Below are 57,671 nucleotides of genomic sequence, written 5' to 3'. Positions count from 1 at the left end.
TGCTGATTCGATGAAACAGGAATAAGACTTCAATTTTTTAAATCAGTGTACGGAAAAAAGCAATCTAATAACTAGATTGCTTTTTGATTTAGAGCACCATTTATAAAAGATAGTTCATTCACTAGTCCAGATTTTTATAAAAGTTAAGCAAATACTCACGAAACGTATGAGCCGCTTTGGATAAATAGTGGTTCTTTTTCCAAGCCAATTGAAAGGTACGCCTACAGATAGGTTCTTTAATAGAGATGAGAGTCAGTGATGGATCTCGTTTCTTGGCGTTATCGGAAACAAAAGCAATACCCATGCCCATTTTCACAAAGTCGCTCACAACAGGTAGTGTGTCTACTTCACAACCGATCTTTGGTTCAAATCCGGCAGCTATACAAAATTGCGTTGTCAACTCCCGAAGACTACTATTCTTTGGCAAACTAATAAACGTTTCATCCGCGACTTCGGTAAGATGAATACTTTGTTTAGCAGTCAGGTGATGGGTAGAAGGTACAGCAAGAAAAATTTCTTCTGTAAGAAAATCGATGTATTCTATTTCTGTTTCTGTTGCTTCTATTGGAAGGGAAGTAATACAAAAATCTAGTTCTCCTTCATGAAGGAGCTTCATCTTCTCGTCCTGTGAAGTAGCATGTGTCAGACGGAGATTGACCTCAGGATGAGCAGATAAAAACGATCCAATCAATTGAGCATCACATCTGTGATTGGTAGTTGCGAGAAAGACTCGCCCGTGTTCCAGACCTGCTTGATCAACAACTTGTCTCTTTCCTTCTTCTAGTAGTTCTAGAGCGGCATCGACTTGTTTTAGAAAAAGTTGTCCATAAGGATTGAGTCGGATTTTTTGTTTATGTCGATCAAATAAAGGGACTCCGATATCTTGTTCCAACCGAGCAATCGTTTTACTAAGAGAAGGCTGTGCAACATGCAACTCCTCCGCTGCTTTCGTCATATGTTCCAGTCGAGCTACGGTTTGAAAATATTTTAGTTGCAATAATTCCATTTGTTTTCCCTCTATTCGGTGGTGTCAAGTTTATAGACTTAAAGCTATCAACCTATGATAATTATATATTTTTCACTTTCTAATATCCAATCTACAATAGAGACAGATCACGGATGAAACTGAAATTTACGAAGGGCATAGGAAGAGGGCTTTTGAAGATGGAGCAGCAAAATAAAACAGCAGAAAAATTACTCCAAATCATGTTTTTTACACTTGTTATATCTGTCATGAATGCAACGATTTTTAATGTGGTTCTGTCATCGATAAGCAAAGAGTTTTCGCTTACAGCTTCACAAGTAAGTTGGATTACAACCGGTTATGGCATCATGTATGCGTTTGGATCAGTCACATATGGAAAATTGGCTGATCGATATCGATTGAAAGACTTACTAACTTTTGGATTGATATTTATGGTGCTAGGTTCCCTTATCGGATTAGCAGCACAACAATATTGGCTGATCGTGATGGGGAGAATGCTGCAAGCAGCTGGTGCTGCTGTGATTCCTGCGGTATCAATGATTATTCCAGTAAATTATTTTACCTCTGAAAATCGGGGGCGAGCGATTGGGACGATGGTAAGCGCGTTAGCTTTGGGAACTGCTTAACTTATTCACGTAAAAAAGGAGATGTTTGCAAGATGACAACAAAAATGATGCAAACAGTGCGTGTTCATCAATATGGAGGATTAGAAGAACTGCAACTGGAACAGATCGCGATACCACAACCAGCAGATAATGAAATACTAATACGCGTTCACTCTGTGGGGGTCTTGCCGGTAGATTGGGCCTATCGAGAAGGTTTGATGAAAGATATTTATCCAATGCAGTTTCCCTTTATTTCTGGATCAGCCTTATCTGGAGTGGTCGAAGAAGTTGGGAAGGGTGTATTCGGCTTTCACCAAGGACAAGCTGTCTTTGGAAGAGCAGATAGAGGAGCATGTGCAGAATATATTACAACGAAGGTAGATAAAATTTACAAAAAACCAGATGGTCTGTCTTTCGAAGAAGCTGCGACCATTTCAGGTGGAGCTAGTACAGCCTGGGTTGCATTATTCGAAAATGGAAAATTGCTTTCAGGTCAACGTGTTCTCATTCATGCAGCTGCGGGAGGGGTAGGATCTGCTGCAGTTCAATTAGCGAAGTGGAAAGGAGCTGAAGTCATTGGAACTTGCTCCGCAGCAAATGTAGAATATGCGCAATCATTAGGAGCTGATACCGTTATTGATTACAAAACAATGGCATTTGAAAAAGAAGTTCAAGAAGTAGATTTGGTGCTCGATGCTGTTGGTGGAAATACATTAGAACGTTCATTCTCTGTTGTGAAAAGAGGGGGAAAACTGCTATCTATTGCAGAAGTCCCATCATTAAAGAAAGCGGAACAACTCGGTATACATGCACAATTTAGTGGAGGATTTGCTCCTGACAAGGCGTTTGAAACAATTGCACAATTAATAACAGAAGGAAAGATGAAGTCCACGATTGCCAAGGAATTCCCTCTTCATGAGATCCGAGCAGCTCATGAGTTATGTCAAACTGGGCATGGAAGAGGAAGGATCATACTTCGAGTTGGAAATTAAAGTTTGAGAGGTTTTAAACTTGTAGGATATATAGTTGCTTAGAAACTCAGTACGGCATACAGCATTTCTCATCACGGGTGTTTAAAAACAATTTGAAAATGGAGAGCATTTACATTTATTTGGTTTTATTCATATAATAAAGAACAAGTATCCCTACCCTCACAATGGGAGTAAGGAGAAGTACCGTGTCGGACAACAAGAAGACCCAGTACGATCTAAACCGCGACCTGCTCTCCCGTCGTGATGTCACCGTGAGCATGGTCATGCGGTGTTCAGAAGGCGGCAAGTGCAGGAGGTTTTTGAAGCTCTGTTGAGGCTCGAGACCGACGCAGACGAGGACTCAAGTCCACGTCGATTTCCAAGCAGATGAGGCGTGTCATGGAGGACTACCGCCGAGGACTGACTGTTCTGCGGAAAGAGGTCGATGGGACTCCGTATTTCTCTGAGAAGTCGAACTGGGTGGCTCTACAAGGATGAGATCCGCTACTGAATTCCTTCAGTGGGGAGGGCGGTGCTGTTGGATGGATCAAATTGATCTCCATCAGCACCGCCCGCCGCATATAACATATTGATATAGATAAAATAGCTCATTGCTCTTTTTGTCATGAGCTATTTTTATGTTCACTTTGTTAGTAGAAAGATGTTTAGCACATGTAGAGAACACATGTAAATACGAAACGATAAACAAAATAGTTTACTTAAAAGGGGAAATATGCAATATATGAATCTAGACAAATACCATGATGACACTGTTCAAAAGCTGCGTAAAGCAGGTTGTGTTTTTGCTGAAGATGAAGCCAGTTTGCTTATCTCAGCAGCACTTTCCTATTCAGAACTTACTGTAATGGTAGAGAAAAGAGTTGCTGGACTGCCGATGGAATATGTGTTGGGTTGGGCAAAATTTTGTGGGTTAAAAATAAAAGTAGATAGGGGGGTTTTTGTACCACGACGCCGTACAGAGTTTCTCGTTCAACAAGCTAAGAAACGAGCAAAGTCAGGACCGATCGTAGTAGATTTATGTTGTGGAACAGGGGCACTTGGGGTGGCTTTGGTCTCGGCTTTGGATCATTATGAATTACATGCTGCTGATATAGACCCGCTTGCCGTAAACTGTGCACATTACAATGTAACTGCTGTAGGAGGAAATGTATACGAAGGTGATCTATTTGACCCACTCCCGAAAAGATTGAGAAATCATGTGGATATCCTGATGGTTAATGCACCATATGTGCCTACGGATGAGATTGAATTTTTACCTGCGGAAGCCCGCGAATATGAGGCAACAGTGTCACTTGATGGTGGATCTGATGGACTCGATATTCATAGGCGTGTGGCTGCTTTTACTCCACTTTGGCTTGCTCCAGGTGGTCATTTGTTTGTGGAAACGAGTGAACGACAAGCATCACAAACCATAGAAATTTTTAGTCGCAATGGTTTGAATGCACGATTGGTAAGGTGCGAAGAGATGGACGCAACGGTAGTTATAGGAACCAAGTCAGCATAAAGCAGATTTTTTATCGCATAAGAAAGATTTCCTTTCCATGATTGTACCCACAGAAAGAAATCAAACTTCTGCATCATTGGTCATTTTTTTCTGCGGAAAGTCCATTTGAAAAACAGAATGAAAATTGCAATCACTAAAATTATCAGCAAGATCCAGCTAATTGTTAATGTCCAAAAATGAGGTACGTATTTGGTTAGATTACTGGCTGCCGCTAGTACCAGAACAATAGGTGTGGGGATGTCCTTACCTAATAAAATCGGATTTTTTTGCCCAAGTTTCAGGTTCCAAGTCAATGTCTTGCCATCTTTGCTCACTGCACTAGCATTATTTTTTGTTGGAGCAATTGGCAGAGTGAGCAGAAACCTCATTTTCAGTTGATCCAATATACTATTTACATACGATGAGTAAGGGCCTGCTAAGTGATCAACCGTTTTTTTCATGTTCACTTCTGTTTGGTAAAGGAAGGATGTTTGCAGGAAACCACTATTGATGGTTAACTCTTTGATGGGATTGTTTGATGTTGAGTTTGTTGAAGTGATGACAGGTTGTGTTGGCGAAGAGAACCATGTTGATGGAATAGCAGCGCTTAGTTCTTTGTTTAATGGTTCTTTGGCTATGTTTTTCACAGGCTTGGTTGCAATGAATCCAGCTTTACCTTTTTCTCGAATCAGCTTTGCTTCGTATCCTTTTGTAGAATAAATCGTAACTATATTTTGCAAGTATCTTTGTGCATAGGCATTGGTTAAAATTTTCCATTGATAGATCCCAGAGCCATCTTTGTTGATGGTAACATGTAAATCACCCTGTACACACCCAGCGAGCAAGAGGGAGTACATGGCTAGAAGCAAAAACCATTTCCACATAGCGGTGTTTCCTCTCAAATGTTATATATTTAGTATAGGAAGATACTCAGAATTTAGACATCCGTTATTTCTGTTCATATCCTATTTCGATAGAAAGTAGTAAGTGGAACTTATTTTAATGATCAATTTTTCACTTTAAAGACAGAGTTTTTTGTATACTCTTTTTGAGATTGAACGATGGATGGCCGATTGGGTTTACATAAAATAAACGCAATCGGCCATCACTACTCTGTAGATCAAGCACAGTTTCCTTGGCAACACAAGGGCATGCATTGACCACAGTTTCCACAGTATCGACGAGATTGGTGAGAGCATGCCATACGTCGGTAGACTTGGATAATAACAGCTATTAACATATGTTCTCCATTTGAGAGATGTATCTGTTTTCTGTTTACCATTTTTATTATAGCGAAATGTGAAATCTAGATATTCAAATGGAATATATATATAGGAAAAATATTATTCTTATTATTTGCAATTATGTTAATGAATAATAAAATTAATACGTGAGGATAACTTTTTCAGGAGGGGTATAGTGGGATTTTTAGAGCTTTCGCCTGACTTGTATGAAAAATTCATTGTCAAACTGAATGTAAATCGAGCATTGGATAAGAGCAGTTCACGAGATGACAATTTTGTTTTTGTGTTTAGTCGGTGTATTGACGATAGCTCCACATACGGGAAAGTTCAAATGGAATTAGTTCCAGAGAGGGAAGTCCCTATATTCCACGATAATTTGAAAAATGTACAGACAATGGAAATCAAAGGTCACCATTTTGATGAAAATGAATTAGATGGTAAGAAATCAGTTCTGATCGGAGACTCGATCAAAATAATCAAAAACAAGAGTGATTTTGACACGAAGTATATCGCTGTTGTATCAGGTGAGCGAGTGGAATACCATTTGTTATTGACTAAAAATCGTGGCAATGTAGGAAAATTAGAAAGTATGCCTTATACCTCATTTTCACCTAAATTTGATAAAGATGTGATTAAATATAAAACCAAATGGAAGATAGATGAAATAGAAAATAGTGAGAGGAATATTAAGGAGTTGGAAGGGTTAGAAAATGTGGAAGAGATCGTAGGAAAATTAGAACAGAGAAAGCTGGAAGTAGAAAATCGAGCAGCGAGTGAGTATCTTAGATTATTCAGCGAAATCAATGACAGTTAGTGAAAAGATAAGTCACTTATGGACAAGTTTTTTGCTACGATTAAAAAGAATAAAATAGAAATAGAAAATCCCCTTTCCTTCAAGAGGGGATTTTTTTGATGTGAAAAGGGTTTCATACTCCGCTCCGAAATTACAATGCCCAAGAAAACGGGGAAGTATGATAATAGTTTTTGTGAAAAGCAGTTGATAAAATTAAAGAACTATTGTCGGAAGAAGTAATGTCCTTCTGCCTTAAAAAAGCATAGAGACAGTTCTCATTCATAAGTTCGAAAGCGAACGAAGTTTCAAGTCCAAGTAGAGTTCTACCGAACGAAACTTGCTCAAAGCTGATACTTGAATAATACCATCTTCCTCAGGGGATGATTGAAAAGAAAGCTTCTGGGAAATTCTCTTCTAGCAATCGTTATAATCCCTCCCAAAAAATGTTCTCCTCGCATTTCTATCCATTTTTTATTTAAAGAGAGACGCACCCCCTTTCATCTCCACATCGAAGATATCAATTAATGGGTAACGTTTTTTCTTTTGTTATCAGACTATGCTCATGAAACTAGAATGTCATCATGTTTTTCTAGATAAAAAAACTAAGATGAATCAATATTTTCTATGCTTTATTCGATTTGACGACTATTTGCTTAATGAATTCAAAAGGTTGTTTTTAGTTAGATATCAGGTAACTAGCAAAAGGAGAGAGTTTATAGCAGTTTATATACTTCATCATAAAATAGGTTCATGAAAAGAAAAAGGAGGTTGGCAGAAGTTAATGGAACGCCTATCAACCTTTAAAGGGACTCTATATCGACTTCTCGAACTCGTTTTCGTTCTCGGCAAAGTTCCACATGTTCACGTACAACGTCCATAACTCCGTCAGCATTAGAAATAGCCTCTAAACTAAAGTTTTGAAGAGTGTGATCTGATGTGTAGAAGAGAATATTTCCTTTGGAAAAAATCCGATAGATAAACGGATATTCTAAGGTTAAATCTTTCACTCTATATAATTCGATTTGCTCAGTTCGTTTGGAAAAAATTCCTGCTGTAATCTGAAGTCGTTCAGTTGTTAACTGATACCGAATTGATCTCAGCTCGAAGGCTGTCCAGATAGCAATAAAGATAGGCACAATTAACCAGCAAAACAACAAACATAGCAGATATGTTCCTAGCTTAGATACATGAGAACTGGTTCCTACCCATAATGTTTCTTCTTGCATAAGACCAAGTCTCCTCTCTAAGTTTTTTCTTAATTATTTAACTATATCAAGGTCAATTGAAAATTTCAAATGTTTGCTAATAATATTGGCATTGGGGAGTGTCTAATCAGTTCTCCATTAGAAGGATGAAGTGGAGTATTTGCTATAAACGTTTATCAATCTCTCCGAAAGAGTACTCTCACTTCAAGCATGAGCTAAGTGGGTGGTGAATTTCGGTTCGGCATTAGCCAGAAGGAATTTGTTTGCGATATTTCCTTTTTTTGTTTCCGTGTGTATAATCAGCCTTAAAAAAGGAAGGAGAACGAAACAAATGTATCACGCATTCTATTTTTGTTTGTAACCAACCAAAAGCAAGCCATGTCCACCCATAAGTCCATTGGATCTAAACGCTTTGTTTTCCATCACTTCTTAGCAAAAAGAAGTATAACAGCATTTTTATAAGAAAACTAAGAAAATCAAAAGTAAAACACCTATTATAAGCATAGTAACAAACAAATAGATAAAAGCACCTCTTGGAGCCAAAAATGTCTGAGTATTAATCCCTTTACGTTTTTTCCAATAACTTGCTGTAGCATAAACGATACAAAACATTCCTATAACCACAGATAGAATTCCAATCCATTTCGAGATGGTTTCTCCTAAAAAGCTTGTTTTGGATTCAGGAGTAAATAAGTGTAGCCTAGCTGAGAGAAAACCAATACCCATAATGGTAATTGCTGTACGAATCCATGCGAGAAATGTACGCTCATTAGATAAATGTTGTTCTACATATTTTGAATCATCTGTGACCTTCTTGTTTCTTTTTGTCATCCTATCTCCTTCTCGTGATGAAAATAATTAGCTGTTCCATGAATGGATAATTATGAAGTATCTCCGAAAATAGAACATTTCTTTCGTATTAGAGTTGTATCCATATAATATAAAATTATTTCTACTATTCCTAGTACAAAACCTACATCGGTAATTGATCAGTAAAATCGGTAGAAGAAAGGTCTCTTGATGAGAGAGGAAGCGATTGCGAGCTAAAAGGGATAATATAATAAGTTGTATAATATGAAAAGGAAAAATTTATGAGTTCAGCCAAATAGTGAAAAAGAAGATCAGGAAAAACATTTTGGATTCTTCTTGTAGATGTGGTGCAATATTAGGAACATGGAAGAAAGAGATAATTTCTTATTATAGCTTTGATAACCATTTAAGAAATCATCAACAATCTTATCTGTATTTGATCTAGAATCTTTTCATCATATGTACTGATATCTGTCTAATGAGCTTGAAACCAACCTGTTCCATTCTTATCTGTTTTGGAAGATTGATGAGTAAAACAACTAATGATTTCAATAGTTACCCATTTGTTGTGAGGTGTTTCTAGTGATTTAGCATCTACACCAGCAGTTTGATGGGTTATTGAAGACAGGGATTTGGCTAGCAATTGTTTTGCATATTTTAGTTGTAGAGTGGTTTGTCCTTGCTAACAAATAAAGAAAACAGCAAGTCAACGGTATGTAAAGCTTTTTCAAAATAGATAAGAGAGGAACTCATGTAAAAAGCTCCGCTCCTATTTTTTAAAGTTTCGCAATAATCTTGGTAAATTCTATCATCTTACCATCTGTATCTGGTTTGTTTTTTCCTACTGCTTCCATATAAATTTTTACTTTTGGTTCCGTTCCTGAAGGTCGTATCGCAACCCAACTGCCATCATGCAATAAAACTTTCCCCACTTCGGCTTTCGGCAGGTCATCTATCCCGATTCGATAATCCAATTTTTGTTTGACTTTATCGTCCCATAGTGTAAAAAAATCGTCGATTACATTTTTGGCTGTATCCATCGATAAAGAGATAATCTTTGTTTGGTGGTAACCAAAATGGTTATAGATATTTTGAAGTATTTGCAGTATGTTTTTTTTCTGTTTTTTGTAGTGAGCTGCAAGATGACAGAGTAACAGGCTTGTTTGAACACCGTCTTTGTCTCGGACAAAATCTCCAACCAAATAACCATGGCTCTCTTCAAATCCAAGTAACAAATCTTGATTTTTTTCGATAAGCTCAGCGATGTATTTGAATCCGGTAAGTGTTTCGATTGTTCTTATTCCATGATGAGCAGCTATTTTCCGAGTTAAACTAGTACTTACGATGGTGGAGTAGACTGTTCCCGTTTTTTTCTGTTCCGTAAGCAAATAGTGTAGCAGAAGAACTCCTATTTGGTTTCCGGTAAGATGTATGTAATCATTTTTGTATGGTATCATGATGCCTACTCTGTCTGCATCAGGATCTGTTGCTATGATCATGTCTGCTTGCACTTTATACGCCAAGTTTTTGGCTAAGGTAAAAGCCTGTTTGTCTTCTGGATTAGGAGATGCCACAGTGGGGAAGTCAGGATGGGCTTGACATTGTTCTGGGACTAAATGTACTTGGATGAATTTCTCTTTTTGAAATAAACTCGGTAATGCGACTTGTCCTGTGCCATGTAAAGCAGTATAAACTACTGTTAGGGCAGGATGTGTATTGGTACATGGCATAAGAGACTGGACATGGGCATAGTATTCGGCATCGATCTCATCTGAAATCTCCATTATTTTTCCAGTATGTTTTGCATGTACATAGGAGAGTGTGGGTATGGTAAGGACATCATCAATTTTTTTCATTTGTTGTTCGATATATTTTGCGTCCAAGGGTAATAGTTGTGAACCGTCAGGACCATATACTTTAAATCCGTTATCCGATGGGGGATTGTGACTTGCTGTTATCATGATGCCTCCAGATGCATGTAGTTTTCTGATTGCAAAGGATAACATAGGAGTAGGTCGAATATCCCTATAGAGGTGAACTGGGATGCGATGGTAAGCAAATAAAGATGCTGCTTCTTCTGCAAATGATCTGGAGCAATGACGATTGTCATAAGCGATAACTAAACCTTGTTTGTTAAGCCTCGGGTGTTTTTGGGATAGAAAGCGATAATATGCTTTTGTCACTTGTCGGATAGTAAAACGGTTTAAACGATGTGGTCCTAATCCAATCGGACCTCTTATCCCAGCAGTTCCAAAGCTGAGTGTTATTTCGAATTTTTTTTGCTCGTCAGTAGAATAATTTTTCAACTCTGCTTTTTCTTCATCTTGAAGTGCTGATGAGTGAAGCCATTTTTCATAGCAACTCATGACTATTCCCCCTGAAAAAGTGTTTAAAAGTAGGTGAGATTTTTGTTACATGAACGTTTCTTACAGCAAGCAATCCAACTGGCAGTCGAAAATGTAAAATCAAACAATGGTGGACCGTTTGGAGCTATCGTGGTAAAAGATGGGCAAGTTATTGGAAAAGGTGTAAATACAGTAACGACTGATCACGATCCGACAGCTCATGCAGAAATACAGGCTATTCGTGATGCTTGTAAACATCTCAACCATTTTCAGTTGGATGATTGTATTATTTATACGAGTTGTGAACCATGTCCCATGTGCTTTGGAGCAATTTACTGGGCTAGACCAAAGAAAGTTTATTTTGCTTGCACCAAACAGGAAGCTGCAAATGCAGGATTTGATGATCAATTTATTTATGATGAGCTAGCCTTATCCCATGGAAATAGGCAGATTCAGATGGAGAAATTACACTCGCAAGCAAAACTATCTCCTTTTGAGGCGTGGATTCGTTCAGGAGAACGCGTAGAATATTGATGGTGAACAATTAAATATATAAGAATAGGGTGTTACACATGACAACTTCCACACAATATGATGTTTTTAAAGAAGTTATGTTAAGTCGTGCAAGTGTGAAACGATATGATCCAAATCATGTTATGCCAGAAGCAGAAATAGACGAACTTCTCACCTTAGCTTCTTCAGCTCCGTCCTCTTGGAATTTGCAGCATTGGCGTTACCTCGTTATTTCCAAAGAAGAGCAAAAACAAAAACTAATGCCGATTGCATTTGGACAAAAACAAATAGAAGAGGCATCCATTGTAGTTGTAATCCTTGGTGATTTGGAATCTTACCGTACTGCACATCAAATATATGGAGATGCTGTCGACCAAGGTCAGATAACTCGCGAATTACGAGATAAACTCGTATCTCAGATCGAAGGGGCATATGCAGATAAGTCGAGATCTCAGATGGATGCAACCTTAAATTGTGGCCTGACTGCTATGCAATTAATGTTAGCTGCAAAAGCAATGGGTTATGATTCCTGTCCAATGGGTGGTTTTGACCCATCAAAATTAGTAAGAGAGTTTCATGTACCTGATAGGTATTTCCCTGTTGTACTTGTTTCAATTGGAAAAGCTGCACAACCAGCTAGACCAACTCCACGCTTATCGTTAAATGAGTTAGTAATTAAAGAAAGTTTTTGAGAAATACTTAAAACCACCTTTTTGATTCATATCAAAAGGTGGTTTTTTGTCTGTTTTTTATAGTGGACTTCTGCTGGGAATCAATAGGTGAACAATTTGCAAAGTAAATGCAAAATGGAAATATATTTAAATTAAAAAATATCAGTAGAATTATTTTATGTTTTGTTGGTATTATAAAGAAAAATAGTCCTGTTGGCATTATGTACGAGGCACTAAGGATAGCAGGAGTGATTATCGTTATGCAAGCATCTTTTCGCCAATGGTCTTTGTCTCAATTTCGTTTACTCATCGTACTTATGATTATCGTTGGTGCTACGCAAGGATTAGTTTCTCCGCTGATCTCCACTATGTTAGAGCAGCAAAAAGTTTCTCCAAGTGTAAATGGTATAAGTGCATCCATGTTATATGTGGGGATGTTTGTATCGATGTTCCTTTGTTCTAAATTGTTAAAATATATTGGATATCGAAAAACAATATTAACTGGTATTGTCGTCATGTTTACCGTAATCTTGATATTTCCATTTACATATGGGATTTGGAGCTGGTCTTTACTCCGATTTTTGTTGGGAGTAGGAGATAACATCACAACATTTGCCGTACAGCTTTGGATTGCACTAAATGTAGCCAGTATAGAAAAAGGAAAACGATTTTCTCAATTTGGTTTAGCTTATGGAGTTGGACTGGGATTGGGCCCATTAGGGGTAAATTTAGAACCATTTGGTTTTTATGTTCCATTTCTCGTTCTGGGTATTTTTTTAATTATTGTCTTTTTCGTTTGTTTAGCTGATTTACAGAAAGATATTCCACTTTTGCCAGCAAAAGAAGAGAAACAATGGGTATACGCACAACGTAGTTATAAATCTATCTATGTAATGGGATTTCTTCCGATGTGGTCAGCTCTTATATACGGATTTATTGAAGTTGCTATCGCTGGTAACTTTCCAGTTTACGGAATGAAAATTGGTCTATCTAAAATAGAAATATCTTTATTAATTACAGCTTTTATTTGGGGAAGTTTATTGTTCCAATTGCCATTGGGGGTTTTAGGCGATAAAATAGGAAGGCATAAATTGCTCCTCCTTGTGTGTTCTATCGGTGGTATTGGAATGCTTCTAGTTCCCCTATTTGGAAATAATGTGATTGGATTGTTGATTTTATTGGGATGCATGGGTGGTTTGATTGGTTCGATGTTGTCCATCAGTTTGGCATTTTTAAGTGATTTGGTTCCTTCTTCAATGGTAACGAGAGGGAATCTCTTGACGACTTCCCATTTTACGATCGGAAGTATGCTAGGCCCTTATTTCGGTGGGATGCTTATGCAACACACATTGATACAATCACTCTTCTATTTCTTAGCTTTTTCTTTGTTTAGTTTTGTAATTTTAAGTGTGATAATCCGATTATCAAAAAAGGAAAAAGTAGCTATACATGACATAAAAATGTAGTAGCTTCTTATATAGATTCACTGATAAGATATATAAAGCAATGATAAGTCCCCATCCATTTCCGGGTGGGGCAGTTTGTGTGCAGAAGGTTAGAGGTGAAAGAATGATGCATACTCCTGTTAACAAATGGTCTATGACCCGGTTTTACACTTTTTTATTTTTGGTAATTATTTTTGGAATTACACAAGGATTTCTTATCCCTGTCATTTCTACCATGTTGGAACAGAGTCATCTATCTCCAAGTATGAATGGTTTGAGTGCAGCGATGCTCTATCTTGGGATGTTATTCTCGATGTTGTTTTATTCCAGATTGATAACACGTTGGGGTTATCGCAATACCATCCTTGCGGGCGTTTTTATTTTATTGCTCACAATTGTTTTATTTCCATTAACAAAAGGAGTATGGTGGTGGTCAATTCTCCGTTTTTTTGTAGGGATTGGAAATAATATCGCACTGTTATCTTGTCAAGTCTGGCTTATTGCAACCGTTGATCCGTCTCAAAAAGGAAAGCGTCTTGCCCAATTTGGTATGATGTACGGCCTTGGTTTTGGCTTAGGTCCCTTAGGTTTAAATGCATTGTCTTTTGGTTTTCACGTTCCATTTGTGATGATAACCGTATTGTTAGTTATTTCCCTTATTCTAGCGCTGCGTCTTACAAAAGGGCATGCTGATTTTTCCGATACAAAAGAGAAATCATCACAAACTCCGGCGTCTTATAAAACTGCTTATAAATTAGGTTTTCTCTCTATGATTCCAATGTTGTTGTATGGATTTTTGGAAGTTGCATTATCTGGTAATTTTCCTGTATATGGTTTGAAAATGGGTTTATCAAACGCTGAGATCTCGTTTTTAATCACGACATTTATTTGGGGGAGTTTAGTTTTCCAGATGCCTTTAGGCATGCTAGGAGACAAAATAGGCAGAAAAAACTTATTGCGGATTTTATGTTCAACAGGTGGAGTAGGAATGATTCTAGTGCCATTTGTAGGGGATAATCTAATCAGTTTGTTTATTATCCTAGGTATAACGGGGGGGTTGGTCGGTTCCTTATTTTCACTCGGTCTCGCATACATGGATGATATCTTACCTTCACACTTACTGCCAAAAGGAAGTGCGCTTTGTTCGATGCACTATAGTATTGGCAGTATTATTGGACCGTATATTGGTGGAACATTGATGCAATATATGGGGATTTTCTCTCTTTTTTATTTTCTTGGATTTGCCTTGATTTTGTTTGTTACTCTGACCTTTGTATTTCGAATTCATGGAGTTAGTACCAAACAAGAAAATATCATAGAAACACAATTTCATTAAAATTTATTTTGCCTCCTTTGGTTATCATAGGGAGGTTTTTTCGTTTTTTCTATTACATAACTGCGTCTTTTTTTCTGTTATTGACATAAAATGTTACAACTAATTGCTTATAGGAGGGGATATGTTGAAGGAAAAACATAATCCTTTTAAAGATCAATATCGTGTATGGTATCCCTATCATAGCCCTGATGACCCATGTCCACCGATTGTGAGGCAATATGTCGTTCCTCCCAATCAGTATCTTGGGTTTCAACCTCCAAATTTACCGCAATACTCCAAACAAGAGGCATTGATGAAAGGAACGCTCTGGCCTATTTTTTTTAGTCCATATCCTCCAAAGAAACGGGGGAAGAAACATGAGTCATGAAAAACAAAAAGCACTTCTTAGAAATCTGCAGGAAGTTGATTTTGTGCTGGTGGAGTTAACACTCTATTTAGATACTCATCCCGATGATCACGAAGCAATCAATCAATATAATCAATGTTCATTGGAGAGAGAAGGGATTCTATCTGAATATGAGGAGAAATATGGTCCATTAATGCATTTTGGACACTCCTTTAATCGCTACCCCTGTGGTTGGAGCGAAGGTCCTTGGCCGTGGGAGATATGAGATAACAAAAGAACAACTCTTCCTTAAAAGGTTGTCCTCTTGTTATCAAGTATATTTTTTATTTCATTCAATCGTTATTTGTGTTAGGCACCCGACATGGTGTTGTTTCATCCATGTCGGGTTAGTGGATCATTCGTGGTAAATATAGATCTTTTCTTCACCAGCGAAGATCGTTGCTATACGGTTCTTGTTCCGATAAAGATCAAGGATAGATCCTTCGCTAGGGACTTGTGCAGAATTTCCATAATCCACGACATTTGCCAATGACCCTTCGTATTCAATTGTGTCGATGTCGAGATAGTTCTTTCCGGTATTCATGTCTACAATGGAGAACTTTCCAGTTATGGAATTCATATGAGCTCTTTCTGTGAGTAGAAATATACATTTTTACGATATCACATCACTTATTGTTTTAAAAAGATTTGGGGACGATTGAATATAGCAGATGTATTCATTTAGAGAGGAAAATACATTCCGATCAATTGGTTTTATCTATGTAATCGTCTATATTAATGTAAGCTCAAAAAGTGTCGCGTTTATCGAGGAGCAGTCATGAGTGAGCTCAAAAGGAACCCTTTTCTCTCGATCAGCACGAAGGAAGTCAAAGGAAGTGGAGAGACCAAGGTTCAACTTGAGCAGGCTCCTTCCTCCATGCTCGAGAAGGTCATCGAGATCCTTTTTTCAGAGGATCTTCCTTCCACGGTTGCCTTGGAAGCGTATCGAGACGGAATGAAGCGTCTGATGTCTGCTATCGATATTCGTAAGTTGGTGCTGGATGCTTCTAAGATCAGTGTGGTTCAGGATCTTCTCAATATCATGGAGTCCATCTGGCTTAAGCAGCGCATGATGGATCTTAATGATGAAGATTCGGTGTACTTCAAAAAGCTGGTAGCATTCTTTGATGAGGAAGCTTACGAAGTACACAGGTTTCTGCACAGCTTTTTCGAGAGCGAGCTGAGTCAGAACATCAAGAGACTGTGTTTAGACTTGATGTATTGTGTTTTGAAGGGCACGATACAAGACCCTGAAAAGAAGTTGATGCCAGCCCTCGAGCAGTTACTTCCTGGACAGGAATGGGAGTGGAGAATGGCGTGACGCATTCCCATGTGGTGAATGGATATCAATCGATACACTACATGGGGCGTGAATATGATCTGTTTTTGTTAGCATAAATGAAAAGTATGGTTAAACAAATACCTCCTACACAGGAGGTATTTGTTTGTTTAAATCTTTTGGATGATGGAAATTGAAAATTTATCATTTTTTGATGTTTTTCTTTGGTGTAATACAATGATCAAAAATGGTTTGAAAAAGAAAGTTTTTTCTTTAGCATGTTTCAAAGATGTGGGGATAAATCTTCAAAGATCTTTTCGAGCTTAGGCGCACTCTGTCTCATTCTCAAGTCTAAATCAATTTTAGAATTTATTCAGAGCATGTTGTGCAACAAGGAGATGATTTTCTTGTCGCAATAATTCAAAATAGGTTGTTTCCTTTTCTTACGGATAGATTATCTCATAAAATGTATTTTTATTGCATACATTTCTGTAAGGATTAGTGAGAAGGTGGGATTAAATTTGTGGATCTATGAGAAAAAGCTACAATATCCAGTAAAAGTAAGTCAATGCAATCCACATTTAGCAAAACTATTGATTGAACAGTATGGTGGAGCGGACGGAGAATTAGCGGCGGCTCTTCGCTATTTAAATCAACGTTATACCATACCAGATAAAGTAAAGGGTTTGCTCACCGACATTGGTACAGAAGAATTAGCTCATTTGGAAATGATCGCGACGATGGTATATAAACTTATGAAAGACGCTACACCAGAAATGATCAAAGCAGCGGGATTAGAGGATCATTATGTGGATCACGATTTATCTTTGTTTTACCATAATGCAGCAGGTAATCCATTTACAGCGACATACATACAATCCAAAGGCGATCCTATAGCAGATTTATATGAAGACATCGCAGCAGAAGAAAAGGCGAGGGCTACCTACCAGTGGATTATTGATCTATCTGATGATCCAGATATCAATGATTCACTCAAGTTTTTACGGGAGAGAGAAATTGTGCATGCCCAGCGTTTTCGTGAGGCAGTGGAGTTGGTGAAGGAGTATCAGGGACAGAAGAAGTTTTTTTAGATAAATAAATCACCTTAATGTGGGTGTTTTAAAGGTTCGTTAACGAAAATGATAACCTTTTTAGTTTGCAAAGTGATATTCTTGGACGATAATGCCCTACTCTAGTATATAAAAGTGGAGAGAAATCTCATAGCACATCAAATTGATAACATAACCAAAATGTGAAAAAACACTGCCTTTCTTTAGGAACGAAAAAAAGGATGAGTGTGTTTTCTGTGAATATATCCGCCAAAGAAAAACTTCATTTGTTTCCTAGATGCTGCAAAATATCTTTCCCCTACAGAATTTCGAACAGTAGGAAAGAGCTATCGAATTTATAAAACGAAGAAGCGGGCAAAATTCGGTCCTTATGTGTTTGATTGAATCGCAACCTAGCGAGTACTTTTCTGACTTTAGTTATGCAGTGCTTTGGAAGCTGCGACAGTAATTAGCATAGGTGCAAAAAAGATTTTGAATCAGCGTGTGAACAAGCAGACAGTATCTTTTCTTCAACAACTATTTGCACAATTACTGAAAGTGGAACGAAGTTTGTCTAACTTCCTCCCAAGCAAATAACAAGGTGTTCACCCAGATTCGTATCTCAATTCAACCACCTTTTCGATACCAGATTCCTTGCCCGAGTATTAACAGGTTCAGGAAGAAGTAGTCATATGTATGAGGAAGAAATCTAATTGGAATATGATTTAACTAGTGGATAATAAAAGGTAGCTTACTCCAAGTCAACCAAAAAAGACAGCAGATGAAAGCGCTGTCTTTTTTGGTTGATAATTTTATCAATCCCAGATTTTCCCACCAGCTAGACTGTAAGATCCTACTGAAAAATATATCTCTGGTGCATTATTGGAACCATCTCTAAAGCCTTCTACATAAAAGTCGTGACATTGACCATTTGACAATGTGTATGAGCCTACATAGTCATCTGCATTGTCTGGATCATACTCATATACTTTGTAAGAAATCGTTTTATACGTAGATGCGCAAATCCTAATCTCGCCACCATCAGATGTATATACATCTGAAACATAGTTACCTGCTGAATTTTTATGAAAAGTATCAAGACCATAATATTGCCATCCAGCTTCAGCAAATGCTGATGATAATGGAATTAGCAGTGTAACAGCCGATAAAAGTAGAGAAGCACCAAGTTTTTTAACCCTCATACCATTCATTCCTCCACTTATTTTAATAGCATTACTTATCGGAATTTCTTCCATTCATTATAGTTCCGATTGAGCTTATTGTATATTTAAATTAATAAAAAAAACAAGAAAATTTTATTTGTGATTATTTACATTTGTATAAAAAATACAATTATTTAGTGTTTTTATTTTAAAAAACCTAACTTATTGTCTTCATGATATAAATGGATACTTGAAAATTTAAATATTTTAACAATGGCGATATAATAGTTTCTCCCATTCCAAATAACGAGGCTCATTAATACGACTTCGCAGTGAGGGAAAATGAAGAGCTGGATTCTTTTTTCTGATTTTGTTGGGTTCATCAACCTAATCATTCGGCTTGTGAAGGTCGATTTTTACTAAAAAATTTTTTCTTCATGAATGCCACTCCTAGCAGTATTAGGGGAAGCACAAGTCCAAATGTTAAGGCATACAACGGCCAAACGGTGGTATCAAAAGATATAAGGTAACTTATATTTGGTGATATAATAATGGATAAAGGTAACAGGAGCATCGCCATTGGTAGCGTAAGTGGTCGATAATCGGAAAGATTTAACGTCTGTGAAAGACAAAACACAGTGATGTAAAAACAGATGATTAGCTTAAAAAAGATGGTTATAAACCAAATTAATGCGATAATGACTTCAACTCTCTGAATAAACTCACCTATCTCAATTTTCTTAGCTAATTCAAAACTAGCATATATATTACTTGCAGTACTTTCCGCACCTAAAACGAATATACTGATCAATGTAATGGTGAATAAAACAAATGCACCAATCAGCGTTCCGGTAAAAAATGCTTTTCCTGCTTTTTTAGGATTCTCCACACATGGAAAAATCATCAATAATAAAACTAGTTCCAGAAAAGGAAATCCAATATAAGGAATGGAGGAATGTAAGACAGGGGTTACTCCTTTTGCTAGTATTGGTTGAATGTGTTTCCATTCAAATTTTGGGATTAACAATAAGACGAATATGAAAAATAGCGAAAAAATCCATGGAGAAAAGAGGTCGGAGGTTCGGGCTATGTTGGAAATTCCATAGCGAGCTCCAATTGCCACTATACATAGATATACAATATGAATTGCTGAAATTGGCGTTTCCGGAAACATGGATGAGGTAAGAAAATCACCAAGATTTCGCAAGACTAAGGTAGTCAGTATGAGGGAAAACATAAACATTAAAAAAGATAGTAATGTACCTAGCCACTTTCCAAAGATTTCTTTGTTACATTCCACCAATGTTTTGCCAGGGAAAAAACTACCTAATGTATGATAGAGCCATACTAACAAAAGTCCTGCACTCATTCCAATGATAGCGGAGAACCATGCATCTTGTTTGGCTTCTGAAGCAAGAATAGATGGAATTAAAAGGATAGAGGTACCAATGATGTAAAGGGATATCAGTTTTCTAAATTGAGTTGATTCGATTTTCTCCTTTTTCGCCATCAAAGTTACTTCCCTCCTTTTCTTATCTCATCCCTCATCCTATAATCCATAAATCATCCTAATCCACTCCAGTGGGGTTGGGACTTCGATTCCAATGCTTACGACTATGTTTAGTATACATCCAGCCAGAAGCAAAACGGAAAAAGTACATAGTTCTTTCCATTTTTTCTCTTTTAGAAGAGTCCGACCTTCGAAAACTGTTATCAAAATACTAATTACTAAAATTATGATGACTGACCACATTCTACTCCTCCATTCTTTCTAAGAAAGATTTTGAGGTTTTATACATTTGTCGAACTTTTGATTTTACTTGTACATGTACCGGAATGCCTGAAAAAACTTCATTCCAGTTATTTTTTACATGTTCCCAGTACTCAGGGGACTTGCGTTCGACCTCTTCTCCAAAGCCAAATATATCCGATTTATATTTGTGCTGTAAGGTATTAACCGACAGTAAGATAGATTTTTGAATCTTGTTGTTGGTTAATTGTTCGACTTGTGAAATAGAGAATGGTTTCGTAAAGTCCATGCTACATTGTGCATCACTGATGACACCTTCTGTTTTTATGTTGAGATGGATTACAGGCTTCCCGTTTTTCATGACCACTTTTGTCTCATTTTTAAGATTGAGAAGCTCAACCGTTATTTTTTTGTTATTATCTTTGGGACAAGATAGCAGGACAGAAGTGCTCTTGATATTTTTTTGGATATAATTGTACCCAATACTTTCCTGCTCGTTTAACCAACCCACAAGTTTATCTTTTTTAAAAACAGCTAGATTTGAGTATATTTGTTTCACAGGAGCGGATATTTTTTCAGCATTTTGTTTCTTATTAATGAACTTACGATCTCCTTCGAGCGTAATTCCTGTTACTACTGCTTCCTTTCCTTTACTGATGATAGCAGATACTAAATCATCAATTTTAATCGCCGAGGTTTCTCCCCATACTTTTGATGAAACATCAAGAGCAGATTTTAGTTTTGTAGCTGGTGTTTTTTCCAGAGCAGTGAATACTTTCAGAATATCTTGTGCTTTAGATCCACGAGCAACAGCGACATAAAAATCTCTTCGGTATTCATGATCTCTGGTGATGTGATCTAACACTTTAGCCAAACCCTCTTTGGCGAATTCTTCTCCGAAAATCAGTATTTGCAGTTGTCCAACGTATATCTTTCTTGTGCTCCGTTTCGTCATTTTTCTTGCGGTCTCTTGTATCCCGTATCCACTCGTTTGAAATAAAACGACAGGAGCAATAGTAGAAGTACCACCCTCTTTTCCAGAAATCGCTTCTGGGATAAGAACTTGGTCTGATAGCAAGATTTGTTTTTCACCTTGTTTATCTATTCCCATGGCAACGGAAACAGCTAAATCGTTTAATTCGCGACGATTCCAGCACCCGACTATAATGATCGTACAAAGGATAAACATAAGTATTTTGATTAATCTCTTCGTATCAACCACTTCCTTCAGGCTCTGGTTTCGAGACAGATGTACCATTTTCTCGAATTACATTTTTTTCACTCGCTGTTTTAGGACGTTTTGTCATCTTCCACCAAGGAACACGCAGATACAATGTATCTTTTTTATCTTCTGTATTGTTGGGACCAAATGGATACATGTAGGGAACTCCAAAAGAGTGTAAATGACATACATTTTGAATATGTAAAATGAAACCGGCTACAATGCCAAACAAACCGAAAGAAGCTGCTAGAGTCATCATCGCAAAACGTAAAATTCTAAAGGCAATCGCCATGTTATAAGAAGGAATGGTGAAACTAGCTATCGCCGTGATGGAAACGACGATAACCATCGCTGGTGATACAATGCCTGCTTGAATTGCAGCTTGACCAATAACTAACGCTCCGACGATAGAAATAGTTTGTCCTACCGCTCTTGGCAAACGGGTTCCTGCCTCACGTAAAAGTTCAAAAGTTAATTCCATCAAAAATGCTTCAACGAAAGCGGGAAAAGGTATTCCTTCTCGTTGTGCGGATAAGCTGATCAAAAGTTGAGGAGGCAGCATATCTTGATGAAAGGTTGTAATCGCGATATAAAAAGCTGGGCCTAGCATGGATATAATCAAAGAAAAATAACGAAGCACACGTAGGAGGGTTGAAATATCAGAACGTTGATAGTAATCCTCTGCTGATTGGAAAAACTGGGTAAAAATAGCTGGAACCAAAAGAACAAATGGTGTTCCATCGACTAAAATAGCGACTCGCCCTTCTAAAAGCCCTCCTGCAATTACATCTGGCCTTTCGGTATTATAAATCGTAGGGAAAAGTGTAAACGTTTTGTCCTGTATCAACTCTTCGATATATCCGCTTTCTAATATCCCATCTATGTCAATACGCTTGATTCGATCACGAACTTCATTCACTACTTTTTCCTTTGCGATACCATTTACATACATGATAGAGACACTGGTTTTTGTTACACGTCCAACTTGGAAACTTTCGAGCCAAAGGTTAGAATCTTTAATTTTTCGCCGTATCATGGCGATATTAGTTGCAATATTTTCGGTGAATCCTTCTTTAGGACCTCGTATTACAGTTTGAGAAGTAGGTTCTTCAATTCCACGTTGCTTCCAACCTTTTGAAGCTATCAATAGACAACGATCATAACCTTGACATAAAAGAACGGTATCCCCAGATAAGATTTTGGTCAAGACCGTATCAAAGTTCATTGTTTCCTGTATTCCACCAACAGGGAGCAATAATTGCTTGATGACATGTAACGAATCTTCGTGCTTCGATTGTATTTCAAAAAAATCGTTTTGATGATTGGTCAGTAAAGGTTCTATAATAAATTTATTGACTAATTTGGTATCGGCTAGACCAGTAGTATAGATGATTGCAGCTTGGATTTGGTTTTGTCTACCTAAACGGCATTCTCTTACGATAATATCTGGGCTTTGACCAAGAGATTTAGTGATGTTCTGAATATTTTCTTGAAGTTTTGTACTGATATAAAGTGCCTGATGATTAACATCCTTATGAGTCGTGGATATTTGAGTACGTTTTGTTTTTCTAAGTGATTTGGTTTTCATGTAAGTAACACACCCCACGACATGTTTAATATTTAGTTTCCCTTGTAAGTAATTATTTCATACACATTGGCAGATGAAACTGTTCTGGATTTTTTTGTTGAAAATGTTAAGCGATTTATCAGTTGAACGTGTCTTACTTTTTGAGGTAAGTATCATTTTACGCACCCCCACTAACTTTGGTAGAGGCAGTCGAACTAGCATTTTCAACAAATATGTAACACGGTGAATTTTGTATTATAAAAGCCTATCCATGAAAAGCTCAGAGATGATCTTAACATGACTCAATATTATACAGCTATTGCCATATCATCATATAAACAACCAAATTTGTTGGTACATAGATGTTTGTAAAGTATATCTATAATGTAATGGTCTATAAACTCCTGAAAGATACTACACCCGAACAGATCAAAGCAGCAGGCAATCCATTTACAGCAATATACATACAATCCAAAGGCGATCCGATTGCGGATCTGTATGAAGATATCGCCGTAGAAGAGAAAGCCAGATCGACATATCAGTGAATTATCGATCTGTCCGATGATCCGGATATCAATGATTCTCTGAAGTTTTTGAGGGAACGGAAGATTAACATGCCCAACGTTTCCGTGAGGCAGTGGAGTTGGTGAAGGAGTATCAGGGGCAAAAGAAGCTTTTTAGACGAACATATTTTGATTCCTTTAAAAGTCAATAGAGAAGAGAAGAACAACTGATATGGGAAACTGAACTTACACCAAATAACAGTTGTTTTTTCGCATGCAGATTACCCCATGACTCTCTAATAAGAAAGGGTCAAAAAAACATCTGATTAATAATCAAGGATTGACGACATTTTAGTTTACTGCTTTTTGGTAGTTTTTTCTGGGATAAATAAGAAGGCAAAAAGTATACCAATTATCTGTGCAATAGTCATGATTTAAAGTTTCATTCAGAAACACTATGGTTACGAGAATGGAAAAAAAAGAGAGTCCAATAGCCCTGTATTATGTTCACGTAAATGCATTTATGTCTCTAATAAAATGGATTAAAAGGAATAAGAGGTGAAATCATTGGAACTTCTTCAGCTCGAGTACTTCCGTACTCTAGCTCGATTGGAACACATGACAGAAGCTGCAGCGGTATTACATGTTATTCAGTCATCGTTAAGTAATACGATTCAACGTTTGGAAGAAGACTTGGGAGCTTCCTTATTTGATAGAAGTGGGCGCAAGCTCAGATTGAATGAGTTTGGTCGTTCATTTCTTCGACGTGTATAGAGAGCTTTGTTTGAATTGGAGGAAGGGAAACGTGAAATCGTTGATTTGACAAAGAGCGATTATGGTACATTGGCACTGGCTGTTAACACTGCCTACATGTTGCCAAACATCCTTCTTCGATTTCGGGAAATTTGACCACAAGTCCAGTTTCATGTACAACAACTGAGAACTCATGAAATGGTAATGCTAGTTAAGAAGGGTGAGATAGATTTTTTTCCGCCGATATAAGGAAGTGAACTAGTTTGTGATATCGTTTTCCAAGAGCAGATTTATGTGTCTGTCCCAACCACTCATCGCTTAGCGAACAGAGAGCGAATTCGTTTATCTAAACTTAAGGAAGAGAAGTTTGTGAATTTAAAAAAGGGTTATGGAATTCGTGATTTGATGGATTTTTATTGTGAGAAGGCTGGATTTGTACCTGAAAACGCGTATGAAGGAGATGAACCAGCTACATTAGGTGCTAGGGAACGGGAAATAATCCATGCACAGCGTTTTCGTGAGGCAGTTGAGCTAGTGAAGAAATACGAAGAAATTTTAAGACAGATTGTCAAGCGTAGGTGTTCAAGTAAGAGGGAAGAAAAACACTATTAATTTTTCGAATATCTAAATCTTTTGGGATTTTTTACTTGTAGCTTTTTATTATTTAGTAAATATATAATTATCTTAATCAAAATCAATAACTAAATAGTATGAAGTTTATTAATCCTTATTTTCATATTGGAGGGGTTTGGATGAAGGTAAAAAAAGTTGGTGTTTCGCTTTTGGCTTCAGCTTTTGTTCTTGCAACACCCTTTACAGCATTTGCTGCATTGACCTATAAGGGCAACTATAGTTTTAACTATAATTCCAATCGAACAGCGTATGTTACAAAGGTTATAAGTACTGATGGTGGAGATTTTAAAATTTGTCCTAGTACTCTTGTAACTAAATCGTATGATTTGTACGAGTATGATCCAGATAATGCAGATGATTATATCGGTTCTGCATGGTTATCTACAGGAGATTGTTATACTTTCAAAAATCTTGGCAACTATGAACCTGGCAGTAATCCACCTGAAGTTTATGTAAAGACATCAACTTATCAAGCATATGGTTCTTCTGTTAAGGTCTATGATTAATTATAGGAGCGTCTAGTATATTAAAAATGATAGCGCTATCATTTTTAATATACATTATTCACACATTATTTAAACTTAATACCGTTTTGGTTGTTATCGTATTTGCAGTTATTGGATTATATCGGTGACTAGGGCTTTAATTATAATCCGAGTTTTGGATGATTATTTATTGTATGTATTTTCTTATTATTACTTGTTTTTTCTATCTAATAAAATATATAATTATTTCAATAGGAAATAGTTTTAAATATTCCGACAAGTAGGAGTGGGGAAATGAACAGCATGAGGGTCAAAAAACTTGGGGTTTTTTTATTTTTATCAGCTGTTGCGAGTGACACCTTTTTCGGCAGCATTTGCTGAAGCTGGTTAGCAGAAATTCATTGGATTGCGGACGGTTTAACATGGAATTCATCTTCTGGTTTGTTACTGATACCATTACTTCATATGGCAGGGGTTTTAAAATTTGTGTTGCAGTAGCTTCTGGTAGTACGAAAATCTTCAAAGCATATGAATATGATCCAGATAATGAAGACGATTCAATAGGTTCTTTGTCTTTGAGTAATGGTCAATGTGTAACTTTCAATGTGGACAGATTTTCGAGATGGATCAAATAACAGACCAGAGATATATGATGGCACTTTCATATGCTGTCTTTTTAGATTTTTAGATTAGAAACAAACGGGCTTATTTTTAGGGGAATATAAGTATAAAACGAAATACAAAAAATTCTAGAAGTTTTTTTATAAGGAGATGCAACGGCTGCCAACCAAATAGAAGGTAATTTTGAGGAAGGCAAAAGAGTTTAAATACTGTATTTCATAGTGAGAGATCGTTACCAACGGCTCTGTCCTATACTTGTGAAGGCTCATCTAGCACACGATCATAGTTAGCCAAGACTCCTTCATTTGCTTCTAGTTCATCTTCATTTCAAAAAACTCTTGTCCAAGCAATCGACATACGAAACGCTTTGAAACCTATTTCTGCAAACAATGCAATATCTTCTTTGTAACAATGATAGAAATCAATTGCTTCGTGGTTTGGATAGTTATATCAATCTCGATAAATTTTAAAATCAATACCGGATGTCCGCTCTAATACTTCAAGCCTTTTTTCACCTCTTAGAGGAACATATGCACTGATGGTAGTAGTATGTCTACTGCGAATTTTCTAAACGCTATGGTTTTATTTATGTAGATAAAGAGGATGATGGCAGTGATTCAATAAAACGTATGAAGAAATAATTTTTTTTGGTATAAAGATGCAATTGCCACAAATGGAAAAAGCTCGATTAGTAACGAAACCACTACTGGCTTTGGTAATGGTTTCGTTGTGTAAGCAGCAATGATATATCAAGAATTTGGGTTTGTTTATAAGTATTCAGTCTATTTTAAAGAGGATACTAGAAAGAATTCAATAAGAATAAATAAAATGAGTTAAATTTTTCTTTGACAAAAGTATCAGATCGGATGAAGGAAATTTTAAAATCTGCCCAAATACGCTTCTAACAAAAACTTTTTCGTTTGTACAAATATGATCCTTCTATTTTATCAAGGACATGTGACTTCTGTTAAGATTTATGATTGATTATAAATTTATCCATGTTATTCATCAAAGACAGTACTCTCATGAGCCTGTCTTTTTCATTTAAAATCTCACTTCAAAAGGAATTGGATGGAGAAATACTATGAAAAAAAGGAAGATAATAGAAAATCACATCATGAATGGATATCAATTAATTCTCTAAATTAGGGTAATATGCTAATATGTTTCATTATTCATTGGTTTAATTTGATAAACTAGTTTTGCTGGCGAAAATAACAAACGAATTATATATAGCATTATTTTAATAAGTAAAAAAAGGATTCCCATAATAGTTGGTTTTTTTGTATTCTAAATAAGAAAGGATAATAGAGCAGTTAGCTCAATGTAAAGGATACATAAGTTTTTCGAAAAGAAAATGGTCATATTAATGAAGAGGAGTGATGTATGTGGATATTTTATCAGCAGAATATTTATCGGCTTTGTTATCCATCATTGTTATTGATTTAGTTTTAGCAGGGGATAACGCAATTGTAATTGGCTTGGCGGCAAGAAATTTAGCAAAAGATCAGCAAAAGAAAGTGATTCTTTGGGGTACAGTAGGAGCAATTGGGATCAGAGCGATCGCAACATTAGCTGTTGTTTGGTTACTGAAAATCCCTGGTTTGTTGTTGATCGGTGGAATTTTACTAGTTTGGATAGCGTATAAACTCCTCGCTGAAGAAAAAGGGCATGACGTAAAGGCTGGAGAGAGTATGTGGGCAGCTATTCGTACCATTATCATTGCAGATGCTTTAATGGGATTGGATAATGTCCTAGCTGTTGCAGGCGCAGCGCATGGAGATTTTTCCTTAGTAATCATTGGTTTATTGGTTTCTGTTCCTATTGTTGTATGGGGAAGTACGCTGATTTTAAAATGGGTTGAGCGATTCCCTATTATTATCACCATTGGGGCAGCAGTTTTAGCTTATACTGCTTCCAAAATGATCGTAGATGAGAAATTTTTAAAAGGCTTTTTCGATGATAATCCCATTATAAAATGGGGACTAACGCTTTTAATTATAGTAGGAGTAGTATTTTTTGGAAAAAGAAAACAGAACAAAAGTGTCAGTTTGGAGCAAAAGTAAAAAAGGTCTTGGTTTATACCAAGACCTTTTTTACATACTTTCAACTTGTTTAAGCAATTTTATTTTTTGAAAAAACCGAACTAATTTGTTCCCCATAGGTAGCATTCGTAGCTCATTGTGAGTAACCGTTTTGGTGAGAATGAGAACAAGGAAGTAGATAACCATTGCAATGACGATATAGATGAAGCTTATGCCCATATAACCCCAGCGACTAAAATGTTCTGCTGCAAACCAGCCTCTCATTGGATGGTAAGAGACATATAAAATTCCAGCCATAATCAAAGATGAAAATAGTGGTTTGACAAATACATTTTTGATGGATACTGTTACGTTTGTTTTACGGAAAACCATCCAAAGGTTTAGCATACAAACTACGATATAAGCAATTACCATCGCAATGGCAGAACCTGCAATGCCATAGAGTGGTACAAAGATAAAGTTTGAAATAAATTTCACACCAGCACCGATCAATAAGTGACGAACGGGCAGTTTGTTATAACCCAATCCTTGCAATATACCAGAGCTAGTAACAGCTAATGTACTAAATATAGCAGAAAATGCTAGTATGGCTAATGTTGTTGTTCCTTTTTCGTCCATATACATCGCAATATTAAATGGTTCTGCCAATATACTGAGGCCAAGACTTGCTGGGAGACTGATAATAAGTGTCATCATCCATGCTTGAGATATTTTATTATTGACAGCTTCCATATTGTTCTTTGCTACATATGCACCGATCGCAGGTATCAATGCAAGGGTGAGAGAAGATGAGAAGGTAGAAATAATATTTACAAAGGGTTCCCCACGTGCATAGATTCCATAGAGTGTACCTGTCATGGCATCGGTATTACCCATGCTTACTAATATTCTTGGAATCGTAAGCGAATCAACTAACCCAATCAAAGGGAGTACAAGCGAAGCGAGTGAGATGGGGATCGCATAAGCAATAATTTTTTTGGATAAACCCCATAACGACTCTGGTCTCCTTCTGGGTGAACTTTCTTCTATTTTTGGTGTTTTGTCTCTGGAGTTGTACCAGAGAACAACCAACAATCCTGCAATTGCACCGAGTACAGCTCCTGCTGTAGCACCAGCAGCTAAAATCTCTGCTCCAAAACCAGAAGCTTTCAACCAATAAACTAACGCAATAACAGTAACTACGCGAATCACTTGCTCGATCACTTGAGATATTCCCGTCGGCATCATTTGTTGATGACCTTGGAAGTATCCTCGATATGCGCCCATCACAGGTACAAAGAGTATTGCAACAGCAAGTACTTGAATGGGCAATGTATTTTGTGGACTATGTAACATGACATTTGCGACAAAACTTGCTCCAAAAAATAGAATGAGTCCAAAGAAAACTCCTGTTAGTGAGAGGATGATAGCAGCAGCTTTCTTTACTCTTTGAGCCCCTGCATAATCATCATGCGCGAGCCGCTCTGCTACAAATTTGGAAACGGTGATCGGAATCCCAGCAGATGCGATCATAAGGAGGATGGAGTAGAACGGAAACGAGATCCGATACAATCCTACGACGTGATCGCCTGCAATGTTTTGTAAGGGAGCCCAGAAAAGACTACCCAGTATTTTTGTGAGTAGTGTTGCAATACTGAGAATAAGGGTTCCCTTGATGATTTTGTTTGACATAAATCAAGCTTCCTTTAACCCATTTTTTACAATATCCCTTCCATTTTAACAGCTTATTGGATAAAAAACGATTAAAAATGGATGACAAATCAATTCAGATAAGTAATATTAGTGAAACTTTAAAATTGAATTCCGTATTTAGTTTTGAAAATTATTTTGCTATAGTATAAATGAAGACATACTTTACAGGGTGTGTCTCTATTTCCAAGGAGTTCATCATGGCAAAGAGGTCGAAGAAGCCTGTCAAGCCGGAAAAGAATATCGCCTTCAAAGGTACTCGTCTTGGTAAGCTCAATCCTGTGCAGCCACGATATGTTTCATGTCATGCATGTATTAGAGCAGGAAAGAAGTGTACTTGTAGCACTGGATGAGTCCTTGGGAGAGGGGCCGCAGGTGAAGTGCCTGCGGTCCCGCCTGATTTTATTGATAAAATTACTCTTGAAATTTCCTAGGTGTCTATTTGTTGCGTCTTTGTACAAAACCAACTACAATAGCATAGAGAGATTTATCAGAGCAATTCCCAGCATGGGTGAGGAGGCGCAACATTTTGGGCATTAAATTAATTAATATAGGTTTTGGAAACATCGTATCTGCAAATCGAATCGTGTCGATTGTGAGCCCGGATTCAGCTCCAATCAAAAGAATTATTCAAGAGGCACGGGACCGAGGAGTACTGATCGATGCTACATATGGAAGACGAACCCGTGCGGTTATCATAACAGATAGCGATCATGTGATTCTATCAGCAGTACAACCAGAAACAGTCGCACAACGGCTTGCAAATGTAACAAGAGAGCAGTCAGAAGAATTAGTAGATTAAATGTTCACGAATTGGTAATAACTACTAAAAGATGTTACGGTAGAAAGGTATACGATAATCCATGACAAATCCCAGTTATCAAGACCGCGGTCTTCTTATTGTAGTATCGGGTCCGTCTGGTGTGGGAAAAGGAACTGTATGTGGGATGTTACGGAAACGAAATCCCAATTTGATCTACTCTGTTTCTGCGACAACAAGGTCTCCAAGACAAGGAGAGCAGCATGGAGTCAACTATTTCTTCCATACAAAGGATGAATTTTTCTCCATGATGGAGCAGGGTGAACTGATTGAGTGGGCAGAGTATGTGGGTAATTATTATGGAACTCCCCGCCAGTTTGTAGAAGATAAATTAAATGCAGGTGAAGATGTCATCTTGGAGATCGAAGTCCAAGGTGCGAAGCAGGTTAAAGAATTATTCCCTGAAGGGATTTTTATTTTTCTACTACCACCATCAATGGATGAATTAAAACGTAGAATCATGGGACGTGGCACAGAAACAGTTTCTGCGATTCAACGGCGTCTTCATGTGGCTTCAAGTGAATGCAAAGAATTGTCTATGTATGATTATGCTGTGATCAACGATCGATTGGAACATGCTTGTGAAAAGATAGAATCAATTCTGGTGGCTGAGCATTGTCATACTTCTCGAGTTATTATCGAAGATTAAAAGTAAGATATAGGAGGAATGGATTTTGTTATATCCATCCATTGATAAACTAATGGCGAAAGTCGACAGCAAATATTCTTTGGTAGTACTTGCTGCAAAGCGTGCACGTGGGTTATTAGAAGGTCAAAACGCACATATTAAAGCTCGCTCGAATAAGTTTGTTGGGGTTGCTTTAGAAGAAATTTCTTCTAATATTGTTGTGACACCTGTTCGTGCAAGAAGACAAGTGGAAGGAAAGTAAACATACCATACTTTCGATGAAAAAATAAACAACCTGATATTAGGTTGTTATTTTTTTACTAGATGAGAAAAGTTTTTATGGTATTAAAATATACAGCAAAACACATGAAAGTCTTCTTTAGTGAGGGATAGAGATGGAGAAAAAACGGATCTTACTGGGTATCACTGGAGGGATCGCAGCATACAAATCAGCTACGATTGCAAGCAAACTAACTCAGCTTGGGATGGATGTACGTACCATCATGACGAAAGCAGCTACAGAGTTCATCACCCCACTCACTCTACAGACCCTTACTCGTAACCCTGTAGCGATTGACACCTTTGATGAACGTGATCCATCTCGTGTAATGCATATTGATTTGGCTGATCACGCTGACTTGGTTTTGGTTGCTCCAGCAACTGCTAATATAATCGGAAAAATGGCAAATGGTTTAGCTGATGATATGCTGTCTACCGCTATTTTGGCAACAGAAGCCCCGATTGTTCTTGCTCCTGCGATGAATGTGCATATGTATCAAAATGCAATAGTACAAGAAAATATGAAGAAATTAGCATCGCAGGGTGTTCAATATATCGAACCAGGGGAAGGGCAACTGGCCTGTGGATATGTTGGCAAAGGTCGATTGGCAGAACCAGAAGATATTGTTACATGGGTACAATCTTTTTTTGCGCATAAACACCTCTTGTCAGGAAAAACAGTTTTAATCACAGCAGGACCGACCATAGAAGCGATTGATCCAGTTCGCTATTTGTCTAATCATTCTTCAGGAAAAATGGGGTATGCACTTGCATCTGCTGCTCTGTCAGCAGGGGCAAAGGTCATATTGGTAAGCGGTCCTGTTTCGTTAACTCCCCCAAATGGAGCAGAAATAATCCAGGTCAAAAGTGCACAAGAAATGTATGATGCAGTACTTTCTCATATCGATAATGTAGATATTGTAATGAAAGCAGCAGCTGTATCTGATTACAGACCAAAAGAAGTATTATCACAAAAACGCAAAAAACATTCCGACAACTGGGAGATAGAACTGATAAAAAATCCCGATATAGCATATGAAGTAGGCAAACGAAAACGAGCCGGTCAACTATTGATTGGGTTTGCTGCTGAAACAGAAAATATAGAACGATATGCAAGGGAGAAGTTGGAGAAGAAAAATATGGATTTTATTGTTGCTAACAATGTACTCCAAGAAGGTGCGGGATTTTCCATTGATACAAATGCAGTGAGTGTATATGGAAAAGATGGATTGATTTCAGCCTATCCCGTCATGCCAAAGCGGACCTTAGCTGAGAAACTGATCAAATGGGTTGGAGAACAGCTATGATTCAAGTAGCAAAAGTAGTGGTAGATGTTCCAAGTAAAGGGACAGATCGACCATTCGATTATCTTGTCCCAGAAGAACTGATTGGGGAGGTGCAGTTAGGCAGCCGTGTAGAAGTACCTTTTGGACCTAGGAAAATTCTTGGCTATGTCGTTGGCATAAGCCTATCCTCCTCTGCTCAAAAACTCAAAAACATACTCGATGTGAAAGACATCCTGCCACCATTGACACAAGAACTACTTCAACTCGGCCAAGCGATGGCAGAAGAATATTTTTGTCATACCATAACTGCATTCCAATCGATGATCCCGGCTGTTTTAAAAGGGAAATATCAAAAGAAGATTCACTTAGGATCAAAAGCTATTCCTTTTGATGGAGCAGCAGAAGGGTTGCAGCAGCTGCTGGAAAAGAAGTCATCTTGTAGTTATGAAGAAGCAGAGCAGCTAGTTGGAAGAGCTGTTTTGCGGAAATTAATTCAAAATCAATCTGTGTTGGTGGAGGAACATGTAGGGGATCGAGTAACCAAAGAACGAATTTCTTGGGTTCGGTTGATCGATCAAGTAGACATACGTATGATCCCTGCGCGAGCAAAAAAACAACACGAAGTGATGCAGTATCTTCTTAACGATTTAAAAGAGATCCCATTGCCAACGCTATTAGCTGCTACAGGGGCAAATAGACAAACAGTAAAGGCATTGGAAGAGCGAGGAATGGTACGGATCGAAGAAAGGGAGCAATACCGAGATCCCTATCGAAATGCATCTTTTGTGCCTTCTGTTCCCTTGGCATTGACGGAGGAACAACAAAAAGCATATGAAACCATCACAAAACCGATAAAAGAAGAACATTATGAAACCATTTTGTTGCATGGTGTGACAGGTAGTGGGAAGACAGAAATTTATCTTCAATCCATCGAAGAAGTTTTAAATAAAGAGAAAGAAGCGATTGTATTAGTGCCAGAAATCTCGCTCACTCCACAAATGGTTGATCGGTTTAAAGGGAGATTTGGAGACAAAGTAGCTGTACTTCACAGCAGATTGTCTGCTGGAGAAAGGTATGATGAGTGGCGAAAGATTCGTCGAGGAGAAGTACAAGTAGCCATTGGGGCTAGATCAGCTATTTTTGCCCCCTTTACGAATCTCGGATTAATTATCATTGATGAAGAGCATGAATCTTCTTATAAACAAGAAGAGAGCCCTCGGTATCACGCCAGAGAAATTGCTAGATGGAGAGCTCAATTTCATCAAGCAGCTGTCGTTTTGGGTTCAGCAACTCCTTCATTAGAAAGTTACTTTCATGCACGGACAAATGTATACTCTTGGGTTACCTTGCAAGAACGTGTCCAAGGCAGACCTTTTCCTACCATAAAAACGGTAGACATGCGTGAAGAACTCAAATCAGGCAATCGGACGATGTTTAGTAAAGACTTAACGACATCCATCCAAGAAACGATTTCACGTGGAGAACAAGTAGTATTGTTTTTAAATCGCAGGGGTTATGCTACTTTTGTTCTCTGTCGATCTTGTGGAGAGGTTGCTAACTGTGAACACTGTGATATTGCCTTAACTTATCATCATACAAATCGAACGGTTCGTTGTCATTATTGTGGATATACCGAAAACGTGCCAACTAGCTGTCCGAATTGCCAAAGTGAACATATACGGCATTTTGGTACAGGAACACAAAAAGTGGAAGAAGAGTTAGGGAAGCACTTTCCGGGAATTCGAGTGATTCGGATGGATATGGATACGACGAGTAAGAAAGGCTCCCATGAACGTCTATTGCGTTCGTTTGGTGAAGGAGAAGCAGATATTTTACTTGGGACACAAATGATCGCCAAAGGCCTTGATTTCCCCAAGGTTACTTTAGTTGGCGTTATTGCAGCAGATAGCATGCTTCATCTTCCGGACTTTCGTTCGGTTGAGCGAACATATCAGTTGTTGACCCAAGTGAGCGGGCGTGCAGGCAGGCATGAGCAGCCAGGGAAAGTTATCATCCAGACATACCAAGAAGATCACTACAGTATTCAAATGGTAGCAAACCACGAATCGGAAACTTTTTATCGCAAGGAACTATTATTGCGAAAACAACATCATTACCCTCCGTTTTGCGGGTTATTTACGATTACGATCAGTCATACCGATCGAGTACTTGCAATGAAACGGGCCGTAGAAATTGCAAATCTGCTGAAAGGGAATAATGGATACGAAGTATTAGGACCAGTAGCCCCTTCTGTATCCAAAATCAAAGATCGCTATCGAATTCAAGTAATGGTGAAATATACACATGATTTTGAGGTCATTCGTGAGATACAATCCAAATGGAGAACCATTGAAGAGTGGCCCAAAGACAAAGAGTTACGCATACAAATAGATCGTGATGGTGAGATAGGAGTGAGCGCAAATGTCCATACGCAACATCGTGAAATATCCCGATCCCATTCTTAGGGAGAGAGCCAGAGAAGTAACGAAGTTCAATGACAGACTTGGGAAATTGCTTGATGATATGGCAGAAACGATGTACGATGCCCACGGCGTTGGTTTAGCTGCACCGCAGGTAGGGATTGGGAAACGAGTCTTAGTTGTAGATGTGGGAGACCAACTGATCGAGATGGTAAACCCAGAAATTATTGAGAAATCAGGAGAACAAACAGAGCCGCCAGAAGGCTGCCTCAGTATCCCTGGTGTGTTGGGATATGTAAAACGGGCAAATTTCATCCGGGTAAAGGGACAGGATCGGGATGGTAATCCAATCGAAATAGAAGCAGAAGAATTTTTAGCTCGCGCATTCCAGCATGAAATCGACCACTTAAATGGTGTGCTTTTTATCGATATTGCAGAGAACGTGTTTCGACCAGAGGAGGAAGCAGATCAATGAAAGTAATTTTTATGGGCACCCCAACTTTTGCGGTGCCTTCTTTGTTAACTCTAATCGAAGAAGGTTATGAGATCGTCTCTGTTATTACACAGCCGGATCGACCTGTAGGGAGAAAGAGAATCCTTACGCCTCCACCAGTGAAAGAAGTTGCAATGGAATATGAGTTGCCTGTATATCAGCCTGAAAAGATAAGACTAGCGGAAGGGATTGATTATGTAAAATCTTTGCAGCCAGATCTGATTGTGACCGCTGCCTTTGGACAAATTTTACCAAAAGAAATCTTAGACATCCCAAAGTTTGGTTGTATTAATGTACATGCTTCTCTCCTGCCAAAATATCGAGGAGGTGCACCAATTCATCAAGCTCTCATCGATGGTGAAAAAGAGACTGGGGTTACCATTATGTACATGGTGGAAGCGCTAGATGCAGGAGATATGATCAATAGCCGCAGTATTCCTATTACAGATGACGACCATGTTGGGAGCTTATTTGAAAAATTATCCCATGTAGGAGCAGATTTAGTGAAAGAGACATTGCCTGCCCTCCTGCAAGGAAAAATAACCCCTGTACCACAAGATGAAACGCAAGCAACTTATGCACCTAATATCAAAAGAGAGCAAGAGGAGATAGATTGGAGCAGATCAGCAGAAGAAATACGCAACCAAATTCGAGGCATGCATCCATGGCCAGTAGCATTTACCTATTGGAATGGACAACCTTTTAAAATATGGTGGGCAGAATTAACAGAAGATGGACCTGAAGCAAAAAAACCTGGTGAAGTTTGGGAGATGACACCAGAAGGTATAGTAGTTGCTACAGGTTCGGGCTCGCTTCGGTTGACAGATGTTCAACCAGCAGGGAAAAAGCGTTTGGAAGCAAGTGATTTTATTCGAGGTCGTCAAATGATTATTGGGGAAGTCTTTGGGATCAATAAAGAGGAAGTATGAGTACATACTCCTCCAAACGGCTACTAATTATACAAGTAGTCACTTTTAAGCATTATGATATGAGATCCTAGAACCAGCAACTGAACGACGAACCCTAATGGACCAACAAATGGAGAACAGACCGATATTTATTTCAAATCGGTCTGTTTTTTATACAGGTAGGAAGAAATTACACAACGATTATATTCCTCGTGAGCAAAACCTAGGCTATTAGGCTAGGTTTTAATTTACTCAATGATTCAGTTTATGCTGGATTTATTCTTTATAGGTTTTCTTGACCAATCCCCACGCATGAATGCAGGGGATTCTTGGGACGGTAGTCTCATGACCACTTCATTACCAAGCTAACCCCGTGAGCCCACGGTTTAAATGTTCCATGAATCATTTAAGCAGCTTGGTTATCGCCTGCGCACGGTATGCGGATGGATGTTTGCAAAGATCTTTTTCCAAAAAATGTCATGCTTATGAGAGGGGTAAAAACACCTCTCCCTTGCCCAACGTTCGCTTTCATCCCCACCGCTGAAGCTTGGGGTTTTCCCGCTCACAAAGATATAAGAAAACCTAAGTCATCCGTAAAAAAAGACAAATATTACGCAGACTACAATAAAACACCTAACTAAAAAATAACGAATGCTACTAGCTTCTAAAGAAGAAGAAATAACTTTATCAGGGTTTTCCAGATGATAATAAACTACAACTTTTTCTCCAGTAACATAGTTGAGAAGATTCTTATTTGCCTGTATTTTGAAATGCTGTATTCAAAAATAGGATAAGACATTCTTTACTCATTTGGCTATCTACAATTGGCTTCGGCTTTTGATGCTTTTCTTCGAACGAATAAGTTCTTTATCATAGAGTGCAGTAAATGGCAGATAGCTGTTCTTCTTTTGGATCAACAAACATCGGTGGAGTTTTCGACGAAGATTAAAAAAGGCGGTGTTGTTGCCATCAAATAAAAAACCAGTTAACACTGGGAATAATCGAGTTAGCTGGTTTTGCTAGCATGACAAAATAAATGCACATGTTCTAAAAATACATGAACATAGGATTGTGAGAGCCGTCGTTTGGTGGCTCTTTTGCGTTGTTCTCAAATCTATACTTTTTTTGTATAATCAACTCGGTAATATTCGTTTATTCTTAGAGGAGAAGAGATGCCCAGAGTTCCTCGTACAGAGTCTGATACGAAAGTTTCTCGGTTGTTTGGTAGAAACCTTCTTCCACTCAGGTTGCACAGAAAGATGACTCAAGTAAATTTGGAAGAGTCACTTAGGAAATTGGGTCTTACAACTACTCATACTACTCTTTCCTATCTGGAACGGGGTAAACCCGTCACGACAAAGGGTAATGTTTTATCTTTTTTGAGTGTAAATATAGACCTACTTGTGGGATGTTCCCATGTTCTTCAAGTATATCCTGAGTGGTTTCTCACAGAACATAAGAACATCACAGCTGTTCTTCCAAAGGGCTCTGGAATAACCGATATAGATTTTCCTAAACCAAATGACATTAACACTTACTTTGGTCCCAATCTTCGTCAACGCCGATTGGAGCGAGGTTGGACACAAGGTCAATTGGCAGAAGCGGTTCGAAAGAGAGGATTGCCAATGGTAACTTCGCGTATCTCCATGATCGAGTCTAAAAAAGACATAAGTGTGACTGTAGATCAGTTTATGGCACTCGTAGATGCCCTAGATACCACTGTCAATAGGCTTCTCTGTAAATCTTAAGTGTCTTCCTAAGAATAAGCGTCCCACTATCATAAATTCAAATTTTATGATAGTGGGACTAATTTTTCTTTTATACCTATTTCATCTTGTCCAGCAATTTTATGTATTTCTGCAATCTACTTTTCAAGAATAGCACTTACTCCAACTGGTTTTTACTCTCAAACAGCTTCGTTTTTTCTTATAGGTGCATTTGTATTTTAAAGTGAAGAAGTGTATTTGGGGCAAACAAACTAGAGAAAAGCTTGTTTGCCGTCCAACCATTACGAAAGGAAAGGAATCTCTACTTTTTTGTTGTTGACAAGTACCTCCATCGGATTGCGATTGCCATTCTTTTTGAGGGAAACAACTACGGTTCCAGTATAAGGCCTAAGTGGCCAATAGCTACTGGATGCTTGTACTCTGATAAAACAAGCATCGTTAATTATGACATGAGCCCCTTTATTTTGTATGGGGTTTCTTCCTTTCACTGTGATGGATACTTTACCGAAGCTTTTTGTATTTATTTCCGCTTCCACTCGGTGGGTTCCGATCATGGTAAAGCTCAATCCTTGAGACAAGACAGACACCTTTCTCTTTTGAAATGGTAGTGGATTTATAAAAATAGTAGCATATTTTCTTCGTAAAAGGTGTACAATCTCTTTTATGTTTAGAAAAGGGACAATCCTAAGCCAAGGATTTTTTGACTTATAGTGATGCTATAATCATAATAGAATGCAAATATATGTTTGGTATGGGGGTCAACCGCAGTGAGGAAGATATTACATATGGATTTGGATGCATTTTTTGCGAGTGTAGAACAATTAGACAATCCAGAACTGCGGGGAAAACCAGTGATTGTTGGTGGCAGAGAAAATAGAGGAGTTGTTTCTACCTGTAGTTATGAAGCTAGGGCATTCGGCATTCACTCTGCAATGCCGGGGGCAGTGGCGAGAAGAAAATGCCCTCATGGGATATTTGTTCCTGTTCGGTATGAACGTTACAAGGAGAAGTCAGCAGAGGTAAGAGAAATATATACCAATTATAGCGATCAATATGAAACACTTGGATTAGATGAGGCATATTTAGATGTCTCCCATTTTGCAGATGCTGTTCCGATTGCCAAAGAGTTAAAACAGCGGGTCAAGCAAGAGACTGGACTTACTTGCAGTATTGGTCTTTCGTATAATAAATCATTAGCGAAAATAGCTAGTGATCTTAGAAAACCAGATGCATTGGTTATTATTCGTCCTGAGGAAGCACTGTCGATATTAGAAAACTTACCTATTGGAGCTCTTCATGGAATAGGGAAGAAATCAAAAGAGAAATTGGCGCAAAAAGAGATTTATACGGTGAAAGATTTTTGGAATTTATCGCGAGATGAAGTGATCCAGATGTTTGGCAAATTTGGGTACGATCTTTATGATCGAGCGAGGGGAGAAGACAAGCGGGAAATTGTTATGGATCGAACTGTCCGTTCCATAAGTAGAGAAACTACTTTTCCAATAGATATTTACGATCGAAATGATGTTGCTTCTCTTGCAAAAGAATTATTGGAAGAAGGTATACAGGCAGTAGAAAAGAAGAATTTAAAACCCCGGACGTTGTCTCTGAAAATCCGGTATACGGATTTTACAACCCATTCCAAGCAACGAACTGCTTATGATGAAGTCGATTGGTTTGTGCTATTAGATGACTTGATTGATTCATTTGACTATACGAGTGGTATACGTTTGATATCTGTTCGCTTTTCTAACTTCATGGAGGAAACAGATGGGTCTCATTACCAACAATTGTCCTTGAGTTGGGAGGATGAAAACAGATAAAGTGGTGCTCCCCTTGGAAAATATTTCCCAAGGGGAGTATGTCCATTTTACAGCTTGATGGAGATGGACTGCTTTGGTGTAAGGATCAGCTCACTTACACTACCAATCTTTTCTCCGCGGCAGCTGCCCTTTTCGATATCATCACGAGAAGCAAAGATGACGTGGGGATTTGGTCCCTTGCTTGCTGCTACTAGCTTATTCATCACGAGCTTAGGAGGATGAACATCATAGATGTCTGCGAGACGAATCTTATTCTTCTTGTGCTGGTATCCAGATCCAAATCCAAGGAATCTAATATGTTCTTTCTCCTTGAGCGCATTCATTTCCATCTGAGTAAGAATGTCCATCTCCTGTGTGAGTTCCTCGCTCATTTCTCGTATCATGGAGATTTCGCGCATGGTTCGCTCACGCTTGATAAACCAAGTAATCATTTCGTCAACTCGGTTTTTGGGAAGCATGAGCCGGATATCAGGCTCGCTTTCGAAATCTGTAGCACCAAGCCTTCGAAGGAAAGCCATTCCCTTTGATGTAGCTTGAAGACCTCCTCCGATCGGGGTGAAAACTCGTTCCTGATCTCGCTCCAGCCTTCTTATCGGGAGCTATGGATCGATTAGCCTCCTTCACCCCCATTAAAAGTAAAGGATAAACATGGACACGTATTGTACCTCGGCAGTTTATCCAAAACATTAAGCCCAGGTTTAAGGGTCGGTTGGGTTATCGGACCGGAACCTGTAATTGAACGATTATCCGATATTAAAATGCAAACCGACTATGGTTCTAGTTCTTTATCTCAAAAAGTTGCTGTTAACTAGTGGGTTATATGAACAACATCTCAAATCTGTAAGAGAACAACTTAAAATACGGAGAAAGGTGGTTTTGGAAGCTTTATATATTCATTTAAAGGATATAGCGGCATGAGATGTACCAAAAGGGGGGGGGGATTTTATTTGGTTGAAAATACTACCAAAATTATCAATGGGGGAATTATATACGAAGGCATTATCCGAAGGCATACTTGTTAACCGAGGTAATATTTATGGTCAAGAATCGAACCGTTATCTTCGTCTTTCCGGTGGGTATGCTCCGTTAAAGGATTTGAAAAAAGGTATTTACCAACTTAGTTGTATCATTCAAGGAATAGCAAAACGTTAATAAAAATACTTCTAGCCTAGCATCTATCAGGAAAAAGCTATGTAGAACAAGTTGATGGGCTTAGATTGTTTTTTGTTGCTTATAGCATTTTCTGGAATGATTCAATATTTGGCCAAATTGCACTTCGTCGTTCAGTTGCTGGTTTAACCTTTTTAAGCCTCATCAGCTCCCATTTATATTTCTAATTTGGATACTATGAAAAACCATTTTAGATTTAGAAGTATCTGTCGCATCGACTATAAATAGAATTCCAATTTGCTAAAGGATATTTCGGATTATATATTATAAAGATAATACATACTTAAAAGTAGAAACTGGGAGTGGAAAATTATGCATTCACTAGCTCACTTTTATCGATTCGGCAAAATGCGGGAAAAAGGCAGTAATACCTCCATAAGGAATGGTTAAAAAAAAGACTGCTAGATCAATAGGAAACATAGTGCTATCGAAAGTTCTATTTTCCGAGCTTTGTTTTGCAATGGAACTGGTAGTTTTACAATGGAACCTAGTTACAAAGCAATGATTGAGAAAAAGATTGCAATGAAAATTAAACCATGAAAAGAGTATATGTGTAATAGCCATATTCCCAGTATGGGTCCTACCGCCATCGATATTGTCATCGCTAATCCATACAACCCCATCTCCTCTCCTCTACGAGTTTCCAAGATAATATCTGCTACTGCTGTTCCGATGGAGATAGTAGATACAGCCGGACCTATTCCATGCAGCAAACGTAATAAGATAAGTATTAACACTCCATTAACCCAATTGTTAAAGCACATAAACAAATTTATCATCCTTCCTCGGATCGAAGAAAGTTGGACAAGTTATATTGCAAATTCCTAATAATCCCTATTTTGACAGATGTTCCCTTGATCGATATGTAGAATGCCTTTTTTCATTTAACAAACACAAATTTGTAATCAGGGAATGAATCAATTTACATGTTATATCAAAAATAAAAGAAATTTCTCTCTGGAAAATTAGTAAATATCTCAAGAGAGAAGTTTCTTTTTTATTTCACCCTTTTAAAAATGTGTAGTAGAACAGTGATCAAAAATCATGTTCAGATCAATATTTCCTTTGTCGTTAATAGTTCAATTCAATAGAATCCTATTTTTTCTATTTATGAGAATTTTATTTTTTTATGAGATATATAATAATATTATTTACAAACAAAATATTAAACGTTTATGCTAAAGGATATAAAGTTTTAAACTGTACAATATCTCAGAAAGTGTGTGTGATGAAAGAAAAAGTAGAATTTCATTTTCTTTTTATCTCAATACAAAAGGAGTAAAAATATGAAAAAGATTCTTTCTATTGTGATAGCGCTATCATTAATTTTGACTCTTACCGCTTGTGGATCGAAAAAAGATACAAAAAAAATTGCAATCCTCACTCCTTATCTGTCATCTGTAACAACCAATCAAATGGTAGAGCTGTTAAAGAAGGAATCCAAAACCAAAGGTTGGGAAGCAAATGTAGTAGATACCAAAGGTGATGTAGGACAGTTAGTTAGTAGAATGGAAGATGTGATAGCTACTAATGTGGATGCGATTGTTTTGGTAAGTACAGATCCAAACCAAGTAAAAGCACAAATCCAAGCCGCAAAAGAAAAGAATATCCCTGTCTTTGGATGTGATTCTGGTTATATTGAAGGTATGGCAATGAATGCCACAAGTGATAACAAAGCGATGTCCAAGATGATCACTGAACATCTTTTCAAACAATTGGGTAATAAACCAATCAATCTTGTTGTACTTACACATAGACCTCACCCTGGTGTACTAAAAAGAACGTTGGAGTTTGATGAATTACGGAAAAAAAATCCAAATGTGAAAAAAGTGATTGAACAACAAGTAAATGTACCTGGACCGATTGAAAACTCTCGAAAGCAAATGGAAAATTTATTGCTCGCAAATAAAGCAGAAGGCTCCATTACAGCGGTATGGGCTGGATGGGATGAGCCTGCTATTGGGGCAACGCAAGCAATTCAAGCAGCTGGTCGAAAAGATATTATCGTAACGGGGATCGATGGCAATAGCCAAGCGGTAAACTTAATTAAACAAGGTTCACCACTTGTAGCGACAGTGAAACAAAACTTCTCTGGCATGGCTGAAATTGTAACGAAACAAATCGAACTTGTTTTCCAAGGCGAACAAATAACCGAAAAAGAACAATATGCACCAGCATCACTCATCACCAAAGAAAATGCTGGAAAATAAGTGGATGCGGCTTATACCTGCATCCTCCTTCACATCTACTGGAGAGGGGGATCACGTCTTTGTTACAAGTAAGAGATTTAGATAAACGATTTGGTCTGCATTATGCTTTGTCCAAGATATCCTTAGATATACATTCTGGAGAAATACATGCGCTCGTCGGGGAAAATGGTGCAGGTAAATCGACATTAATTAAAATTCTCACAGGTATTTATCAACCAAATGGTGGAAAAGTTTTTTGGAATAACCAAGAGACAGTTATCCGCGAACCAAAGACAGCGAGAAAGATTGGTATACAGGTGGTTCACCAAGATCGTCAATTAATTGCTAGTTTCTCTGGTTATGAAAATTTATTTTTAGGCATTTCTTATCCGAAACAAAAATTAGGTTTAGGTATTCGGTGGGGAGCAATGAAAAAAGAAGCGGATCAGCTAAAGAGCAAGCTGGGCATCCAGTTAGATTTGAGAAAATTAGCAGAGCACATGTCTCCATCTGAGAAAACGATGTTAGAAATCATGCGTGCTGCTATGTTAGATTGTCAACTGCTTATCTTGGACGAGCCAACAGCTGCCCTTAGTGATGAAGAATCAGAATTGCTTTTTGAGCTGATTAACAAGCTTGTAGCAAAAGGGACTGCTATTTTGTATGTTTCTCATCGCATGAATGAGATTTTGAGATTATCCGATCGAGTTACCGTAATGCGTAATGGAAAAATAGCAGGAACGTTTTCAACAAAAGAGATGAGTAAAGATACTTTGGTTCAACTGATGACCAACCAAACTAGCTCCATAAAAAAACAGATGCAAAAGACATCTTTCTCCAATAAAGAGAATGTCCTTCAATTGAAACAAGTTACCTCGAAGGATCAAAAAGTAAAAAATGTAAGCTTGGATGTGAAACAAGGAGAGATAGTAGGAATATTTGGATTAGCTGGTTCAGGTCGTACAGAATTGTTAGAAACCATATATGGAACAAGACATCTGAAGACAGGACAGATGGAGATACAAGGAAAAATCGTATCTTCTTTTTCCCCAAAACATTCGCTTGCACGTGGGGTAATCCTCATTCCAGAAGATAGGAGAGGAGACGGATTAATTGTAGATATGTCCATTCGTGAGAATATGACGCTGTCTACTCTTTCTGAGTTTTCTTCCATCTATAACATAAAAAATCAAAAAGAGAAGACAGCCGTTCGGACATGGATGGAAAGGCTACAAGTGAAAGCAACAAGTTCGGAACAACCCATAAAAGAGTTGAGCGGGGGAAATCAACAGAAAGTAGTTTTTGCGAAGGCACTGTTATCTAAACCGATTTTATATTTATGTGATGAACCAACACAAGCAGTTGACGTGATGACCCGGGAAGAAATACACCAGCTATTGAAAGATCAAGTTTCTCATGATAGTGGAGTTTTATTTGTATCGTCTGATGTACAAGAAGTTCTTGATATCTCTGATCGAATCTATGTTATTCATGAAGGTGAGATCGTAGCAGAATTTGAGAATGAGGCTGTCACTGCTGAGCAGATTTTGCAAGTATGTTACAACCAGAGAAAGCAGAGTGATGTCTAAAATGAATCGAAATCTAGCAACAACATATTCTAGTTCCCTGTTACGTCTGTTTCGGGTGTATGGAACACTTTTCGCAGGAGTATTGATAATTCTTTGTTTTAGTATTCTTAGACCAGATTCCTTTGCTACACTGGATAATGTCATTAATATAAGTAGACAGATATCCTTCTTGGTAATGATAGCTTTGGGAGCTACTCTTGTAATGGCTGTTGGAGAATTTGATCTATCCATCGGTGCAATGGCGAGTTTAGGTGGTGTAATGGCTGCCAAATTAGCTGTTTCGGGTCAACCGATGTGGCTCTGTATTTTACTTCCATTAGCTATATCTCTTGTGATTGGTTACATCAATGGATGGATTGTAACCAAATTTAAAGTATTGTCCTTTATTACAACATTAGGAATGGGAACAATTCTTGGAGGAATAACTTTTTGGCTGACAGATGGAGCTACTATTTTTGAAAATATCCCAGAATCATTTCGTTACTTAGGTCAAGAAATGTGGTTTACGATACCAATTCTTTCCTTTATCATGCTTTTTCTCACCATATTGTTCTGGTACATCATGTCCTACACGCCATTTGGTCGTAGGTTATATGCGATTGGTGGGAATGAAGCTGCTTCTCGAAATGCAGGAATATCCGTTGCGATAAACAAAAATTTAGCATTTGCCCTATGTGCAGTGCTTGCAACTCTTACAGGAATTTTGATGGCGTCCCGTCTGGGTTCCGCACAGCCTACGAGTGGAGATGGTTTGTTTCTTCCTGCTTATGCTGCAGCCTTTTTAGGAATGACTTCCTTTAAAGAAGGTGTGCCTAATATATGGGGTACATTTGTCGGTGCAGCTATTATTGGTATATTAGCAAATGGTTTAACTATGTTGGAGGTTCCGCCTTTCTTGCAGGATGTTGTGACAGGGTCTATCGTTATTGCTGCAGTAATTTTGCAAAAAATTGGGCGTGATTCCTCTTGAAATTTCACAGCCTAAGAAATCAATTGGTTTGGCAGCAAATGAAACAACAACAGGAAGCATTATTGATTGGTTATCTGATAGCAGGAGATCCCACGATTCCAAAGTCACTTAAAATAATAGAAAATTCTTTTCTAGCTGGACTTGATATTTTAGAACTAGGTATCCCAAGTAGAAATCCATATATGGATGGACCTATCATCCAAAATGGACATGCAAGGGTAAATTTGATGGTAGATGATTTATTAATGTTATTGAGAAATATGAGACAACAGGTACAAAAACCAATTTGGGCAATGGGTTACAAAGCAGACTTATTTCAATCCAATTTCTACAAACAATTGGCATCCGAACAGTTGGTTGATGCATTGCTAGTGCCAGATTGTTCTTATGAAGAAAGCTATGAAATGGCAAGAGAAGTAGGCGATTATGGAGTAGATGTGGTTCAATTCATTCAACCTACCATGTCTGATCATCAGATGTCAGAAATCGCTAAATATGCTTCGATCATCTATGCACAGACTTATGTTGGAACTACTGGCGCTAACCCTGCAACGCTAAATGAACTACCTATTTTTTATAAGAGAATACGAAGACATACACAGGCAATGATCGTGGCTGGATTTGGTTTGAAAACACCAGATAAAGTACGCACCGTAGTCAAAAGTCATTTTGATGGAGCTGTAGTAGGTTCAGCATTGGTAGAATGTTGTGCAGATGAAAACCAAGACAGGTTGTTTCAGCTAATATCGAAATTGAAACGTGCAACTGATCTTTATCAGATAAAAGGATGATGTATGTTGGGTTATATCGCATCTTTTGACATCGGAACTACACAAGCAAAAGGGATTCTCGTCACAAAGGAAGCAAAAATTTATTTCGAAAAAAATATAGATATACTAACTGATTACACAGGCAATCAGATGGAACAAGACCCTCATCATTGGTATCAAGCTGTCATTTCTATTTTGTCTTCTTGGTTTGAACTAGGCATTGACCCTCACGAAATAGAGCTTGTTACATTTAGTGGTCAAATGCAGGATTGTATTCCTGTGGATAAAGAAGGAAATCCACTAAGACCTGCCATTCTGTATGGGGACAGCCGGGCAGAAAAACAGGCAGCTTTATTAGATGATCTGTTTCCGATTGTTGATGTAACAGGAAATCATATGGATAGTACACTCACCTTTCCCAAAATGTGGTGGCTTAAAGATAATGAACCAGCAGTTTACCAAAAAACGGAATCATTTTTAATTAGCTCTAAGGATTATGTGATCCGTCATTTAACAGGTTTATGTGTAACAGATCCTACAACAGCGGCTACTACGGGAATGATGAATGCACAAACGAGAAATTGGCAAACAGATTGGTTATTATCATGTGGGATGGATAACTGCAAACTCCCAACCATCCGGCCTTCCAATGAGATTGTCGGCCATGTCACTAATCAAGCATCTAGTGAAACTGGGCTGCTAGTTGGTACACCTGTTTTATGTGGAATGGGCGACGGAGGGTCAGCTTCTATTGGTGCAGGTGTATTTGCCAAAGGTCAATTGTATGGATATATCGGTACAACAGGTTGGATTGCTTCTCCAGTGGATAATATCTCACAAACGGCAAAAGGTTTGTTTCATCTTCCATATGTGAAGGAAAATCAGTTTTTAGCGATTGCCCCATTGATGAATGCTGGCAATGTACACAAGTGGGTCCTAGCTGAATTTGGAAACGTTCCTTTGTCAGATGATAGGAGTTATGACGAATTAGAAGAGCAGATCAAAAAGAGTGATCGAGCAAACAATTCCCTTTTGTTTTTACCTTATTTAAACGGGGAGAGATTCCCCATCCAAGATCCAACGGCTTCAGGATGTCTCATAGGTATTCGTCCTCAAACTACCTCAGCTGATATGAGTTGTGCTGCTTTAGAAGGGGTAGCAATGTCCCTGAGGCAAGCAATGGAAGCTATTACAGAAGGAGGTACAGGTATAGTCACGCTTATTGGTGGAGGCAGTAAAAGCAAAGTATGGAATCAGATTATAGCGGATGTGTTAAATAAAACAGTAGTCGTACCATCAGAGTCGCAATTTTTTCCTGCAATGGGAGCAGTTGTACTTGGGGTAAAAGAAATAGGTTGGGATGAGAGTTTTTCTGATTTTTCAAGAAAAGCATTATCAAGCGTTGCCCGAACTTCCTTTGTGCCTGATGGCAGAATGGTAGAACACTATAACCAGAAATATAATAAGTATAAAGAACTTTATAATCGATTAAAAGATTTATTATAAAGAGATTACCCTTCATCGATCAAGATGGCAGGGTTTTTTATCTATCAATCTCTCCGAAAGAGTATTCCCACTTCAAGCATGAGCTAAGTTCGGTTCGGCGTTAGCCGAAAGGAATTGGTTCGCAATATTCCCTTTTTTTGTTTCCGAGTGTATAATCGGCCTTAAAAAAGGAGAAAGAAACAAATGCACAAGCATTCCGTTTTTCGTTTGTATCCAACCAGAAAACAAGCCATTTCCATCCATAAGTCCATGGGATCTAGTCGTTTTGTATTCCATCATTTCTTAGCAAAATGAAACGATACCTATCGGGAAACGGGGAAAGGGCTTATCTATTCGATTTGCGCCAAGCTTCTAACCACCTTGTCCCAACAAGTTTCAATGGCTAAAAGAAGCAGATGCCCATACAATCTTCTTTAACGGAATCCCAAGGATGCTTTTTAACGTTTCTTCCAAAAGCAAAACGATGCCTCTCGTTTCAAAAGGAAGCGGAACTTACTCCAGTCTTACGCCACCAAGATCGAAAAGGAAAATTAATTACCAGAAGTGAGTTTCGTAAGAATCGCCGTAGGGACTACGGTTTGAGCTTGGTTCACTTCCTTGGGGTATCGAGGACTACCCAAGAATCCCCCACCTCTAAGCGTTAGCATAGGTGGCGGGAGAGTTCAACCGATGGAATCTAATAAGTTGAAATGTATTATCTGGGTGAGTTGATCCTATTAGAAGTTAGTTACATAGGAAAAAATATTCTATCAACATTTTCTATTATAACGAGTTTTCTATTCACTATTAGGAGAAAACTTTCTGGAGAAAACCTTTTTGTTTGAATTGTTTTAGTAGAATACGGTATCATATGTGCAAATATATGAAGTAAGAAGGTTAAAACATGCATATTAGTAAGACCCCTCGAGCATGGGCTTTGGATACATTAGAAAAATGGCGGAAAGAAAATGCTTTCAGTAATTTACTTTTGCATCAACAACTAGAAAAAAGTAATCTAGATGGACGAGATAAACGTCTTGTGACAGAGTTGGTTTATGGATCAATACAGCGATTGAATACACTTGATACAATCATTGATAAATTGGTACAGAAAAAGAAACTAGATTTATGGGTAAGGCAGCTGCTCCAGCTTAGTTTGTATCAATTTCTGTTTTTGGACAAGATACCAGAAAGGGCTATCGTGCATGAAGCCGTAGAAATTGCCAAGTGGCGTGGGAATATAGGAATAGGAAAATTTGTAAATGGAGTTTTACGAGCTTTCTTACGAAGACAAGAGGAATTTGTTTTACCAAAAAATCCATCGACACGAAGAGAACGATCGTTGACCTACTCTTTTCCAGAATGGATGGTCATGGAGTTATCGAACTCATATGGAGAAGAAGTAGCAAATCGTGTGATGGAAGCCTGTAATCTTCCTCCGAAAGTAAGTATACGAGTGAATAGCCTGCGAGGGGATCGAGAAGCTTTTTTATCACAATGGGAAACAGAGCCCTATATTTCGGTTGAGGCTTCCACCATGAGTCCAGATGGTGTTGTCATAACAGGAATAGGGAACGCTGCAAATCATCCTAAATACAAAGAAGGTTTATTTTCGATACAAGATGAAAGTTCTATGTTGGTAGCTCCATTGTTTGATCCAAAGCCCGGAATGCATATTTTAGACGCTTGTGCTGCACCCGGTGGAAAAACAACACACTTGGCAGAAAAAATGAACAACCAAGGTGCGATCACTGCACTAGATATTCATCAGCACAAAATAAAATTGATCGATGCGAATGCAAAAAGACTTGGAATCTCTATTATTGAGACAAAAGCTTTGGATGTGCGAAAGCTGGATAACAACGAAATGTTTGATGCTGTTTTATTGGATGCACCATGCTCTGGTCTTGGAGTTATTCCAAGAAAACCAGATATCAAATGGCGTAAATCAGCATATGAGATAGACCAGCTTGTGTTGATTCAGCAACAACTGCTCGAAGCCGTAGCATCTAAGATCAAATCTGATGGTATACTACTATATAGCACTTGTACGTGGACATTGGAAGAAAATCAACATCAAATTGCTCGTTTTCTAGAAACTCATCCTGATTTTTATCCAGATAATACTCTTTCCTATCATCTTCCAGAGAAAGTAAAAGAAAAGGCTGTGATAGGTGAGAATTGGATTCAAATACTTCCTCATCATTTTCATAGTGATGGATTTTTTATTGCCAAGTTGCGAAAAAAATAGAGGATAAGTTTGGATATCCCCAGTATCTTTCGAAATATGGTAAAAAGAGCCTTAGAAGTACGAAGAATTTCCGAAACCATCAACGAGCTCTTTCCATCTAGCTTTTTTCTTTGATATAATAGAAAATGTTTTTCGTTTGATAAAGTTGCGGTTTGTTGGAGCGATAGATATGAAATCATTTGTATATGACTATGGAACAGAAGACTGGACGAAATGGATCAAGAGTCAAGGTCATCCGACCTTTCGATCAAAGCAAATTATGGAATGGTTGTATTCCAAACGAGTTACTTCTTTTGATGAAATGACGAATTTACCGAAAACACTTCGAGAAGAACTTGCAAGATATTTTGAATTCGAAACTCTGGAAACCATCACAACACAAACATCGCAGGACGGAACGGTTAAATTTTTATTTGGATTACATGATAAAAATGCAATTGAGACCGTTATTATGCGTCACCAATATGGAATAAGTGTATGTGTAACCACTCAAGTGGGTTGTCGAATCGGCTGTACTTTTTGTGCCTCTACATTAGGAGGGTTGAAACGAAACCTGACAACTGGGGAAATTGTTGCCCAAGTGGTGAAAGCGCAACAGCACTTGGATCAAACTGGAGAACGTGTGAAATCTGTTGTGATTATGGGATCAGGTGAGCCATTTGAAAATTATGATGCAACCATTCAATTTGTTCGTATCATCAATGAAGAAAATGGTTTGAATATCGGTCAACGCCATATAACAGTTTCCACAAGTGGAGTAGTACCAAATATTTATCGTTTTGCAGATGAAGATTGGCAGGTTCGACTTGCCATCTCCTTACATGCTCCAAACCAAGATTTACGTTCACGACTAATGCCTATTAATCGCCGTTTCCCTTTGAAAGATTTACTGACGGCATGCTGGTACTACCTTCAAAAAACAGGACGAAGGCTCACTTTTGAGTATGCATTGATCGGGGAAAAGAATGATCAAGATGAACAAGCTCATGAATTAGGTAAACTTTTATCTGGGATGAATTGTTTGGTTAACCTTATTCCTGTAAACTTTGTTCCTGAGCGAAATTTTGTTCGAACACCTAAAAAACAAATTTTTGCATTCCAACGTATTTTGGAGTCTTATCATGTTTCGACAACAATAAGACGAGAACAAGGTCACGATATCGATGCAGCCTGTGGGCAACTTCGAGCTAAGCAACAAGGTTTACTAGAGAAATAAAGAATGAATGAGAAAGGGGTAAGCCGGCATGGAGATAGCACATCGGACTCACATTGGCCTTGTTCGTGATCTCAATGAAGATAGCATACATCTGTTTCGTTCCAAATGTAGACGAGTGGTAGCCATAGTCGCAGACGGAATGGGCGGCCACCAAGCAGGTGACGTTGCTAGTCAACAAACGATTCGGATCATGGAGCGGTATTTGGCTCCCATTCAGTTTCAAAATACGACAGAAGATAAAAGCAACCATCTACTACAAGCAGTTGGCAAGGCAAATGAACAAGTCTTTTCTCTGGCGATGCGAAATAATCAATATCAAGGTATGGGGACAACAGTAATTGGTGCTGTTATTGATCTAAAAGAGGTAGTTTTGGCTCATGTTGGTGATAGTAGAGCATATATGTTACATGATGGAGGTTTGTACCAACTAACCGAAGATCATTCTTATGTCAATATGCTACAAAAACATGGTCAAATAACTGCGGAAGAAGCAAAAAACCATCCACAGCGCAATATGATAGTACGTGCAGTTGGTACTAGTGATGAAGTGGAAGTAGATCTGATAACCACACCATGGGAAAAAGATGATATTTTGCTTTTGTGTTCAGATGGCTTGACTACAATGGTGAGTGAGAGAGAAATAGGTGAAGTATTGTCACAAGCAGGAGAGACAATGGAGGAGAAAGCGGATCGCCTGTTGCAGATGGCATTACATGCTGGTGGAAAAGACAATGTTTCTCTGATTTTAATGAAACATAGAGGAGCGTCTAGCCCATCTTAAGTGGGACTTAAGGAGGAGCGAGGTGACCATGCAGATGGAAGGGAAGAAACTTGGGGGACGTTACGAAATCTTGAGTAGAATCGGCGGCGGTGGTATGGCCGTTGTATATAAAGCAAAAGATATTTTACTTCATCGAAACGTAGCGATAAAAGTATTAAGTGAATCCCTAAGTAATGATCAAGAATTTGTTCGTAGGTTTGATCGTGAAGCACAAGCTGCTGCTAGTTTATCTCACCCAAACATCGTTAATGTATATGATGTAGGGCAAGATGGGTATATTCATTACATTGTAATGGAGCTAGTAGAAGGTCCAACTTTGAAACAAATGATATTGGAACGAGGTACATTAACAACAGCAGAAGCAGGAGATATTGCTGCACAAATCTGTGATGGACTCCAACATGCACATGATAATCAAATTGTGCATCGAGATATAAAGCCACATAATATCTTGATTGGAACTAACGGTCGAGCAAAGGTGACGGATTTTGGTATTGCAAGGGCTGCAAGCTCTTCGACCATAACCCAAACTGGCTCCGTGATGGGATCTGTTCATTATTTTTCTCCGGAACAAGCTCGAGGTGGACAAATTGGATCAAAAGCAGATATATATTCACTTGGTGTTGTGCTATATGAAATGTTAACGGGTGAACTGCCTTTTGATGGAGATTCAGCGATAAGTATTGCGTTAAAACACTTGCAAGAACCCGTTATAGATCCAAGGGAATTAAATAAAAAAATACCAGAAAGCATGGTTAATATCGTTATGCGTGCTTTGGAGAAGGACCCTGAAATGCGGTATACTTCTGTAAAAGCAATGATGCAGGATATCAATTATGCTTTGCAGTTTGACAGCCGGCGAGAAAATCGCTGGGAAAGATCTGCGAAAACAAGTGACATTTTTCAGACCATCCCTATAGCTGCGGATGAAGAGACAGAGGTACATAAAGTATTTCAGTCTAGAAGTAATAAAAATTCATATCAGTCTCCCGTGCAGCGAGAAGAAATCCGATCTCCTAAGCGAACGGAAACCAAACAGGCGACTCAAGTTAGTCAAGAAACGATGGCTGGTTTGGAACGGTTTCGAAATGTCTCAAATGACAAAGATAAAACGGTATTTCAACGTACGGTTATTTGGTTAGACAATGTTCAAGCAAAGTTACCTTGGTGGCAAAAATTATTATTTAGTTTACTTACCATTGGCATAATCGTATTTATAGCGATCTATGGTTTCAATGTAATTTGGGGCTTGTTATCTTCACCAAATGATGATCCAAACAATCAAAATTCAACTGAAATTAGCATGGCAAATCTGTCAGGAATGACGAAAGATGAAGCCATGAATTGGTTTGAGACACACAACTTAAATCCTCCAACGATCAAATATGGTGAGAGTTCAGATGATAGTCAGGATAAAGTTATCTCACAAGATCCAACAGTTGGTTCTCCTATCGATCAAGATTACAAAGCAACGATAACATTAGGAGCTGGAGGAGCCAACGGCTCTTTGAAAGTAAAAGATTTTACTGGAATGTACCAAAGTAATCTAGGTAAATACACGAATCAAGAACTTGGATATAAAATAGACTACAGCGATAGTCGTTGTTATAACCAAAATACAACTGGTCAAAATTTATCCCATGGTCAAATTTTAGAGCAAACCCCAAAAGCAGGAGAGAATATCGAAAAAGGTGGCACTGTCTACCTATGGATTTATGTTCCTGGGAATAGCGGTTGTAAAGATTTACCTCCTTCATTAGGAGGAACAGCTAAAAATGCGGACAGCAAATTATTGACTATCCATCAGGTCGAAAATATAAGGACAAAGGAAAATGAGTCAGTAGCCTAAACGTGAAAGGAGAATGTTTAAATGCCGAATGGGCAGATCATTAAAGCGATTAGTGGGTTTTATTATGTACGATCATCAGACAACAAAGAAGTTACACAATGTCGAGCCCGCGGCATATTTAAATTTGAAAAGAAAAAAATAAAACCATTGGTTGGCGACATAGTCACTTGGGAAAGGACGGGGTTGGATCAGGGAGTAATTACTTCCGTCCAACCCCGCTCTACTGAACTGCTTCGTCCACCAATTGCCAATATTGAGCAAGCAGTTGTAGTGTGTTCACTACGAGAACCAAAGTTTCAATCATTGCCGTTAGATCGATTTTTGGTACATGCAGAAAAAGAAAAATTACGTATTGTCATCTGTTTGACAAAAAGAGATTTGGTAAGTGATCCAGAAGATATATCAGCAATAAAAGAAATGTATAGCAAATCAGGTTATCCTATTGTCACTACTAGTATTAAAACGGGTGAAGGAATAGCGGAACTTCTGCAGATATTGCAGGGAGAAACAACAGTATTTGCTGGTCTTTCAGGAGTTGGGAAGTCCTCCTTGCTCAATCACATTTTGCCTGATAGCAAACAACAAGTGGGAGCAGTCAGTGAAAAAATCGGTCGTGGTCGTCATACGACAAGACAAGTAGAATTGCTGTCCTTACAAGATGGTGGACAAATAGCAGATACTCCCGGCTTTAGTCAATTGGGGCTTCAGGGAATGACTGCTGAAGAGTTAACTTATGCCTTTCCAGAATACCATTCGTACTTAGAATCTTGCCGTTTCCGTGGATGTTACCATCAAAATGAACCCGGTTGTGCAGTAAAAGAGGGAGTTAAAGCAGGAGAACTCAATGAATCACGTTATGCACACTACTTACTTTTCTTAAATGAAATTCAACAGGAAAGAAGGTATTAACTCATGGTAAAAATAGCCCCATCCCTCCTTTCAGCGGATTTTTCACGACTAAAGGAAGAAGTCCAAGAAATTGAACAAGCCGGAGCTGACTGGTTACATATTGATGTGATGGATGGTCATTTTGTGCCAAACATCAGTTTTGGTCCACTTGTGGTGAGTGCTATTCGTCCTCATACTTCACTACCGTTTGATGTACATTTAATGATCAAAGAGCCAGATGCTTATATTGATGCGTTTGTTAAAAGTGGTGCAGACCTGATTACTGTTCACCAAGAGACTTGTTCGCATTTACACCGCACCATTACTCACATCAAAGATCAAGGAATAAAAGCCGGTGTAGCAATAAATCCGGCAACCTCTTTATCTGCTATAGAACCTATATTGCCTGATGTTGATCTTGTTCTGCTGATGACGGTAAATCCAGGTTTTGGTGGACAGTCTTTCATTGCAAGTGTGCTCCCTAAAATAGCCGAACTACGTACGAAAATAGATAATTTGGGCCTGTCGGTGGAAATCGAGGTAGATGGTGGTATCGCCACTGGGACAGCAAAAGAAGTTGTGGAGAATGGAGCGACCATGCTTGTAGCCGGCTCAGCAGTATTTGGACAAAAAGATCGCAAAAAAGCAATCGAAGATATTCGGAACGATTATCGTTTGAAGCAAGTGTAAAGCAATTGATTTAGCCATGTGTTGGATGGATATCCTTGTACTACAGGATTGATATTCACCATGGCTATTTCTTTTGGAAAAAATAGTTTTTCGTTTTGACGCGAATATTTTGATAAAATAAGTAGAGAATTATTTTGATGAAGGATGTAATCGAGGAGGAGAAAGTTTGAATCAAAGAAGTAAAGTCATTACGTTAGTAGAAACATCTATCATTGCCTCACTTGCTATTGTTTTAAATTTGCTTACACCATTTCAATTATGGCCTAATGGGGGTTCTGTTACGTTGACCATGGTCCCGATCGCCATTTTGGCTTTTCGCAGAGGGATTGGTGCAGGAATTACAGCTGGTCTGTTGACTGGTCTCATACTTCTAGTGTTACCGGGTGCATTTTATGCAAATCCAATCCAAGTAATCTTAGACTATCCGATAGCATTTGCACTACTGGGTTTTGCAGGGTGGACTTCGATTAAAGATATAAGCAAGCCGAGCAGGCAAATTATAAAAGTTATCATGGGGTTATTTACTGCAGGTATCTTACGTCTCTTATCTCATTTTCTGTCGGGGGTTATCTTTTTTGCCGATTATGCTCCAAAAGGACAATCTCCTTATGTCTACTCGTTTATTTACAATGCTAGCTACATCTTACCTGAAATTATCATCTCCATCATTTTTGTTATTGTACTGTTATACACAGCACCAAAATTGTTTCAAGCGAAATGAGTATAAAGAGAGTAATTGTAGTAGCTGGTGGAACTGTTGCGAGTAGATTTTTGCAAGAGCATATTCAAGAAGAAGATATACTGATAGGTGCAGATCATGGAGTAGTTGCCCTCCTGGAAGCAGGTTTCATTCCTCATATAGCTATTGGTGATTTTGATACAACAGGAAAAGAAAATATGGAAGCGTGGAAGTCATTAGGTATAGAGATCATTCCATTGTCTATCATGAAAGATGTGACTGATTCTCATGCAGCACTAGAACATGCGCTTACTTATATTCCAGAAGAAGTACATATTTATGGTGCGTTTGGTGGAGCAAGGATGGACCATACACTTGCAAACATCGGCCTTTTGGAATGGCTAAATAATCATGATGTAAAAGGGATCATGCAAGATGAAACAAATCGTGTGCAGTTCATAAAAGGGCCAGCCAAAGTGACATTGACAAAAAGTGAGTATCATTATATATCTGTTCTGCCTGTGAGTAAATATTTAGAAAAAGTAACAACTTATGGTTTGGTATACCCGCTTCAGGAAAAAGATGTGTGCCGTGGAGAAACGCTAGGAATTAGCAATGAAATATCAGATCGTACGGCAATGATCACGATTGAAAATGGAGTTGGGTTGATCATCGAAAGCAAAGACAGATAATAAATTTTAGATTCCATCTAACTGGGAATCATTGTTTTTTTTGAGGTCTGCTGTTTCTTTCCTTTTGTTTGGTACAGAGTAAAATCTGTAAATTTTGTTTTCCGTTCTAGGTACAAATACCTATGGGTAGAATATATATAGGATGACAAACAGGAAATGTACCGATGAAGAAGGAGGGAACTCGGTTGCGCTTTTATACGTTAAAACTTCCTAAGTTCCTTGGTGGAATGGTCAGAGCCATCCTACATGCTTTTAAAAAAGATTAAAGCTTGCGACTCAAATAATGGGTCGCTTTTTTTTATGTATTTGCGAACGAGAAAACCCATGGCTTTAATCGTGGGATGATAGAGAACGTTAGACAATGGAGGATAACCCTCCTGAAAGTCTGACCATATTTTTTAAAATACATCTTTAAGAACGTGTGTCCTATTGGTAAAATACCCCTAGTTCCTCTAAGCAACAAAAAACCCTAATTAACCATGGGCACACGAGATTAG

Annotated in this window: 51 protein-coding genes and 6 pseudogenes; 42 read left to right on the top strand and 15 right to left on the bottom strand. The window is 38.1% G+C overall.

Annotated features, from left to right (window positions below):
* Window positions 1–121: 121 nt before the first annotated feature.
* The gene (locus tag GSM42_RS06335; RefSeq protein WP_160800704.1) at window positions 122–1,006 is read right to left on the bottom strand and encodes a LysR family transcriptional regulator; all 885 of its coding nucleotides are present in this window, start codon (window positions 1,004–1,006) and stop codon (window positions 122–124) included.
* A 152-nt stretch (window positions 1,007–1,158) separates the two neighbouring features.
* Here GSM42_RS06335 and GSM42_RS06330 point away from each other — a divergent pair.
* The 3 genes and pseudogenes from GSM42_RS06330 to GSM42_RS06320 all read left to right on the top strand — a co-directional run.
* Window positions 1,159–1,608, top strand: a pseudogene (locus tag GSM42_RS06330) (MFS transporter); the annotation flags it as partial.
* Between the two features lie 35 nt (window positions 1,609–1,643).
* Window positions 1,644–2,582, top strand: coding sequence for an NADP-dependent oxidoreductase (locus GSM42_RS06325; RefSeq protein ID WP_160800703.1), 939 nt, complete (start codon window positions 1,644–1,646; stop codon window positions 2,580–2,582).
* Between the two features lie 721 nt (window positions 2,583–3,303).
* Entirely contained in the window at window positions 3,304–4,086 is a 783-nt protein-coding gene (locus GSM42_RS06320; protein WP_160800702.1) for a putative protein N(5)-glutamine methyltransferase, read from the top strand.
* A gap of 80 nt (window positions 4,087–4,166) precedes the next feature.
* On the opposite strand, the gene GSM42_RS06315 is transcribed toward GSM42_RS06320, so the two are convergent.
* Window positions 4,167–4,949: a hypothetical protein gene (locus tag GSM42_RS06315; RefSeq protein WP_160800701.1), complete on the bottom strand. Its 783-nt coding sequence runs from the start codon at window positions 4,947–4,949 to the stop codon at window positions 4,167–4,169.
* Between the two features lie 535 nt (window positions 4,950–5,484).
* Between GSM42_RS06315 and GSM42_RS06310 the strand changes: the two genes are divergently transcribed.
* Window positions 5,485–6,123, top strand: a complete 639-nt coding sequence (locus tag GSM42_RS06310) for a hypothetical protein (protein WP_160800700.1) — start codon at window positions 5,485–5,487, stop codon at window positions 6,121–6,123.
* A 779-nt stretch (window positions 6,124–6,902) separates the two neighbouring features.
* On the opposite strand, the gene GSM42_RS06305 is transcribed toward GSM42_RS06310, so the two are convergent.
* The 3 genes from GSM42_RS06305 to GSM42_RS06295 all read right to left on the bottom strand — a co-directional run bounded on the left by GSM42_RS06305 (window position 6,903) and on the right by GSM42_RS06295 (window position 10,483).
* Window positions 6,903–7,328: a PH domain-containing protein gene (locus tag GSM42_RS06305; RefSeq protein WP_160800699.1), complete on the bottom strand. Its 426-nt coding sequence runs from the start codon at window positions 7,326–7,328 to the stop codon at window positions 6,903–6,905.
* A 435-nt stretch (window positions 7,329–7,763) separates the two neighbouring features.
* The gene (locus GSM42_RS06300; RefSeq protein ID WP_160800698.1) at window positions 7,764–8,138 is read right to left on the bottom strand and encodes a YidH family protein; all 375 of its coding nucleotides are present in this window, start codon (window positions 8,136–8,138) and stop codon (window positions 7,764–7,766) included.
* Window positions 8,139–8,893: 755 nt separating this feature from the next.
* Complete coding sequence (locus GSM42_RS06295) at window positions 8,894–10,483, bottom strand: phospho-sugar mutase (protein WP_160800697.1); 1,590 nt, start codon at window positions 10,481–10,483, stop codon at window positions 8,894–8,896.
* Between the two features lie 42 nt (window positions 10,484–10,525).
* Here GSM42_RS06295 and GSM42_RS06290 point away from each other — a divergent pair, with 42 nt between their 5' ends.
* From GSM42_RS06290 to GSM42_RS06265, 6 genes are all read left to right on the top strand, one after another.
* On the top strand, window positions 10,526–10,996 hold the full coding sequence (locus tag GSM42_RS06290; protein WP_160800696.1) for a nucleoside deaminase: 471 nt from the start codon (window positions 10,526–10,528) through the stop codon (window positions 10,994–10,996).
* 38 nt (window positions 10,997–11,034) lie between these two features.
* Window positions 11,035–11,667: a nitroreductase family protein gene (locus GSM42_RS06285; protein WP_160800695.1), complete on the top strand. Its 633-nt coding sequence runs from the start codon at window positions 11,035–11,037 to the stop codon at window positions 11,665–11,667.
* Window positions 11,668–11,906: 239 nt separating this feature from the next.
* Entirely contained in the window at window positions 11,907–13,112 is a 1,206-nt protein-coding gene (locus GSM42_RS06280; RefSeq protein ID WP_160800694.1) for an MFS transporter, read from the top strand.
* A gap of 79 nt (window positions 13,113–13,191) precedes the next feature.
* Window positions 13,192–14,427, top strand: coding sequence for an MFS transporter (locus GSM42_RS06275; RefSeq protein ID WP_160800693.1), 1,236 nt, complete (start codon window positions 13,192–13,194; stop codon window positions 14,425–14,427).
* A 121-nt stretch (window positions 14,428–14,548) separates the two neighbouring features.
* Window positions 14,549–14,794, top strand: a complete 246-nt coding sequence (locus GSM42_RS06270; RefSeq protein WP_160800692.1) for a spore coat associated protein CotJA — start codon at window positions 14,549–14,551, stop codon at window positions 14,792–14,794.
* Window positions 14,784–15,038: a spore coat protein CotJB gene (locus GSM42_RS06265; RefSeq protein ID WP_160800691.1), complete on the top strand. Its 255-nt coding sequence runs from the start codon at window positions 14,784–14,786 to the stop codon at window positions 15,036–15,038. Before GSM42_RS06270 ends, GSM42_RS06265 begins: the two co-directional genes overlap by 11 nt.
* Before the next feature lie 129 nt (window positions 15,039–15,167).
* Here GSM42_RS06265 and GSM42_RS06260 read toward each other — a convergent pair whose 3' ends face one another.
* On the bottom strand, window positions 15,168–15,392 hold the full coding sequence (locus GSM42_RS06260; protein ID WP_160800690.1) for a hypothetical protein: 225 nt from the start codon (window positions 15,390–15,392) through the stop codon (window positions 15,168–15,170).
* A 198-nt stretch (window positions 15,393–15,590) separates the two neighbouring features.
* On the opposite strand from GSM42_RS06260, the gene GSM42_RS06255 reads away from it, so the two are divergent.
* Complete coding sequence (locus GSM42_RS06255; protein ID WP_160800689.1) at window positions 15,591–16,133, top strand: hypothetical protein; 543 nt, start codon at window positions 15,591–15,593, stop codon at window positions 16,131–16,133.
* A gap of 479 nt (window positions 16,134–16,612) precedes the next feature.
* Window positions 16,613–17,182, top strand: a complete 570-nt coding sequence (locus GSM42_RS06250) for a manganese catalase family protein (protein WP_160800688.1) — start codon at window positions 16,613–16,615, stop codon at window positions 17,180–17,182.
* 773 nt (window positions 17,183–17,955) lie between these two features.
* Here GSM42_RS06250 and GSM42_RS06245 read toward each other — a convergent pair.
* From GSM42_RS06245 to GSM42_RS06230, 4 genes are all read right to left on the bottom strand, one after another.
* Window positions 17,956–18,396, bottom strand: a complete 441-nt coding sequence (locus tag GSM42_RS06245; RefSeq protein ID WP_160800687.1) for a hypothetical protein — start codon at window positions 18,394–18,396, stop codon at window positions 17,956–17,958.
* 298 nt (window positions 18,397–18,694) lie between these two features.
* Window positions 18,695–19,813 (bottom strand): GerAB/ArcD/ProY family transporter, encoded by a 1,119-nt coding sequence (locus GSM42_RS06240; protein ID WP_160800806.1) that lies wholly within the window; start codon window positions 19,811–19,813, stop codon window positions 18,695–18,697.
* A gap of 244 nt (window positions 19,814–20,057) precedes the next feature.
* On the bottom strand, window positions 20,058–21,275 hold the full coding sequence (locus tag GSM42_RS06235; protein ID WP_160800686.1) for a Ger(x)C family spore germination protein: 1,218 nt from the start codon (window positions 21,273–21,275) through the stop codon (window positions 20,058–20,060).
* Entirely contained in the window at window positions 21,268–22,863 is a 1,596-nt protein-coding gene (locus GSM42_RS06230) for a spore germination protein (protein ID WP_160800685.1), read from the bottom strand. Before GSM42_RS06230 ends, GSM42_RS06235 begins: the two co-directional genes overlap by 8 nt.
* Before the next feature lie 368 nt (window positions 22,864–23,231).
* On the opposite strand from GSM42_RS06230, the pseudogene GSM42_RS06225 reads away from it, so the two are divergent.
* The 3 genes and pseudogenes from GSM42_RS06225 to GSM42_RS06215 form a co-directional block, all read left to right on the top strand.
* Window positions 23,232–23,557: pseudogene (locus GSM42_RS06225) on the top strand (manganese catalase family protein); the annotation flags it as partial.
* A gap of 355 nt (window positions 23,558–23,912) precedes the next feature.
* Window positions 23,913–24,575 (top strand): annotated as a pseudogene (locus GSM42_RS06220) (LysR family transcriptional regulator); the annotation flags it as partial.
* A gap of 275 nt (window positions 24,576–24,850) precedes the next feature.
* Window positions 24,851–25,237: a hypothetical protein gene (locus GSM42_RS06215; RefSeq protein ID WP_160800684.1), complete on the top strand. Its 387-nt coding sequence runs from the start codon at window positions 24,851–24,853 to the stop codon at window positions 25,235–25,237.
* 812 nt (window positions 25,238–26,049) lie between these two features.
* On the opposite strand, the pseudogene GSM42_RS06210 reads toward GSM42_RS06215, so the two are convergent.
* Window positions 26,050–26,317, bottom strand: a pseudogene (locus GSM42_RS06210) (family 1 glycosylhydrolase); the annotation flags it as partial.
* Between the two features lie 80 nt (window positions 26,318–26,397).
* Here GSM42_RS06210 and GSM42_RS20955 point away from each other — a divergent pair.
* Together GSM42_RS20955 and GSM42_RS06205 are read left to right on the top strand one after the other, a co-directional pair.
* A pseudogene (locus GSM42_RS20955) lies at window positions 26,398–26,572 on the top strand (family 1 glycosylhydrolase); the annotation flags it as partial.
* Between the two features lie 653 nt (window positions 26,573–27,225).
* Window positions 27,226–27,903 (top strand): YjbE family putative metal transport protein, encoded by a 678-nt coding sequence (locus GSM42_RS06205; RefSeq protein ID WP_160800683.1) that lies wholly within the window; start codon window positions 27,226–27,228, stop codon window positions 27,901–27,903.
* A 30-nt stretch (window positions 27,904–27,933) separates the two neighbouring features.
* On the opposite strand, the gene GSM42_RS06200 is transcribed toward GSM42_RS06205, so the two are convergent.
* A complete protein-coding gene (locus GSM42_RS06200) occupies window positions 27,934–29,553 on the bottom strand; it encodes a putative polysaccharide biosynthesis protein (protein WP_160800682.1) in 1,620 nt (539 codons plus the stop codon).
* Between the two features lie 547 nt (window positions 29,554–30,100).
* Here GSM42_RS06200 and remA point away from each other — a divergent pair.
* The 8 genes from remA to GSM42_RS06160 all read left to right on the top strand — a co-directional run bounded on the left by remA (window position 30,101) and on the right by GSM42_RS06160 (window position 38,153).
* Window positions 30,101–30,373, top strand: a complete 273-nt coding sequence (remA, locus tag GSM42_RS06195) for an extracellular matrix/biofilm regulator RemA (protein ID WP_160800681.1) — start codon at window positions 30,101–30,103, stop codon at window positions 30,371–30,373.
* Between the two features lie 61 nt (window positions 30,374–30,434).
* On the top strand, window positions 30,435–31,040 hold the full coding sequence (gene gmk, locus GSM42_RS06190; protein ID WP_160800680.1) for a guanylate kinase: 606 nt from the start codon (window positions 30,435–30,437) through the stop codon (window positions 31,038–31,040).
* Window positions 31,041–31,065: 25 nt separating this feature from the next.
* Window positions 31,066–31,281, top strand: coding sequence for a DNA-directed RNA polymerase subunit omega (rpoZ, locus tag GSM42_RS06185; protein ID WP_160800679.1), 216 nt, complete (start codon window positions 31,066–31,068; stop codon window positions 31,279–31,281).
* Window positions 31,282–31,414: 133 nt separating this feature from the next.
* Window positions 31,415–32,605 (top strand): bifunctional phosphopantothenoylcysteine decarboxylase/phosphopantothenate--cysteine ligase CoaBC, encoded by a 1,191-nt coding sequence (gene coaBC / locus GSM42_RS06180; RefSeq protein WP_160800678.1) that lies wholly within the window; start codon window positions 31,415–31,417, stop codon window positions 32,603–32,605.
* Complete coding sequence (priA, locus tag GSM42_RS06175; RefSeq protein WP_476712892.1) at window positions 32,605–35,049, top strand: primosomal protein N'; 2,445 nt, start codon at window positions 32,605–32,607, stop codon at window positions 35,047–35,049. The genes coaBC and priA overlap by 1 nt, the downstream gene beginning before the upstream one ends.
* The gene (gene def, locus GSM42_RS06170) at window positions 35,006–35,479 is read left to right on the top strand and encodes a peptide deformylase (RefSeq protein ID WP_160800676.1); all 474 of its coding nucleotides are present in this window, start codon (window positions 35,006–35,008) and stop codon (window positions 35,477–35,479) included. Before priA ends, def begins: the two co-directional genes overlap by 44 nt.
* Window positions 35,476–36,426 carry a methionyl-tRNA formyltransferase gene (gene fmt, locus GSM42_RS06165; protein ID WP_160800675.1) on the top strand — a complete coding sequence of 317 codons (951 nt, stop codon included), beginning with the start codon at window positions 35,476–35,478 and terminating at the stop codon, window positions 36,424–36,426. The genes def and fmt overlap by 4 nt, the downstream gene beginning before the upstream one ends.
* Window positions 36,427–37,664: 1,238 nt before the next feature.
* On the top strand, window positions 37,665–38,153 hold the full coding sequence (locus tag GSM42_RS06160; protein WP_160800674.1) for a helix-turn-helix domain-containing protein: 489 nt from the start codon (window positions 37,665–37,667) through the stop codon (window positions 38,151–38,153).
* Window positions 38,154–38,413: 260 nt separating this feature from the next.
* Here the strand turns inward: GSM42_RS06160 and GSM42_RS06155 are convergent, their stop codons facing one another.
* Entirely contained in the window at window positions 38,414–38,710 is a 297-nt protein-coding gene (locus GSM42_RS06155) for a hypothetical protein (protein WP_160800673.1), read from the bottom strand.
* Between the two features lie 189 nt (window positions 38,711–38,899).
* Here GSM42_RS06155 and GSM42_RS06150 point away from each other — a divergent pair, with 189 nt between their 5' ends.
* On the top strand, window positions 38,900–39,955 hold the full coding sequence (locus GSM42_RS06150; protein WP_160800672.1) for a DNA polymerase IV: 1,056 nt from the start codon (window positions 38,900–38,902) through the stop codon (window positions 39,953–39,955).
* 47 nt (window positions 39,956–40,002) lie between these two features.
* Here GSM42_RS06150 and GSM42_RS06145 read toward each other — a convergent pair whose 3' ends face one another.
* Window positions 40,003–40,539 (bottom strand): SMODS-associated NUDIX domain-containing protein, encoded by a 537-nt coding sequence (locus GSM42_RS06145; RefSeq protein WP_202404818.1) that lies wholly within the window; start codon window positions 40,537–40,539, stop codon window positions 40,003–40,005.
* A 6-nt stretch (window positions 40,540–40,545) separates the two neighbouring features.
* Between GSM42_RS06145 and GSM42_RS06140 the strand changes: the two are divergent.
* Window positions 40,546–41,107, top strand: a pseudogene (locus GSM42_RS06140) (aminotransferase class I/II-fold pyridoxal phosphate-dependent enzyme); the annotation flags it as partial.
* Between the two features lie 509 nt (window positions 41,108–41,616).
* Here GSM42_RS06140 and GSM42_RS06135 read toward each other — a convergent pair.
* Complete coding sequence (locus GSM42_RS06135; RefSeq protein ID WP_237446495.1) at window positions 41,617–41,904, bottom strand: MFS transporter; 288 nt, start codon at window positions 41,902–41,904, stop codon at window positions 41,617–41,619.
* Between the two features lie 507 nt (window positions 41,905–42,411).
* Between GSM42_RS06135 and GSM42_RS06130 the strand changes: the two genes are divergently transcribed.
* The 15 genes from GSM42_RS06130 to spoVM all read left to right on the top strand — a co-directional run bounded on the left by GSM42_RS06130 (window position 42,412) and on the right by spoVM (window position 57,440).
* A complete protein-coding gene (locus GSM42_RS06130) occupies window positions 42,412–43,335 on the top strand; it encodes a sugar ABC transporter substrate-binding protein (protein WP_160800670.1) in 924 nt (307 codons plus the stop codon).
* Between the two features lie 59 nt (window positions 43,336–43,394).
* Complete coding sequence (locus GSM42_RS06125; protein WP_160800669.1) at window positions 43,395–44,903, top strand: sugar ABC transporter ATP-binding protein; 1,509 nt, start codon at window positions 43,395–43,397, stop codon at window positions 44,901–44,903.
* The gene (locus GSM42_RS06120; protein ID WP_237446494.1) at window positions 44,896–45,873 is read left to right on the top strand and encodes an ABC transporter permease; all 978 of its coding nucleotides are present in this window, start codon (window positions 44,896–44,898) and stop codon (window positions 45,871–45,873) included. Before GSM42_RS06125 ends, GSM42_RS06120 begins: the two co-directional genes overlap by 8 nt.
* The gene (gene trpA, locus GSM42_RS06115; protein WP_160800668.1) at window positions 45,870–46,664 is read left to right on the top strand and encodes a tryptophan synthase subunit alpha; all 795 of its coding nucleotides are present in this window, start codon (window positions 45,870–45,872) and stop codon (window positions 46,662–46,664) included. The genes GSM42_RS06120 and trpA overlap by 4 nt, the downstream gene beginning before the upstream one ends.
* A 3-nt stretch (window positions 46,665–46,667) precedes the next feature.
* Entirely contained in the window at window positions 46,668–48,149 is a 1,482-nt protein-coding gene (locus GSM42_RS06110; protein WP_160800667.1) for a xylulokinase, read from the top strand.
* A 183-nt stretch (window positions 48,150–48,332) separates the two neighbouring features.
* The gene (locus tag GSM42_RS21325) at window positions 48,333–48,443 is read left to right on the top strand and encodes a helix-turn-helix domain-containing protein (protein ID WP_160800666.1); all 111 of its coding nucleotides are present in this window, start codon (window positions 48,333–48,335) and stop codon (window positions 48,441–48,443) included.
* Between the two features lie 589 nt (window positions 48,444–49,032).
* Complete coding sequence (rsmB, locus tag GSM42_RS06100; protein WP_160800665.1) at window positions 49,033–50,379, top strand: 16S rRNA (cytosine(967)-C(5))-methyltransferase RsmB; 1,347 nt, start codon at window positions 49,033–49,035, stop codon at window positions 50,377–50,379.
* A 169-nt stretch (window positions 50,380–50,548) separates the two neighbouring features.
* Window positions 50,549–51,595: a dual-specificity RNA methyltransferase RlmN gene (gene rlmN / locus GSM42_RS06095; protein WP_160800664.1), complete on the top strand. Its 1,047-nt coding sequence runs from the start codon at window positions 50,549–50,551 to the stop codon at window positions 51,593–51,595.
* A 28-nt stretch (window positions 51,596–51,623) separates the two neighbouring features.
* Window positions 51,624–52,376 carry a Stp1/IreP family PP2C-type Ser/Thr phosphatase gene (locus GSM42_RS06090; RefSeq protein WP_160800663.1) on the top strand — a complete coding sequence of 251 codons (753 nt, stop codon included), beginning with the start codon at window positions 51,624–51,626 and terminating at the stop codon, window positions 52,374–52,376.
* Window positions 52,377–52,410: 34 nt separating this feature from the next.
* Window positions 52,411–54,225, top strand: coding sequence for a Stk1 family PASTA domain-containing Ser/Thr kinase (gene pknB, locus GSM42_RS06085; protein WP_237446502.1), 1,815 nt, complete (start codon window positions 52,411–52,413; stop codon window positions 54,223–54,225).
* Window positions 54,226–54,246: 21 nt separating this feature from the next.
* A complete protein-coding gene (gene rsgA / locus GSM42_RS06080; protein ID WP_160800661.1) occupies window positions 54,247–55,134 on the top strand; it encodes a ribosome small subunit-dependent GTPase A in 888 nt (295 codons plus the stop codon).
* A gap of 3 nt (window positions 55,135–55,137) precedes the next feature.
* On the top strand, window positions 55,138–55,803 hold the full coding sequence (gene rpe / locus GSM42_RS06075; protein WP_160800660.1) for a ribulose-phosphate 3-epimerase: 666 nt from the start codon (window positions 55,138–55,140) through the stop codon (window positions 55,801–55,803).
* 166 nt (window positions 55,804–55,969) lie between these two features.
* On the top strand, window positions 55,970–56,524 hold the full coding sequence (thiT, locus tag GSM42_RS06070; protein WP_160800659.1) for an energy-coupled thiamine transporter ThiT: 555 nt from the start codon (window positions 55,970–55,972) through the stop codon (window positions 56,522–56,524).
* Window positions 56,521–57,174: a thiamine diphosphokinase gene (locus GSM42_RS06065; protein ID WP_160800658.1), complete on the top strand. Its 654-nt coding sequence runs from the start codon at window positions 56,521–56,523 to the stop codon at window positions 57,172–57,174. Before thiT ends, GSM42_RS06065 begins: the two co-directional genes overlap by 4 nt.
* A gap of 185 nt (window positions 57,175–57,359) precedes the next feature.
* On the top strand, window positions 57,360–57,440 hold the full coding sequence (gene spoVM / locus GSM42_RS06060; protein ID WP_037464635.1) for a stage V sporulation protein SpoVM: 81 nt from the start codon (window positions 57,360–57,362) through the stop codon (window positions 57,438–57,440).
* Window positions 57,441–57,671 lie beyond the last annotated feature (231 nt).

Source organism: Shimazuella alba (assembly GCF_009831235.1).
Taxonomy (GTDB): Bacteria; Bacillota; Bacilli; order Thermoactinomycetales; family Thermoactinomycetaceae; genus Shimazuella; species Shimazuella alba.
This window is presented reverse-complemented; position numbering and strand designations above follow the sequence as displayed.

Excerpts from the sequence above, each read along its gene's own strand:
- GSM42_RS06335 (WP_160800704.1), bottom strand. The coding sequence starts at position 1,006 with ATGGAATTATTGCAACTAAAATATTTTCAAACCGTAGCTCGACTGGAA.
- GSM42_RS06325 (WP_160800703.1), top strand. The coding sequence starts at position 1,644 with ATGACAACAAAAATGATGCAAACAGTGCGTGTTCATCAATATGGAGGA.
- GSM42_RS06320 (WP_160800702.1), top strand. The coding sequence starts at position 3,304 with ATGAATCTAGACAAATACCATGATGACACTGTTCAAAAGCTGCGTAAA.
- GSM42_RS06315 (WP_160800701.1), bottom strand. The coding sequence starts at position 4,949 with ATGTGGAAATGGTTTTTGCTTCTAGCCATGTACTCCCTCTTGCTCGCT.
- GSM42_RS06305 (WP_160800699.1), bottom strand. The coding sequence starts at position 7,328 with ATGCAAGAAGAAACATTATGGGTAGGAACCAGTTCTCATGTATCTAAG.
- GSM42_RS06300 (WP_160800698.1), bottom strand. The coding sequence starts at position 8,138 with ATGACAAAAAGAAACAAGAAGGTCACAGATGATTCAAAATATGTAGAA.
- GSM42_RS06295 (WP_160800697.1), bottom strand. The coding sequence starts at position 10,483 with ATGAGTTGCTATGAAAAATGGCTTCACTCATCAGCACTTCAAGATGAA.
- GSM42_RS06285 (WP_160800695.1), top strand. The coding sequence starts at position 11,035 with ATGACAACTTCCACACAATATGATGTTTTTAAAGAAGTTATGTTAAGT.
- GSM42_RS06280 (WP_160800694.1), top strand. The coding sequence starts at position 11,907 with ATGCAAGCATCTTTTCGCCAATGGTCTTTGTCTCAATTTCGTTTACTC.
- GSM42_RS06270 (WP_160800692.1), top strand. The coding sequence starts at position 14,549 with ATGTTGAAGGAAAAACATAATCCTTTTAAAGATCAATATCGTGTATGG.
- GSM42_RS06265 (WP_160800691.1), top strand. The coding sequence starts at position 14,784 with ATGAGTCATGAAAAACAAAAAGCACTTCTTAGAAATCTGCAGGAAGTT.
- GSM42_RS06260 (WP_160800690.1), bottom strand. The coding sequence starts at position 15,392 with ATGAATTCCATAACTGGAAAGTTCTCCATTGTAGACATGAATACCGGA.
- GSM42_RS06255 (WP_160800689.1), top strand. The coding sequence starts at position 15,591 with ATGAGTGAGCTCAAAAGGAACCCTTTTCTCTCGATCAGCACGAAGGAA.
- GSM42_RS06245 (WP_160800687.1), bottom strand. The coding sequence starts at position 18,396 with ATGGAAGAAATTCCGATAAGTAATGCTATTAAAATAAGTGGAGGAATG.
- GSM42_RS06240 (WP_160800806.1), bottom strand. The coding sequence starts at position 19,813 with ATGGCGAAAAAGGAGAAAATCGAATCAACTCAATTTAGAAAACTGATA.
- GSM42_RS06230 (WP_160800685.1), bottom strand. The coding sequence starts at position 22,863 with ATGAAAACCAAATCACTTAGAAAAACAAAACGTACTCAAATATCCACG.
- GSM42_RS06215 (WP_160800684.1), top strand. The coding sequence starts at position 24,851 with ATGAAGGTAAAAAAAGTTGGTGTTTCGCTTTTGGCTTCAGCTTTTGTT.
- GSM42_RS06200 (WP_160800682.1), bottom strand. The coding sequence starts at position 29,553 with ATGTCAAACAAAATCATCAAGGGAACCCTTATTCTCAGTATTGCAACA.
- gmk (WP_160800680.1), top strand. The coding sequence starts at position 30,435 with ATGACAAATCCCAGTTATCAAGACCGCGGTCTTCTTATTGTAGTATCG.
- coaBC (WP_160800678.1), top strand. The coding sequence starts at position 31,415 with ATGGAGAAAAAACGGATCTTACTGGGTATCACTGGAGGGATCGCAGCA.
- def (WP_160800676.1), top strand. The coding sequence starts at position 35,006 with ATGTCCATACGCAACATCGTGAAATATCCCGATCCCATTCTTAGGGAG.
- fmt (WP_160800675.1), top strand. The coding sequence starts at position 35,476 with ATGAAAGTAATTTTTATGGGCACCCCAACTTTTGCGGTGCCTTCTTTG.
- GSM42_RS06160 (WP_160800674.1), top strand. The coding sequence starts at position 37,665 with ATGACTCAAGTAAATTTGGAAGAGTCACTTAGGAAATTGGGTCTTACA.
- GSM42_RS06135 (WP_237446495.1), bottom strand. The coding sequence starts at position 41,904 with ATGATAAATTTGTTTATGTGCTTTAACAATTGGGTTAATGGAGTGTTA.
- GSM42_RS06130 (WP_160800670.1), top strand. The coding sequence starts at position 42,412 with ATGAAAAAGATTCTTTCTATTGTGATAGCGCTATCATTAATTTTGACT.
- GSM42_RS06120 (WP_237446494.1), top strand. The coding sequence starts at position 44,896 with ATGTCTAAAATGAATCGAAATCTAGCAACAACATATTCTAGTTCCCTG.
- GSM42_RS06110 (WP_160800667.1), top strand. The coding sequence starts at position 46,668 with ATGTTGGGTTATATCGCATCTTTTGACATCGGAACTACACAAGCAAAA.
- GSM42_RS21325 (WP_160800666.1), top strand. The coding sequence starts at position 48,333 with ATGCACAAGCATTCCGTTTTTCGTTTGTATCCAACCAGAAAACAAGCC.
- rsmB (WP_160800665.1), top strand. The coding sequence starts at position 49,033 with ATGCATATTAGTAAGACCCCTCGAGCATGGGCTTTGGATACATTAGAA.
- rlmN (WP_160800664.1), top strand. The coding sequence starts at position 50,549 with ATGAAATCATTTGTATATGACTATGGAACAGAAGACTGGACGAAATGG.
- GSM42_RS06090 (WP_160800663.1), top strand. The coding sequence starts at position 51,624 with ATGGAGATAGCACATCGGACTCACATTGGCCTTGTTCGTGATCTCAAT.
- pknB (WP_237446502.1), top strand. The coding sequence starts at position 52,411 with ATGGAAGGGAAGAAACTTGGGGGACGTTACGAAATCTTGAGTAGAATC.
- rsgA (WP_160800661.1), top strand. The coding sequence starts at position 54,247 with ATGCCGAATGGGCAGATCATTAAAGCGATTAGTGGGTTTTATTATGTA.
- rpe (WP_160800660.1), top strand. The coding sequence starts at position 55,138 with ATGGTAAAAATAGCCCCATCCCTCCTTTCAGCGGATTTTTCACGACTA.
- GSM42_RS06065 (WP_160800658.1), top strand. The coding sequence starts at position 56,521 with ATGAGTATAAAGAGAGTAATTGTAGTAGCTGGTGGAACTGTTGCGAGT.